General features: G+C 50.1%; 47 protein-coding genes, 1 other RNA gene and 1 pseudogene (1 of these 49 only partly in view). 18 read left to right on the top strand and 31 right to left on the bottom strand.

Annotated elements, in window-relative coordinates:
• The 13 genes from IPN95_29715 to IPN95_29655 form a co-directional block, all read right to left on the bottom strand.
• Positions 1-372, bottom strand: the start of a protein-coding gene (locus IPN95_29715; GenBank protein MBK9453490.1) for an ABC transporter permease. 984 nt of this gene lie to the left of the window's left edge; only the first 372 of its 1,356 coding nucleotides appear in the window; its start codon is at positions 370-372; the stop codon falls past the left edge of the window.
• A 6-nt stretch (positions 373-378) separates the two neighbouring features.
• Positions 379-1,632, bottom strand: a complete 1,254-nt coding sequence (locus IPN95_29710) for an efflux RND transporter periplasmic adaptor subunit (GenBank protein ID MBK9453489.1) — start codon at positions 1,630-1,632, stop codon at positions 379-381.
• A gap of 171 nt (positions 1,633-1,803) precedes the next feature.
• The gene (locus tag IPN95_29705) at positions 1,804-2,718 is read right to left on the bottom strand and encodes an amidinotransferase (protein ID MBK9453488.1); all 915 of its coding nucleotides are present in this window, start codon (positions 2,716-2,718) and stop codon (positions 1,804-1,806) included.
• Positions 2,719-2,987: 269 nt separating this feature from the next.
• A complete protein-coding gene (gene argS / locus IPN95_29700; GenBank protein ID MBK9453487.1) occupies positions 2,988-4,751 on the bottom strand; it encodes an arginine--tRNA ligase in 1,764 nt (587 codons plus the stop codon).
• 112 nt (positions 4,752-4,863) lie between these two features.
• Positions 4,864-5,784, bottom strand: coding sequence for an Rpn family recombination-promoting nuclease/putative transposase (locus IPN95_29695; GenBank protein ID MBK9453486.1), 921 nt, complete (start codon positions 5,782-5,784; stop codon positions 4,864-4,866).
• A 108-nt stretch (positions 5,785-5,892) separates the two neighbouring features.
• Complete coding sequence (locus tag IPN95_29690) at positions 5,893-7,449, bottom strand: LysM peptidoglycan-binding domain-containing protein (protein MBK9453485.1); 1,557 nt, start codon at positions 7,447-7,449, stop codon at positions 5,893-5,895.
• A gap of 4 nt (positions 7,450-7,453) precedes the next feature.
• Positions 7,454-8,998 (bottom strand): MBOAT family protein, encoded by a 1,545-nt coding sequence (locus tag IPN95_29685; GenBank protein MBK9453484.1) that lies wholly within the window; start codon positions 8,996-8,998, stop codon positions 7,454-7,456.
• 3 nt (positions 8,999-9,001) lie between these two features.
• Positions 9,002-9,880: an SGNH/GDSL hydrolase family protein gene (locus IPN95_29680; GenBank protein MBK9453483.1), complete on the bottom strand. Its 879-nt coding sequence runs from the start codon at positions 9,878-9,880 to the stop codon at positions 9,002-9,004.
• Positions 9,870-10,529: a dienelactone hydrolase family protein gene (locus tag IPN95_29675; protein ID MBK9453482.1), complete on the bottom strand. Its 660-nt coding sequence runs from the start codon at positions 10,527-10,529 to the stop codon at positions 9,870-9,872. The genes IPN95_29680 and IPN95_29675 overlap by 11 nt, the downstream gene beginning before the upstream one ends.
• Positions 10,530-11,023: 494 nt before the next feature.
• A complete protein-coding gene (locus tag IPN95_29670) occupies positions 11,024-13,600 on the bottom strand; it encodes a polynucleotide kinase-phosphatase (protein MBK9453481.1) in 2,577 nt (858 codons plus the stop codon).
• The gene (locus tag IPN95_29665) at positions 13,590-14,993 is read right to left on the bottom strand and encodes a 3' terminal RNA ribose 2'-O-methyltransferase Hen1 (protein ID MBK9453480.1); all 1,404 of its coding nucleotides are present in this window, start codon (positions 14,991-14,993) and stop codon (positions 13,590-13,592) included. Before IPN95_29665 ends, IPN95_29670 begins: the two co-directional genes overlap by 11 nt.
• Before the next feature lie 90 nt (positions 14,994-15,083).
• The gene (locus IPN95_29660) at positions 15,084-15,611 is read right to left on the bottom strand and encodes a GNAT family N-acetyltransferase (GenBank protein MBK9453479.1); all 528 of its coding nucleotides are present in this window, start codon (positions 15,609-15,611) and stop codon (positions 15,084-15,086) included.
• A complete protein-coding gene (locus IPN95_29655; protein MBK9453478.1) occupies positions 15,608-16,897 on the bottom strand; it encodes a T9SS type A sorting domain-containing protein in 1,290 nt (429 codons plus the stop codon). The genes IPN95_29660 and IPN95_29655 overlap by 4 nt, the downstream gene beginning before the upstream one ends.
• Before the next feature lie 221 nt (positions 16,898-17,118).
• Between IPN95_29655 and IPN95_29650 the strand changes: the two genes are divergently transcribed.
• Entirely contained in the window at positions 17,119-18,087 is a 969-nt protein-coding gene (locus tag IPN95_29650; GenBank protein MBK9453477.1) for a histone deacetylase, read from the top strand.
• Positions 18,088-18,158: 71 nt separating this feature from the next.
• On the opposite strand, the gene IPN95_29645 is transcribed toward IPN95_29650, so the two are convergent.
• Positions 18,159-18,986 carry a PhzF family phenazine biosynthesis protein gene (locus IPN95_29645; GenBank protein MBK9453476.1) on the bottom strand — a complete coding sequence of 276 codons (828 nt, stop codon included), beginning with the start codon at positions 18,984-18,986 and terminating at the stop codon, positions 18,159-18,161.
• 277 nt (positions 18,987-19,263) lie between these two features.
• Here IPN95_29645 and IPN95_29640 point away from each other — a divergent pair, with 277 nt between their 5' ends.
• From IPN95_29640 to IPN95_29630, 3 genes are all read left to right on the top strand, one after another.
• The gene (locus IPN95_29640; protein ID MBK9453475.1) at positions 19,264-19,521 is read left to right on the top strand and encodes a hypothetical protein; all 258 of its coding nucleotides are present in this window, start codon (positions 19,264-19,266) and stop codon (positions 19,519-19,521) included.
• 216 nt (positions 19,522-19,737) lie between these two features.
• Positions 19,738-20,763, top strand: a complete 1,026-nt coding sequence (locus tag IPN95_29635) for a T9SS type A sorting domain-containing protein (GenBank protein ID MBK9453474.1) — start codon at positions 19,738-19,740, stop codon at positions 20,761-20,763.
• A 30-nt stretch (positions 20,764-20,793) separates the two neighbouring features.
• The gene (locus IPN95_29630; GenBank protein MBK9453473.1) at positions 20,794-21,165 is read left to right on the top strand and encodes a hypothetical protein; all 372 of its coding nucleotides are present in this window, start codon (positions 20,794-20,796) and stop codon (positions 21,163-21,165) included.
• A gap of 206 nt (positions 21,166-21,371) precedes the next feature.
• Here the strand turns inward: IPN95_29630 and IPN95_29625 are convergent, their stop codons facing one another.
• Positions 21,372-22,325, bottom strand: a complete 954-nt coding sequence (locus tag IPN95_29625; GenBank protein MBK9453472.1) for a hypothetical protein — start codon at positions 22,323-22,325, stop codon at positions 21,372-21,374.
• Positions 22,326-22,509: 184 nt separating this feature from the next.
• Here IPN95_29625 and IPN95_29620 point away from each other — a divergent pair, with 184 nt between their 5' ends.
• The 4 genes from IPN95_29620 (at position 22,510) to IPN95_29605 (ending at position 26,978) form a co-directional block, all read left to right on the top strand.
• A complete protein-coding gene (locus IPN95_29620) occupies positions 22,510-24,351 on the top strand; it encodes a peptidase M61 (GenBank protein ID MBK9453471.1) in 1,842 nt (613 codons plus the stop codon).
• A gap of 31 nt (positions 24,352-24,382) precedes the next feature.
• Positions 24,383-25,153, top strand: coding sequence for an ATP-binding cassette domain-containing protein (locus IPN95_29615; protein ID MBK9453470.1), 771 nt, complete (start codon positions 24,383-24,385; stop codon positions 25,151-25,153).
• Complete coding sequence (locus tag IPN95_29610; protein MBK9453469.1) at positions 25,150-26,337, top strand: ABC transporter permease; 1,188 nt, start codon at positions 25,150-25,152, stop codon at positions 26,335-26,337. Before IPN95_29615 ends, IPN95_29610 begins: the two co-directional genes overlap by 4 nt.
• Before the next feature lie 77 nt (positions 26,338-26,414).
• Positions 26,415-26,978 (top strand): DUF922 domain-containing protein, encoded by a 564-nt coding sequence (locus tag IPN95_29605; protein MBK9453468.1) that lies wholly within the window; start codon positions 26,415-26,417, stop codon positions 26,976-26,978.
• Positions 26,979-27,130: 152 nt separating this feature from the next.
• On the opposite strand, the gene IPN95_29600 is transcribed toward IPN95_29605, so the two are convergent.
• From IPN95_29600 to IPN95_29575, 6 genes are all read right to left on the bottom strand, one after another.
• Positions 27,131-27,508 carry a DUF3127 domain-containing protein gene (locus tag IPN95_29600; GenBank protein MBK9453467.1) on the bottom strand — a complete coding sequence of 126 codons (378 nt, stop codon included), beginning with the start codon at positions 27,506-27,508 and terminating at the stop codon, positions 27,131-27,133.
• Between the two features lie 114 nt (positions 27,509-27,622).
• Positions 27,623-27,871, bottom strand: a complete 249-nt coding sequence (xseB, locus tag IPN95_29595; protein ID MBK9453466.1) for an exodeoxyribonuclease VII small subunit — start codon at positions 27,869-27,871, stop codon at positions 27,623-27,625.
• Positions 27,834-29,117 (bottom strand): exodeoxyribonuclease VII large subunit, encoded by a 1,284-nt coding sequence (gene xseA / locus IPN95_29590; protein ID MBK9453465.1) that lies wholly within the window; start codon positions 29,115-29,117, stop codon positions 27,834-27,836. Before xseA ends, xseB begins: the two co-directional genes overlap by 38 nt.
• A 284-nt stretch (positions 29,118-29,401) precedes the next feature.
• Positions 29,402-30,643 carry an aminotransferase class I/II-fold pyridoxal phosphate-dependent enzyme gene (locus IPN95_29585; GenBank protein MBK9453464.1) on the bottom strand — a complete coding sequence of 414 codons (1,242 nt, stop codon included), beginning with the start codon at positions 30,641-30,643 and terminating at the stop codon, positions 29,402-29,404.
• 123 nt (positions 30,644-30,766) lie between these two features.
• Entirely contained in the window at positions 30,767-31,927 is a 1,161-nt protein-coding gene (locus IPN95_29580) for a hypothetical protein (GenBank protein ID MBK9453463.1), read from the bottom strand.
• Between the two features lie 24 nt (positions 31,928-31,951).
• Complete coding sequence (locus IPN95_29575; protein ID MBK9453462.1) at positions 31,952-33,112, bottom strand: hypothetical protein; 1,161 nt, start codon at positions 33,110-33,112, stop codon at positions 31,952-31,954.
• Between the two features lie 169 nt (positions 33,113-33,281).
• Between IPN95_29575 and IPN95_29570 the strand changes: the two genes are divergently transcribed.
• Positions 33,282-35,642 (top strand): hypothetical protein, encoded by a 2,361-nt coding sequence (locus IPN95_29570; protein MBK9453461.1) that lies wholly within the window; start codon positions 33,282-33,284, stop codon positions 35,640-35,642.
• 23 nt (positions 35,643-35,665) lie between these two features.
• On the opposite strand, the gene IPN95_29565 is transcribed toward IPN95_29570, so the two are convergent.
• The gene (locus tag IPN95_29565) at positions 35,666-35,977 is read right to left on the bottom strand and encodes a hypothetical protein (protein MBK9453460.1); all 312 of its coding nucleotides are present in this window, start codon (positions 35,975-35,977) and stop codon (positions 35,666-35,668) included.
• Between the two features lie 71 nt (positions 35,978-36,048).
• On the opposite strand from IPN95_29565, the gene IPN95_29560 reads away from it, so the two are divergent.
• The 6 genes from IPN95_29560 (at position 36,049) to IPN95_29535 (ending at position 40,192) form a co-directional block, all read left to right on the top strand.
• On the top strand, positions 36,049-36,984 hold the full coding sequence (locus IPN95_29560) for a cysteine synthase family protein (protein MBK9453459.1): 936 nt from the start codon (positions 36,049-36,051) through the stop codon (positions 36,982-36,984).
• Between the two features lies 1 nt (position 36,985).
• Complete coding sequence (locus IPN95_29555; GenBank protein ID MBK9453458.1) at positions 36,986-37,432, top strand: M67 family metallopeptidase; 447 nt, start codon at positions 36,986-36,988, stop codon at positions 37,430-37,432.
• A gap of 70 nt (positions 37,433-37,502) precedes the next feature.
• Positions 37,503-37,796 carry a MoaD/ThiS family protein gene (locus IPN95_29550; GenBank protein ID MBK9453457.1) on the top strand — a complete coding sequence of 98 codons (294 nt, stop codon included), beginning with the start codon at positions 37,503-37,505 and terminating at the stop codon, positions 37,794-37,796.
• Positions 37,797-38,024: 228 nt separating this feature from the next.
• Positions 38,025-39,185 carry a molybdopterin-synthase adenylyltransferase MoeB gene (gene moeB / locus IPN95_29545; GenBank protein MBK9453456.1) on the top strand — a complete coding sequence of 387 codons (1,161 nt, stop codon included), beginning with the start codon at positions 38,025-38,027 and terminating at the stop codon, positions 39,183-39,185.
• A 9-nt stretch (positions 39,186-39,194) separates the two neighbouring features.
• A complete protein-coding gene (locus IPN95_29540) occupies positions 39,195-39,764 on the top strand; it encodes a YeeE/YedE family protein (protein ID MBK9453455.1) in 570 nt (189 codons plus the stop codon).
• 5 nt (positions 39,765-39,769) lie between these two features.
• The gene (locus IPN95_29535) at positions 39,770-40,192 is read left to right on the top strand and encodes a YeeE/YedE family protein (GenBank protein ID MBK9453454.1); all 423 of its coding nucleotides are present in this window, start codon (positions 39,770-39,772) and stop codon (positions 40,190-40,192) included.
• Between the two features lie 25 nt (positions 40,193-40,217).
• On the opposite strand, the gene IPN95_29530 is transcribed toward IPN95_29535, so the two are convergent.
• The 5 genes from IPN95_29530 to IPN95_29510 form a co-directional block, all read right to left on the bottom strand.
• Entirely contained in the window at positions 40,218-42,755 is a 2,538-nt protein-coding gene (locus IPN95_29530) for a hypothetical protein (protein MBK9453453.1), read from the bottom strand.
• 298 nt (positions 42,756-43,053) lie between these two features.
• Positions 43,054-43,420, bottom strand: a transfer-messenger RNA (tmRNA) gene (ssrA, locus tag IPN95_29525).
• 184 nt (positions 43,421-43,604) lie between these two features.
• Entirely contained in the window at positions 43,605-44,786 is a 1,182-nt protein-coding gene (locus IPN95_29520; GenBank protein MBK9453452.1) for a DUF1573 domain-containing protein, read from the bottom strand.
• Positions 44,787-44,856: 70 nt separating this feature from the next.
• Positions 44,857-47,106, bottom strand: a complete 2,250-nt coding sequence (locus tag IPN95_29515) for an HDIG domain-containing protein (GenBank protein MBK9453451.1) — start codon at positions 47,104-47,106, stop codon at positions 44,857-44,859.
• Positions 47,107-47,725: 619 nt separating this feature from the next.
• Positions 47,726-48,052 carry a hypothetical protein gene (locus IPN95_29510; GenBank protein ID MBK9453450.1) on the bottom strand — a complete coding sequence of 109 codons (327 nt, stop codon included), beginning with the start codon at positions 48,050-48,052 and terminating at the stop codon, positions 47,726-47,728.
• Between the two features lie 332 nt (positions 48,053-48,384).
• On the opposite strand from IPN95_29510, the gene IPN95_29505 reads away from it, so the two are divergent.
• From IPN95_29505 to IPN95_29495, 3 genes and pseudogenes are all read left to right on the top strand, one after another.
• Complete coding sequence (locus tag IPN95_29505) at positions 48,385-49,566, top strand: acetyl-CoA C-acyltransferase (protein MBK9453449.1); 1,182 nt, start codon at positions 48,385-48,387, stop codon at positions 49,564-49,566.
• Positions 49,567-49,686: 120 nt separating this feature from the next.
• On the top strand, positions 49,687-51,009 hold the full coding sequence (locus IPN95_29500) for a hypothetical protein (protein ID MBK9453448.1): 1,323 nt from the start codon (positions 49,687-49,689) through the stop codon (positions 51,007-51,009).
• Between the two features lie 484 nt (positions 51,010-51,493).
• A pseudogene (locus tag IPN95_29495) lies at positions 51,494-52,358 on the top strand (3-hydroxybutyryl-CoA dehydrogenase).
• Between the two features lie 253 nt (positions 52,359-52,611).
• Here IPN95_29495 and IPN95_29490 read toward each other — a convergent pair.
• From IPN95_29490 to IPN95_29475, 4 genes are read right to left on the bottom strand one after another with little or no spacing between them, the layout of a single operon-like run.
• Positions 52,612-53,430, bottom strand: coding sequence for a hypothetical protein (locus tag IPN95_29490; GenBank protein MBK9453447.1), 819 nt, complete (start codon positions 53,428-53,430; stop codon positions 52,612-52,614).
• Positions 53,431-53,457: 27 nt separating this feature from the next.
• Positions 53,458-54,900: an RIP metalloprotease RseP gene (gene rseP / locus IPN95_29485; protein MBK9453446.1), complete on the bottom strand. Its 1,443-nt coding sequence runs from the start codon at positions 54,898-54,900 to the stop codon at positions 53,458-53,460.
• A gap of 20 nt (positions 54,901-54,920) precedes the next feature.
• Positions 54,921-56,093 carry a 1-deoxy-D-xylulose-5-phosphate reductoisomerase gene (locus tag IPN95_29480; GenBank protein ID MBK9453445.1) on the bottom strand — a complete coding sequence of 391 codons (1,173 nt, stop codon included), beginning with the start codon at positions 56,091-56,093 and terminating at the stop codon, positions 54,921-54,923.
• A 1-nt stretch (position 56,094) separates the two neighbouring features.
• Positions 56,095-57,615 carry a GH3 auxin-responsive promoter family protein gene (locus tag IPN95_29475; protein MBK9453444.1) on the bottom strand — a complete coding sequence of 507 codons (1,521 nt, stop codon included), beginning with the start codon at positions 57,613-57,615 and terminating at the stop codon, positions 56,095-56,097.
• Between the last annotated feature and the right edge of the window lie 56 nt (positions 57,616-57,671).

Here is a 57,671-nt window from a genome sequence, read left to right as displayed (position 1 = left end):
GTTGCGGAGGAAGGTCGTTTCGATCACAATTTCCGGGCTGACTTTGGACACCGCCGGAATAATCGTCTGGAAACTTTCGGCATCGGCCAAGGTCAAGCCGGGCGAAAATTTCTGGCTCGTCGCTTCTTGCCCTGTTTCTTCGGTGACTTCTTCATCCTTTTGCTGAATGATCGGCTCCACGATGAGGTTATTGGCCCCGAGGATGGTCATTTGTTCCAGAATTTCTTCCTGTGCCCCTTGGCCGATGGCCATCATCGCGATCACTGCTCCGACACCGAAGATGATCCCGAGAGAGGTCAAAAAACTGCGTAAAGGCCGCTGAAAAAGCGCATCCAAGGCCATCTGCAGATTGTATGTGAACTTTTGCAGCATCTTGGATTATTTTCCGAGGCGAATCAATTCCAATTCATCTCCTCCTTCAGGCTTGGAAAGGTACAATTCTTCGTTGGCGTCCACACCTTTTTCCACGATCACTGAATTTTCATTTTCAGCACCGAGTTTCACTTCCTGACGCACAATTTTCCCGCTGCTGCGTTTGAAAACCACCGGAATGGAGTCTTGGGCAACGTGGACGCATTCGAGGGGGATGTACCTCACCTTGGGGAAGGTGCTGATGATGATCTCATTGCTCGTCGTCATGGCAGGGCGCAGCGTACTGTCGCTTTCGTTGATTTGAATCTTGACTTCGAATACCTTGGAATCCGAATTGGGACGTTGCTCTCCGACATTGGCGACCTGCGTCACCTTGCCTGTCAACTTCTTATCCGGACTGGCATCAAGACTCACGCGCACTTCCTGACCAACTTTGATCTTTTGGATGTCGACCTCATTGACGTAGGTAATCGATTCCATCCTTGTCAGGTCAGGCAAAGTTGCCACGGTTGGGTCCCAAGGGCTGACGGTAGAGCCGACAACACGCTTTTTCCCGTCCCATTCGCGGGCGTAGATGAGCATTCCCTGTTCTGGCGCCATGATGGTGAATTCGCCCAAAATGCTCTGATAATCCGTCAATTTCTGGGCCTCCTTGTTTAGATCAGCCTCTGCCTCACGCATTTTGGCTTCGGCTTGTTTGACTTTGGTTTGGTAGTTGTTTTGGCTTTGGTCGTAGCTGCGAACGGCTTTTTCAAATTCGATTTCGGCTTGGCGCTTTGCCGAAGGCGACTCGTATGCACTTTCGTCCTTTTCCAATTTACGCTGCTCTTTGGCATAACGCAGGTTGATCAATTCATCGCGCGTCTGTGCCAAAGTGAGCGTGCAATCCAGTTTTGCCTGCGTCACAACGGATTGGAATTTCTGAAGGTTGATTTCAACCTCTTTGAGCTTGCCAACGATCTCGCTTTTGTCCAGTTCGGCAACAAAATCTCCGGGGGCAACCACGGTACCTTCTGCAACCAATTGTGTGATTTTCAGCTGATAAATGCCTGCCTTTCGGGCGCCGGTGGGCCCTGAAATATCCACCGAATTTTTTGCCTGCAATTCGCCGGTGGTCGTTACGATCACCTCAAAATCGCCTTCGGTTGGCTTCTGCAAGACATCTTCCGCAGCCTTTTTTGAACAACCGGAAAACAGGATTAGCCCGGCAACGAGTGCCAAAGCGGTCATTTTCAATCTAAGCCAATTCTCTTTCGCCATGCGGGGGACTACGTCAAATGATTGCAACGCCACGAAGATACGTCAGTTACATCGTCTTCTCAATGACAAACCAACGAATTGAAAGTTGCATCGGAATACCAAATTTTGGCAAGTAGGCATACCAGTCAATTCGAATGGAAGTTGAATGCAACTAAAAGGAAAAACGATCGCCTATTTGCGAGGCAGGAAAATCTCCGCCAACATGCAGCGGATACTGCCGCCACCGATATTCTCGATGGTCGGAATCGGGAAGTGCACGGTCTTTGCCCAGACTTCCAACAAATCCAGCTGACTGTCGCTCAACGACTTGAATGCGCGGCTACTCATGGCGACAAAACGTTCGCGTCCAAGGACTTCGAGTACATTGCCAGCAAATTCGTTGAGTTGCTCCGGGCGGAGTTTGACGATGCGGTGACCACCACCGCCAAGGTAGGCCATGACCCGTTCGCGTTCGGCAACATCAGGAATTGTACAATCGGCCAATACTACGTAGTTGGTACCAATCGAAAGCATCACATTGGTATGGTAGATCGGTTTGCCATTGCCATCAACCGCATCAAAAAGCACAGTGCGGTAACCCAGCGTTTTCGCAACCTCTTTGAGCACAGCCTCGTGCGTGCGTGGCGAACGGCAAGCATAGATCACGCCGTTGGTGCGGTCCATGATCATGGAACCGGTTCCTTCGAGGTACCGACCGGTATTTTCATGGCGGCTCAAGTCCACCACACGCCGGATTTCAAAATATTTCTCCAAGTCGTCGAGGACATCCTGCCGGCGCTCTTGGCGACGGTTGGGCGCCATCATCGGGTAAAGGATCACAGTCCCGTCTTCGTGGGTGGAGATCCAGTTATTGGGAAAAATGGCGTCGGGACGCATCGGTTCGGGCTTGTCCTTGACCACGTAGAGATTCACCCCGTTAGCACGCATGGTTGCGGCCACATTGTCAAATTCCAACACGGCTCGTGATTGGAGATCTTCTCCGGCGACATCGCCCGGCTTGTTTTGGAAAGCATTGTTGGCAGCGGTCTCAGGATCAAACCCAAAGGCCGCAGGCCGCACCATCAAGATGGAATTCGTTGACTGCATTTTCGCTGATTTTCGAAGGAGCAAATATAAGGAGGAAATGGGAATGGAAAATGGAGAACTGCGAAGCAATCACCGAAGGTAAACGAAGTTCAGCGAAGCTAATGGAAAATGGAGAATGCCGATCGCTAATCCGTTTTGACAAGCCTTTAACTGATGGAGGAGAGTGGAGAGTGGAGAGTGGAGTGAAGATGATCGATATCGCAATCAAACTCTCAACTCTCAACTTCTAACTCTCCACTCCCAAAGCCAAACCTTCAGAGAGGTAAAACTTACATCCGCTTAGGAACATCGATTCCCAGAAGAGCAAGCCCAGCTTTGATCACCTCAGCGACCATGCAGGTGAGATGCATCTTGGTATTTCGGATGACTGGATCGGCGATATCCTTGATCATCACGGAATTGTTGAGATTGTTGTACACCTTCGCGAAGTCATACAAGTAGGCCGTGAGCACATTGGGGCGGTATTGTTGGGTCGCCATCAACACCACATCGTTAAATTGCGAAGCCTTGACCAACAACTCTTTTTCACGTGCATCGTCCAAAGCTGCCGGATCAAACGGGCCATGCGGATCATAACCCTGCTTTGCGAGCAGGCTTTGAATTCTCGCGTAGGTGTACTGCTGATAAGGACCGCTATCGCCATGCAATTCGGTCCATTCGTCCATGTCAAAGGTGATCTTTTTGGCGGGATCGATGCGCAACATGCCGTATTTGATCGCGCCCTTTGCCACGATTTTTGAAATGTTGTGACCTTCCTCAGCCTCCATCGCACCGCTGTTGACATTTCCGGCGAGGTGTTTGGTATAGACCACGGACTCCATCTCCGCGATGAGGTCAAACAAAGGAACGGCATTGCCCAAACGGCTGGAAAACATGCCCTCTTTGCCTTCAACGTAGTCATAATGAAGGTGGTAGCAATTATCGGCCTGTGGAAAGCCCATGCGCTTCAGGACTTCAAAAACCTGACGGAAGTGATGTGCCTGCCGCTGATCGACGATGTAGATGCTGCTTTCGACGCCATTCTCCTCGAATTTCCGCCTTGCCAATTCGACGTCCTTGGTCAGGTAAAGGCCTGTGCCATCGCTTTTGATGAACATGGCAAAACCGAGGTTGGGATCCTTGTCGGTCAAGTCCAGGCCGATTGCACCCTTACTTTCCTGCAAAACACCTTTGGCAAACATTTCCCGTGCGTAGGCCATCGAAGTCGCATCGACGTCAGACTCCCAATACCAAGCGTCAAATTTGACATTGGCCCATTCGTAGGCGCTTTCCATCATCGCCACGCTCCAAGCTCGTGTTTCCTTCCAGAGATCGAAGTATTCGCCGGAGCCTGCCTCGAGTTGATGCAGGATTTCAGTCATTTTGGCCTTGGCAGGGGCTTCTTCGTCCGTGCCTTTGATGGTTTCAAGCAGATTGTTGGCCTTCACGTACATCAAACCCAGCCAAGCACCCTTGTTTTCGGCGGGAGCAGGTTCGGTATTCACGTTTTTCATGTACCAAAGGCACTTGGCCACATGGGTCCCGACGTCTCCTGGGAAGGTCGCGGCGACGATGTTGTAGCCTGCGTACCGGTGCATGCGGATGAGCGCGTCCCCGAGCGCGAGGTTGCGCATGTGCCCGACGTGCATTTCCTTGTGGGTATTCGGCTGCGAATACTCGATCATCGTCTTTGGCGTCGCCTGCGTGAGCGAACGCTGGAAAAAGCTATGCGACAAAATCGGCATCAGCACGGCCGTGCCCCATTTTTGGGTTTGCAAAACGAGGTTCAGGTAGGGTCCGGCCGGCGTTACGTGCTCGATGAAATCGTTTTCTGGCAAGGCGGCGGCAAGGTCAGCGGCAAGCTTTTGTGGCGCAGCGCGCAAAGCCTTGGCGAATGTAAACAGTGGAAATGCCAATTGTCCCATTTCCATGCTGGGCGCCGGGCTCAACAAGTAATAAATGTTGTCGATGGATTCGTCAACGCCGAGGGACTTCAGACCGGCTTGCAGCAAGGCGGCAACGTCTTTTTTGATGGATTCGTGGAGCAGATTCATGCAATTCTAAGATCAAATCTTGTGTCTCCCAAAGCGGGAGTTTCCAAGACGGCTGCGAATTTAGGGAAATTTTGGGGGATGGGGAGGGATTGTCGAGGACAAACTCACTCGATTAAAGTTGCCCGAGTAAACGTTGAACCGTATGGAGGTCTAGGTCAAGCATGTCGGCGATTTCAGCCGCCGAATTGCCCTTGGAAGCTAGTCGGGCAACGTTTTTTCCATTTACTGCTTCAACGGCTACCTCTACAGCTGCCTCAATTGCAGGTTCAAGGGTTGCTGCAATTCCAGCATCGATCTCCATTTTCACAGTTAAGGCGAAGCTTGCATCGTCCATCAGTGATTCCAGATACCATTTGTAGGCTTTTTGGTCCTTTTCTGGCAACCGCATGACTTCCAATTTCTCACTTGCTTCAGCCAAACCTTTGGCTTTGAACCCCTTTTTAATTGCAGCGTGCTTGAAAAAGTAAATCCATTCGTCTAGGCCGTCTTTTGTGACATCGTTGAATTCTTCTACTTGAATCACCCAATATTCTGGGAAAATTTCCGAGACCGTATCCATCCCGAAACTCATTTTCTGCCTTTCTGAAAGTCCTAAAATATCACTCGGGCGATGAAGCCCACGAAATTCAGTAGAGCCGTGGTAAACATAGTCACCGCCTTGACCAAGGTCGAAATAAACGATATTCACAGAAATCACTTTCTTGACTTCGCGATAAGGTACTCCCAATGCGATATGCTCGCTGATGGACTTGGAGACACCATAAAGCATACGCTGAAAGTAATCGCCTTCCCAAGTGTTCTGCACCTCAATGATGACCAATTCTTCACCGTCGAGCTTGGCCAGAATGTCCACGCGGTTGAATTTGTCCCTTTCCTTTTCTTGGTTGCTTTCGCCTTCCAGAATTTCTTTGATTTTGACGTCACGCCGCAACAATTCAAAGAGCAAGCCCTCCAAAATGCCAAAATTGGCCTTGTGGCGAAGGATTTTCTTCATCGCCCAATCAAAGGTGACCAGTTTGCGTGAATGCTGCATGGAACAAATATAAGGAAAAGGCGTGTAGAGAATACTGAATTTGGCCAGTCTATTTTAAGGCACAACCACAGCGATTGCAATTCCGGAACGACCTCAGCTACAGTGCCCCTACTCCACCCGCTTCACCACAATCCTGGTCCCGGACTTCAACACGCTTGCCTCGGTCATGCCGTTGAAGGCACGGATCTGTTCGACGGTTTCGCCATATTTTTTGGCGATGCTGTAGAGGGTTTCGCCTTTTGCGACTTCGTGGAATACGGTTTTGGTTTTGAACGGCTCCAATGGCTTTTTGACGGGTGGATCGGGAATCCCTTTGATTTTGCGCTGTTGTTCGGGAGTCAAGTATTGGTCGGCTGCCGCTGCGTAAGGTGCGTTCAGGCCGTGCGTGGTCACCACATTCGCGATTTCCTTGATGATCGAATCCGTCGGGAGGTCTTTTTCATCCCATTGGCGGTTGTAGCTCTCCATGAATGCCAAGGCAAACAAGTCGCCCATCAATTTGTAGCCGGCGCGCGTGAAGTGCAATTTGTCCGTTCGGGCGAGTTGATGCGCCACCCAATACCGCACGCTGTTGTCTCCGCCCATGATGGCATTCAAGTCCCACAGGGCTGCGCCGGCGCGCTCGGCAAGCTTCCGGAGATTCTGATTGATCGCCTTGGTATGCGGCGGCGTTTTGTTGCCTGCGCGCGTGTCGGGCGTCGTCGTGAAAACGAAATTCAACCCCTTGATCTCCTTACGAAGGGTTTTCATGACCGTTTCAATGCCGGCAGCGTACTGAACAGCGTCAAAATTGGGCATGTAACTTTCATTCGAGCCGTAGGAAAAAACGATCAAATCGGGCTTGAGTGCAGCCAATTGGGCGATGGCGAGCTTGGCATTTTTCACAAAATACGGGAACTGCGCCCCCACAACACCGCAATGATGGTACTGAATACCAGGCGATTGCGGAACGTCAAAGCTGATCCCATGAAACCGGAATTGGCCTGTGCTGTCGGCGCCGGGTTTCAGCTTCAATTTGAGTTCTTCACCGGCAATGTAATTGGTGATTTTGGTGGTGCGCAGGCCATTCGCAGCGGGCTTGGGATCGGTGATCAACTTCATTCCGCCACAATCCTTGCAGTCCAATGCCAAAGGAAAATCGCCGTTTCCATGCCAAACGGTCACCGTGCGAATGCTTTTGGGTTCGACGATCGGTGTATCGAGCATCATGCCCGGCGTGAGGTATTTGAAGCTCAAGGTCGCCGAGGGGTCGGTCGTACGCAAAGTATAGCCTGTTACGCCGAGTTCGTCACACAAGGTATTGTTGCAGACCGTATTGCAAATCCATTTGCCAATTGCCTTGGATTCCAAATTGCGGGGTCCAAAGCTTTTGCATGCCGAATAGGGAAACAAAACCCCTTCGCCGCAGTCGCCAAACACCTTGTGCATGTTAGCGCGAATCGCACCGGTAAAATGATCGAGTTGGATGTGCGAATCCCCGATATGCACCACCACAAAGGTCGAGTCCGTTCCATGTTCCAGATGGTAGAGCTTGCTATGGACATCGATGAGGTTGTGGGCGAATTCGATGCGGTTTTTTGCGGGATTGATCGGGCAGGATTGCCCAAAAATGTTGCCGATTGCCATCAGCATCACCATTCCCGTCAACCCCAGCCTTCGCAGCATCACATCAAAATTGGAAGTAAATAAAGGGTTGTACGGATTCGGAGCGCACTTGGATAAATATTTGTATCAAAATGACCAACAGCACCAATTTGACAGCCAATGGCGTGACATCATAGGCCTTGCGGAATGTACGTTTCACAATCGCAGGTTGCAGGGTTGCCAGGAGCCCGGCAGCGAGCAAAACGAACAGCAAGGGGTTGATGTCGAAGGCATACGCGACAATTGCGAAGTCAAAACTGCTGAAAATGCGTTCGTAAATGCCCAGCGTCGTTTCCATGCTGTCTGCCCGGAACGGAATCCACAAGAGGGAAACGCTCGCAAATGTGAGCAACCACCAAATTGGATTCAACAGCATCAACCAAGTAAACGGCTGCTTGGGCGCATTGATATCAACCAAATCCTTGGAATAATGGACTTCGGTGACGCGGGAGGAAGTCGTTTTTTCGACCACCGGACCCGGCCAAGCCTTGGTAAACAACTTGTGAACGATCAGCAAGATGCCGTGCCCGGCTCCCCAGAATACAAATTTCCAGCTCGATCCATGCCAAAATCCGCCGATGAGCATCGTGGTAAGCAAAAACACCTGCTGCATGACAAAACCCTTTTTGTTGCCCCCCAACGGAATGTAGATATAATCCCGGAGCCAAGATGACAAAGAAATATGCCAACGCCGCCAGAAATCAGTGATGTTGAGGGCTTTGTACGGCGAATCGAAATTCAATCCCAAGCGGAAGCCCAGCAACAAGGCGACGCCGATGGCCATGTCGGTATAGCCGCTGAAGTCGCAGAAGATCTGCAGGGTATAACACAATGACCCGATCAGATTCTCGGTCCCCGAAAAACCATCCGGCTGCGCGAACACGGCATCGGAGTATTGCGCCACAAAATCCCCTATGATCGCCTTTTTTACCAATCCCTTGGTGATCAGATACATTGCCTCGTCCAGATTCGACTTCGTGACCGTTACCTGCTCCTTCAACTGCGGCAAAAAGTCCCGCGCACGCACGATCGGACCCGCAACCAAGTGCGGAAAAAACGACATGTACATCAGATAGTCCGAATAGGTCGGACGCTGAATCTTCTCCTTGTAAATGTCGACCAAGTAGCTGATCGACTGAAACGTATAAAACGAAATCCCAATCGGCAACACCAAATCAAGCAGATCCAACGATTGCCCCGTGAGCAGGGCGACGTTTTCGATGAAGAAGTTGGTGTACTTGAAATACATCAAAAACGAAAGACTGAATAGAATCGCAGTGACCAAAACGGCCTTTCGCGCCGTGCGATTCGTCTGCCGCTCCATCAACATCGAGAAGAAATAATCTGCCGTGATCGTGAGGATCAACAACAACAAAAACACGCCGCTCGCCTTGTAATAGAAATAAAACCCAAAGGCCACGACGGCAATGTTCCGGATCGAATTCGTTTTGTAAACAAAGGAATATCCGATCAGGAAAACGCTGAAAATGAACAGAAAAATGCCGGTATGAAAGAGCAAGGGCTCCGTTTCATCGTGCAGAAATTGTTGGAAAAATTCGAGCCAGTTCATCGCTTATTTGGGTTGCTGCAACAGGATGAATGGGCTGTAGGAAATCTTGGGATCGCCCTGCGTTTTGTAGCGGAAGTTGATGTCGGTGGTCTTGCGCATAAACACGGCAACACTGTCCATCCAGACCCTTGCGGCGTCGTTGGAGGGGTGCATATTGTCCTTTGCACGGGCCAAAGTGAGCTTTTCGGAGGAGAAGAAATGCGGTCCCACGCGGTCGCGCATGATGTTGATGATGCCTTTGTCTTCCTTCCAAGCTGCGGGGCCGACCCAAGTATAGCTCACGCCGTAGGAGGCGAAGTCGCTCAAAATATTGTCGATCCAGCCTTTTCTGTCGTCGAAGTCATTGACAAACAGCTCATTCAAGCCAATGGCAAAGATCACGTGATCCGGACGGAACTTCCGCAAGTAATGGTCGAGGGTATCGGTGCCACCCCAATATTTGGTCGAACTGCCATACCAGCAGACGGAAGCGACCAAGTCATAGCTGTTGGCCACGCAATAGTTGTAAACCGGACGGCGCAGGCCTTCGAGTTGCGAATCGCCGATGAGCAGGATCTTCTTGAAGACTGAGTCGTGGCAATCTGCACTCACCTCAGGCACCAGAATCATTGACCGCTTTTTGCCCGTGTCGGGCTTATACCGCAAGGTATCGGAGACTTCAGAAAGCGCCTTGAAATCCACGTAGGGAATGGTGTCCTTAGGAAGGGGAACGTTTGTGAGATCCAACAGCTTCCCTTTTTCTTCCTTGAGAAATGGAATCTTGGCCACCTTGAGGCCGAACTCCTCCGGCGTTTTGGTGATGCCCATCACAAAAAACAACGCAAAAATGCAGGCGAATCCCAGCCCGACCTGCAACATATATCTCTGGGTATTATCCTTCATTGCGACGATTGGAAAAAAGCCAACGGATCACATCCAAATCTTTGTAAACGGTATTCCAGCACAAATGGCCTATTGTATCGTACAGGGTCATGTTGGGCTTGCCGCCATGTTTGGAAATCGCTGAAATCATGTCTGTAGTGCGCGAAACCTTGACGAGCTTGTCCTTTTTCCCGTGGAATGCCCAGATTGGCACTTGCGTTAACTTCGCGGCCTGAGCCGTATCTCCTCCCCCGCAAATGGGCAAAACGGCTGCAAAACGATCCGGAAAGCGCTGCGCCAATTCCCAAGCACCAAATCCGCCCATGGACAAACCCGTGAGGTAGAGGCAATTGGTATCCACAAGCGGCGTATGTGCCACCACCGAATCAAAAACAGCCATGGCATTGGCGAGCACCGGGGAAAGCTGCGGCTTCATTGTATGGCTCGGCAAGGTCCAGTCGGTATCGACCCATTTGATATCGGCTGCGCACTGTGGGGCGACAATGATATAAGGATTGATTTTGAGCGAATCGAGGGATTTGATCAACTGCGGAAGACCGACCGTGAGCTGCGCCTTGTTGTCTGCGCCGCGTTCGCCAGCGCCGTGAAGGAAAAGGATCACGGGAATGCCGGTTACCGATGCAGGGTCAGTAAGCTTTGTTGAAAGCACTGTGTACGGTAATTGATTTCCATTGAGATTGGAGACACCTTTTAATGTGTCCAATCCTTGAGAATGCGCTGTGGAAAAAGGGAAAAGTAGAAAAAGTATCAAAGATCTCATGAAATGGATGCCCTGTAATTTTCCAAAAGGAATTTGGCATATCGTCCGACTTCTTGGGATGCAAAGTACCTGGCCCATCAATGACCCCGAAAACAAAAAATGAACAATACTTCGGATCGAAAAATTCACCTTGTCCCCTCCATTCCCCTTTCCCATTGAATAAAAGGCATTTCAATCAATTGAAAGTTATTTATCACACACGGCAACGGACGTATGCCTTTCTTCTGCAATGTGATTGCGATTCGATTCACCGCGGAAAATTAGCTAAATTCTTCGAATAGGTAGCTTTCACAAACGCGTTTGAATGGCATTTGCATTTGAAGCGTTCCTATAAAGCAATTAGGCATCATTGTTAAATCCGCCCTCCCCAGTGCATTGCACCTTCAAAGCCTCGGATCAACCTCTTCACTTTCAAGCGCCAAAACGCCAAACACGCATTCATGTACACCGCGAAGCGGTTCCTTTCGCACAAACCGCTCCAAGGCCTCTATCCCTAGTGCAAATTCTCTAATGGCAAGTGACTGCTTACGCGACAATCCACGTTCCTTGAGCCGTTCAAGATTCCCAGGTAGGTCGTATTCGGGTCCGTAGATGATTCTTAGATATTCGCGGCCTCTGCATTTCACTGCTGGTTGCAATAGTCCTTCCTTACGAAACACCAAAAATTCATTGGGCTTTACCACAATTCCCTCCCCACCGGCTTTTGTGAGCCGAGTCCACCAAGCTACAACGGCATCGATGCTCGTCTTGTCCTGTAGGTCCACAAGGAGGTATTCTGTAGCAAGGAGCCATTCGGGATCAGCTTGACAAACATTGGCAATCTGAGTCAAATGCCACTCATGATTCTTGTCGATGTGCACCGCTCCCTCAGTAGCCATGATGTGAAAAGGTGCCAGTTTATAATCATCCAAGCTATGCACAGGCCAACAATACTGGCGATAGGCCTCCACGTACTTTTCCGTGAGCAGCTGGCTATTGGCAAATTTTTCTAAATGGAGGCTAGCATCGGCCACGCCGCGTGCTTCAAAGTCTTGTAGTGCTTTAACGACTAAAGGAAGTGATGCCTTTGCTGCGGCACCAACAGATGCATACTGTGATTGCAAAAGTGCTTGTGCTTTGGCGCTCCATGGCATCAATTCGCAATCGAGGCAAACCCATTCCGTCTCGAATTTCTCCCAAAAGGCGGTCGCCGTGAGACTCTGGTTCAGACGCATGAGAAAGTCCTGCTCCGTTTCAAAATCTGCGAAAAAGCTACGCCCGGTACGGGTGTAACAAACACCAATGCCTTCGCCAATTATCCCAAATCGTTTTGCTACAGCCGCCTCATCCTTGCAAACCACCACGATTGCGCGCGAACCCATATGCTTTTTTTCGCAAATCACCTGACCTACGCCTCGCTTTTGATAATAAAGCAATGCCTGCGAAGGGTGCTCAAGGTAATCGGGCAAGTCGCTCGTCGCACAAGGTGACATGGTTGGCGGAAGGTAGATCAACCATTTAGGATTGACCGCCCACCTGCTGATGACTTCCAATGCAGCAATGGCATTCTCTTCAAGGATGGTCACCGTGGGCTTAAGTCGCGTGTGAATCATCCGCTTTCCCAAGACATCGGAAATGTCTAATAGTTCATCCGATTCCTGCTGGGCGTTGAGCTGATTCTGCCGAGCTTCAAAATCAATTGGCCTGACAGGTTCACAATAGACTTGCTTTGCCTCAACTGCGACGACCTCTTCCTCCGGGTAGCGTAATGCCGTCAAGCGTCCCCCAAACACACAGCCGGTATCAATGTTAAGGGTTCCATTGAGCCATTCTGCCTCAGGCACAGGCGTATGTCCATAAACCACTTTAGCCTTACCACGGTATTCCTGTGCCCAGTTGTTGCGCACGGGTAAACCAAAAACATCAATTTCGCCGGTAGTATCCCCGTAGAGTGCAAACGCGCGCACTGCCGCAGATCCACGCCCTTGCATTTCCGCAAGCATGCCTGCGTGGGCGACTACTAAATTGCCATTGTCAAAAACGTAATGGCTCACTAAGCGGTACAAAAACTGCCCAACATCTCGCTTGAAAACTGCTGATTCACCTGACATCTGTGCAACGGTGAGTTCGAGGCCATGCTTAAGTTGAACCTGCTTTCCATTTAACCAATTTTGAAATTTGAAATCATGGTTTCCAGGCACACAGTAGGCGACACCTTGATGTACCATGCTCATCACTAACCGCAAAACTCCTGGGGAATCGGGCCCGCGGTCAACCAAGTCACCTAGAAAAATGACTTTCCGGCCAATTGGAGGGTCAACTTGGTATCCATGATTAAATTGATTCTCATGCACGGTTGAGATTTTGTACCCCAAAACCTCGAGCAATTCTTTCAGTTCAGCCAAGCAACCGTGAACATCTCCGATGATATCAAATGGCCCACTTTCATCCCTTTTGTCATTGTACAGTCTTTCTCGAGCAATCCCGGAAACAGCCTCGACCTCCACTTCCGATTTCATTAGGTACACCTGACGAAAACCCTCATCCTTTAGCCCCTTAATAGACTTCTTCAGCTGCATTTTTTGCTTGCGTATGACATGGCCCCCGAAATTGCGATCCTCTCGTTGTGCATTTCTTGCTTCGCAGACCTCTTCGGGTAAATCCAAGACGATTGCGACAGGCAATACATGGAATTGTCTCGCCAATTGGATCAACGCCTTTCGCGCATCGCGCGTCACATTTGTTGCATCAATCACGGTCAACAAGCCGCTTTTCAAACGCTTTCCAGCAATAAAATGAAGCAGTTCAAAGGCATCGTCGGTCGCTCCTTGGTTGGTCTCATCGTCAGAAACTAGCGCGCGACATTCATCAGAAGAAATGATTTCCGTGCGCTTGAAATACTTTCGCGCAAAGCTGCTCTTGCCAGCACCCGATGGTCCAACAAGCACCACGAGTGACAATTCGGGGACCTTAATTTCCATGGTTAAAAATGGCCATTTGTGAGGGAGCACCAATTTGATCAACAAGATCACCAATTGGGAAAAATTCTACACGATATCCATGGGTTATGGCAACGTTAGTGGCCCAAATTTCAAATTCGGCACGAGTCCACTCAAACCGATGGTCGTCATGGCGCATTGCATCAACATTCATACCCTCAAATACGACATTGAACTCTTTGTTGGGTGTGGTCACGATAACAATCTTCGGCTTCGCAAATTCAAATAATACTCGCTCAAAGCCTTTTAGACGATTGAGATCCAAATGTTCAATGACCTCAACCACCGCAGCTGCATCAAAGCCGTTCAAGCGTCGGTCCAAATAGGTCAGGGAACCTTGAAATAGATCGATTCGCTCCTTTTGCGAGGGTGCCATTTCATCCCAATGCATTCTTTCCTTGGCTTTCAGAAGTTCGCCATAGCTGACATCCATGCCTGTTATTTTGGAGAATTGCTGTTCCTTAAGCAATTGTCGAATCAGTTTACCTTCACCACAACCAACATCCAATACGGTCGAGGCACCTGAATCTTTTAACTTTTGAGCCACTATCTGGATTCGTTTTTCATGCAATGAAGTCTTTCTCGAATCGACTTCTACGGTTGGGTCGATTTCATCACCGGCAAAGCCAACTTCCGGGGATTCCTTCAATCGCAAAATGGCTTGATTTGAAAGTGAATGCAGATTGAACAGGTATCGCCGAGCAATTATTTCTCGCTGTGGATGAGTTTTCAGCCACCCCTCTCCCTTTTGAAACAGCTTCTCGATCTCTTGTTCGCTGATGAAATAATGTTTGTTGCTGTCCAAAGCCGGAATCAACACATATAAATGATTCAGAAGATCTTTGGTTGTGATGGTATTCTTTAACAATAGTCCGAAATAATTACTTTCCCCCCAATCTGGAAACTTGGAGTCCAATTGTTTTCGATCCAATTCAACCTCATAACCTAATGGTTCAAAAAAACTCCGAATCAGCATTTCTCCACCTTTGGGAGCAGCAATTGCAGAGATACTGACCTCAAATGGAAAGGGGTGATCGACCAACTCAGGCTTGTCTTTGCAGTTTCCATTCAGGGCAGACGAAAAAAGCTTTGAAATGGCTGCACTCATAAACGACGACGCCACGTAAGGGCGGTCATTGACATACTGTCCCAGTGAAAAACCATCACTGCCTACATGTTTGCCACCCCGCACCATTTCTATTGGATCGATGTCCAACAACAGGCAAACAGTCAAACGAGTATTTGTGACCTCAGGATAAAACACATGCGCCCTTCCGACCGACAAATCAGTGGTCTGAAATTTATCAGGATGCTTGTGCAATAAATACCCCAAATCGGTCGCGGGTTGATGTGTGGTAGTAATGGTTAGTAACATCTTGTTAGATCAAATTTGATCAAACCTACAACCAAAACCCTGTATTTGCAATAGGTTCAAACTAGCCAATGTGGCTTGCGAGAACCTATTTCATGGTCCAAGTACGATACCAAACAGCATCAAAGCCTTCGTTTCTCCCGGCAAGGTGATCGCGCCGTTGTGCACAAATCCCGTGGATTTCAAAAGCCTTTGCGAACGGATGTTGGCCTCCGTGGTGATTGCCCAAATTTCATGGATGTCAAGTTCATTCGCAGCAAATTCCAGAGTGGCGACGGCGGCTTCCCTTGCAAGTCCCTGACCTTCAAAGGCTGGCAAAAAGGCAAATCCCAAATCAGGATGCGCTAATCCGGCGCGGCGCAAAATGCCGCAAATACCGATTGGCTCTTCGGTTTCACGCAAGGCCACCAACCAAAGGCCGAATCCATGCACTGCATAATGCCTTCCCAAGCTGTTTTCAATGTATTTGGACGCATGGTCAATGGTTGAGATTCCGCGGTTACCGATGTGCGCCAACCAGGTTTCGCTGTTCAGCAATTCGTAAAAGAACGGAGCATGCTCGACGGTGGCTTCGCCCAGAATCAAGCGCGCAGTTCTGATTATCGCCCGATCAGCAATCATTTGACGATCAATTTTTGCGTCACCACGGCATTCGCTCCTTGCAACTTGATCCAATAAATTCCTGCAGCCAAATTGGGCAAGGAAATCTCTTGGACTGCTGTATTCCCTCTCAATTCCCGTTCCAAAATCAGCTGCCCGAAAGCGTTGATCAACTCCATGCTTGAAAACTCATCGGAAGCCGCCTGGAAGAAAACCGCCTTTCCATCGTTGGGATTCGGCCAGATTTCCAATTGCGTTGATGCACCGGAAGCGGCAATCGCAACGGGGCCACAACTGATTTCTGTGGTCGGACTTGCCAAGAGAGAATTGTTGTAAACCGACCAAGCCTCCCAAGAGCCTCCGGAACCGGTTTTCCAATCGGTCAGGTCAAAGGTGTTCGCCCCATTTGCGGTTCCTTTGACGACGTAGGTTTTGATGGCGAGGCTGTTTTGGTCCCATTGCAGCGGGACGTTGGGCAGGCAAACCTCGGGCTGATTGTTGGGGATTTCGCAGTTGACTTGCAGGAAATAGGCATTGTCGTCGCTTGTTGGATATTCTCCGAAAACCCTTGCCAGGCCGTTGGTATCCACACAAACCGCGGTGTATTCGTCGCAGGCGATTCCTTTTGCGGCCACGCCCCAGTCGGTGCGGATGCGGGCGAGGAAGGTCACTTGCCGCCCGCGGCGGTCGTAGTAGTCATAGTGGGTATCCGTGATGACATCCTCCAAAAAGCGGTTTTTCAGGAAAGGCATCGAATCGACGGCGACCGCAGGCGCATAAGGATTTCCCATCGCTGTGGCGGAAGTCACGGTGCCATTCAGCGCCGAGAAGTAGTATTTTCCCAAAATCGCCATGCCTGCACTCGTCCCGCCAATGACGATGTGTCTTTGCGAAATCGCCTGATTGATCAGACTATCCACGGCCGTATTTCGCCAGAATGACACGTAATTCCATTGGTCACCTCCGGCAAACCAGATCGCTTCGGCCTTTTGAATCCGCTCGTGGAGGTACGCTTCCGCACTCGCATTGGGATTGTTGCAAACGATGCTTTCCACGGAATTGACCGTCACGCCGAGCTGACTATAGAAATAGGCATTGTAGCCATTCGAGCCTGAAGCACGCAAAACGAGGATATCTCCCCCATCGGCCCGTTCCAAAAACCAGCGCATGGCATTGTCATCCTCCGTCGCGCCGCCCATCAAACAAACGCCCCCTGTCGGATTCGTTACCACATCCGTCGTATCGCCCGTGAAGTAGGATGTGTAGTTTTGGGCATTCAACGAACTTGTATTTAGCCCGAAAATCATCAAGATCAGGAACCCGATCCTTCGGAAATACCTGTTGTTCAAACGATTCGTTAACGGAAACATGGGTGGGTGATCAAGTGCTTTGAAGGAAAAAGTCGACGAAAGGCGCAAAGTTCGCTGGTTCGATTGTCAAATGCTAGAATTCCGATACCTAAGCACACGTTCGGCGAATCGATCAAATGCCTGACTTTCGCTAAATTTGATCCGGCAAAAACAGCATTATGAAACTCCCCATCATTTTCCATCGCAAATACGACATCGGCCTCTTCGGTTTGGAAAATCTTCATCCTTTTGACTCCAAGAAGTATGGCAAGGTCTTTCGTTTCCTGGAGGAGAAAGAAATCATTGTGGGCGACAACTACTTTGAACCGGAGGAAAAAGCCTCGAATGAAACCTTGTTAGTCGTTCATACACAGGAATATCTGGATTCCTTGAAGCAATCAGCGACCGTGGCCAAGATTGCCGAACTCGGGTTTCTGAAGATGATGCCGAATTTCATTTTGCAAAGCAATTTCCTCAATCCGATGCGATGGGCGACAGCTGGAACCATCCTCGCCGCCGAATTGGCCATGGAATACGGCTGGGCGATCAATTTGAGTGGTGGTTATCACCATGCCAAAAGCGACCGCAGCAGTGGGTTTTGCTTCTTCGCGGATATCAATCTGGCAGCCAACCATGCCTTCGAAAAGTTCCCGCAGGTCAAAAAAATCATGGTGATCGACCTCGACGCCCACCAAGGCAACGGATTCGAAGCCATTTTTGAAAAGGACCCCATGGTCGACGTGTTTGACATGTACAACGGCGACATCTATCCGATGGACCTCAAGGCGGCGCAGTACATTCGCTGGAAATTTCCGTTGAACAATGGGACTGGCGAGATCGACTACATTTCGATCCTGCAAAACAACCTTCCCAAAGCGATCGCTGAGAGCCAACCCGACCTGATCATTTACAATGCCGGCACCGATCCCTACGAAAAGGATCCCTTGGGCGGCCTCCGGATTTCGGCTGCAGGCTTGGTTCTCCGCGACGAATTTGTCTTCAAACAGGCCACAACAAAGCGCATTCCCATCATGATGGTCCTCAGCGGCGGCTACCATCCCGACAGCGCAAGCATCATCGGCTCGAGCATCAACAACCTCTGGAACAAGGGTTTACTTGTGGGGAGCAAGACAATTGCGGAGAAATGAGAAATGAGAAATGAAGTTTAGAGAAGCTAAATTCTAAGCATCCTGGTCATTTCTAATTTCTCATTTCTAATTCAATCAACCGCCTGCTTGGAAATCACTCCCTGGAAAATGGTGATGGCTTTGCCTTTGAGTTCGACGCGGTTGCCCTTTAATCTCACTTTGACGGTGCCGCCTCTCGGGGAGGCTTGGTAGCCGACGAGGGCTGCACGGTCAAGTTTGCCACACCAATAAGGTGCAAGCGCACAATGGGCGCTGCCAGTGACAGGATCTTCGTCGACGCCTACTGCTGGTCCGAAGAACCTGGACACGAAGTGATATGGCGCTTCCGGATCGTCGGCTGCCGCGGTGACGATCACCCCGCGGTTGCCCAAAGCCTTGACAGCCTCCATATTGGGACTGAGATTGCGAACCGAAGCCTCATTTTCCAGTTCGAGAAACCAATCCATGCGGTTTTGGCCGGACCAGACAATCGGGGCGCCCAAGGCTTTGGCCAATGCCTTCGAGGCAGGCGTTGGTTCGGGCATTTCGGAGGGAAAGTCCAGCGAAATCCAATCCCCGTCCTTTTTTGCACGAATCAACCCGCTTTTGGTTGAAAAGCGGATTTCTTCGTCGGGCATCAACATTTCCGTTTCCCAAATGACGTGGGCAGTGGCCAAAGTCGCATGTCCACAGAGGTCGACTTCGGTGGTCGGCGTGAACCATCGGAGTTGATAGGCATCGCCTTTGCGCATGAAGAATGCCGTCTCACTCAGGTTCATTTCAGCCGCGAAAGCTTGCATCCAATGGTCAGGTCGCGGCCCCATCAGAAACACCACCGCGGCAGGATTGCCGCCAAAAGGCTTGTCGGCAAATGCATCTACTTGATAAACAGGAAACAAATGATCTGATCCTAATTTCATGCACGCAAGATAAGCGTTGGGACAAAGTCAAGAAAGGAAAAAAGAATTACACCCTTTAAGTGAAAAGTGATTAGTGAAAAGTGAAAAGTTGGATTTGGGTGTGATAGGTGAGGATTAAAAAGTGAAAACTGGGTTGGGTGTCCAACTTGGGATGGTTGTAAATGGGAAAATCAGCGTTGTTACAGGCTTACAAGAATTTCTTGCAATTTTTTTTGCTGCCTCTTCCCTGAATTGTTGGGCGTGAGTAATATTGCTAAGGAGAGCTTTAAAAGGATCGATGTCAGCAGTCAAAATCAAATGTCCAGCTTGTAAGTGGGAGCCCGATGGGAAACCCTACTGGGAATGCCATTGTGGGCATGTTTGGAATGCATTTGAGACTGCGGGGCGTTGCCCGGTCTGCAATTTTGAGCACAACTACACACAATGCGTCGAATATGCCGGCGGCTGCACCTCCTATTCCCTCCATTTGGATTGGTACCATGGGCTCGACGAAATGGTGGAGAATCTCATTGGCCCAGGACAGATTCGTGCCTGAAATCCGCTGGACTTCAACTCATCCACAAATCCTCCATTTTCCCACATTTAGGAATTCCAGCATTGGAATTCTCTCCAATGCTTGCTATCTTGGTTCTGTATTTGTAGAAAGCTATAGATGTTGAGACCATTTCTTAGAAAGGCGGCGCTCTCGCTGGTGATTGGCATTGGTTTGCTCGGGTTTTCTATTCCTTCAAATTTTTGTTTTTCGCAACTTTTGCGCGACGGATCGTTTGAGGCCATCGGGAATCTCACGGAACCCGGCACCGGCTGGACAGCTTGCTCGGGTGACCCTGATGCTCAAGTGCTTGACGGAAATGGGCCGGGCATCTTCGGAATCAACACGCCTCCTTCCAACGGTCAATTTTATGTGGGTTTGGTAGCCAACGACCAAGGACTTTCCGAGGAATTGGGTCAGACCATGCAGCTTGAAGCCGGTATGCATTACTTTGGTGGCATTGATCTTTTCCGATCAATGGCGCATCAGAATTGGAACGGCAGTGCAGCTTTGGAGATTTGGGGAGGGAGCAATTGTAACGACCTCGACGAATTGCTTTGGAGCTCCGGTACTGTCACCAATTTGGACGAATGGCAACATTATTCGATCACGTTTGCCCCCATGATGAACCATCAATGGCTCTCTGTCCGATGCCAATTGGTCCCCGGTTCGGGCGAAATGACCTACCTTTGTGCCGACGCGTTGCGTCTGGACAATGTCTTCTTTTCAGTCGATTTCCTTGGTTTTGAGGCCGTTTCAGGACAAGGTCAGGTGGACTTGACATGGGAAACGGCAGCATTGCAAGACGCACTCAGCTTTGACATTGAGTGGAGTGCCGATGGCGATCAGTTTTCCCAAATAGGTACCATTGCAGCGGCTGAAGGCGAATCGGCATTTCAATTTGCACATGCTTCAGCGTCAACGGGATCCCAGTTTTATAGGATTCGTTCGGTGGATCAAGGCGGCCATGAAAATCTGAGTGAAATTCGGCAGGTGGTCGTCGGTCAATCCGAATGGTCTGTTTTCCCGAATCCCTCCACGAGTCATTTCACTGTGCTTGGCGCAACGGCAATCGACCAAGTGTCGCTGACAGATCTTTCTGGAAAATCGCTGGCAACCTGGAGTGGCCAAAAAAGCATGCACTTGGGACTGGACCTGCCTCAGGGCCTGCCCAACGGATTTTACATTTTGCAAGTGCATTCCCAAGGAATCGTCTCCAACCATTCGATTCTGGTGGGAAAATAGTATTGGAATTCATCCATCATCAAAGCGCTTATGAAAACTACAAAGTACTTTTTGATTGTCCTGATGGCTGTTTTGACAATGGGTTTGCAAGCTCTGAAGGCACAAAATGTCGCTGATTACACCGGAGAATATTCCTGCCTTTCCCATGGGGTTGCAGGCATGCGCATCCAAAACGCAGCAGACGGATTCAAATTGGTGCTATGCAAGGATTTGATTTTGAATGACTGCTTGGAACAAAACCTGCACAAAACCCTAGGAACCGGCCAATCGCTGTTGGCTGCGACGGGCGTCGCCGGTGGGCCGCTCAATGGCATGACGGCTACTTTCACCCATGAAGGTGCGCAGCCGATCCTCCAAATTGAATTCGCAGATGGTCTGATCATGGAGTTTGTCCGGAAATAATTCAAGGACGCTACCTTCATCATCTGGGAACCAAGACCTTCGTCGATGCTTGCCGAATACCTTTTGGCTTCACAGTATAGCATCATCCATCAAGCTGCAAAGCCATCAACGATTCCGAAATCCGATTCCAATAAAACGAATTTGCCAACCCTTTCCGCCTTCGAATGCGTTAGAGTTGGCAAATTCAATGAGGAGAAGCAGGACGCTCAGTACCGTTCTACCGTCACCTTTTGCTCTATCGTTACGGGAAGATTCATGCCCATAGCTCCCATCGAGCCACTCATATCCTGGTCGATGGTGGATTTGAGCACCAAACCTGTCTTGCGGTCGATCTCCGAGGTTCCGGAATAATCCCCCTTCAAATCCATCGACATTTCCATCAGGCCCAAATCCAAGCCCTTGCTCTTATCTGTGGTAATCGTTCCTTCAAAACTCAAAACGACTTTTTCGGCATCAATGTGGTCAACCTTGTAGGTAACATCCATCGCCAACGGCATGGCACCCATGCTGCTGATTTTCTTGCCCCAAGTATCACCTTCCGCAATCAAAACGTCAGGATATTGGATCGAAGCAGATTGCATCATGCTTTTCATGGCTTCGTCACCAAAAGTCGACTTCATGGCTGTCTTGACAGCTTCCATCTCCATTCCGCCCGCTTCGCCGGAAACCGATTGCATCATGATATCAAACAGACTGTCAACACCATAGACTTCTTGGACGGTTCCATATTTGTCGATTTTAAAACCAATGCTTTTGCCCACCAAAGCGGTATATCCCCGGAATTCCATTGCCACGTCTGCTGGGGCATTGTCGGAATCAAAGGTCTTTTTGCCCATCATGCTGTTGTCGCTTTCCACTTTGATGCGCTCGTATGTGCATTTGACGTCTGCAAGCCCGTCTGCGCCCACGGAGAGCACCTCATTTTTGAGGTACATTTCCGTTGCCTGACTGGTTTTTGTGCTGATTCCCATCATTTTCTGGGTGCTCGTCTGATCGGTTTTGGTCACTTGTTTGTAAACCAAACCGGGTGTAACGGCCAATTCGAGCTGTACCTTGTCGCCGTTGCCGGTACTCGATGCAGATCCGCCAGGATTGCAGGAACTCCCGATCAACACTGCCAAAACAAACAGCAAGGAAGGGAAAAGGATTTTTGATTTCATCGGATGAACTGATTTTTAATTCGGCGCAAAAATAAAGGGTTTCACGAACATCCATGTAGAAAAGAATCAGTAAGTCAGTTGTTAACAAAGCCAAATAAGGTTGTGGAAAGGCAAGTTTTTACCCTTTGAATCCCTCGATCTTTGCGATATTCGCCGCGAAGACATATTTCTCAGACATCAGTACATGAAAAATCGCGCATTCGCTTTGTTGTTGGCCGGCTTTGCCTTTTGCAGCAATCTCTGGGCCCAAAAAGACTATTCCTATTCACTGGATCTCTCTCAGGTGGTTGAAGACCGCGTCCAAGTCACCCTCACACCTCCTGCCGTTGCCACCGATCAAATCGAATTCCAGATGCCCAAAATCGTTCCGGGCACCTATTCGATTTCCGATTTTGGTCGATTTATCACAGGTTTTGAAGCAACTGACGAAAGCGGAACCCCGTTGCCCGTCGACTATATCGACCAAAACCGCTGGCTCATCCGGAATGCCAAAAGCATGAAAAAGATCAGCTACTGGGTCGAGGATACCTGGGATTCCAAGGCAACCCCACGCATTTTTGAACCCGCAGGAACCAATATCGAGGTCAATAACAACTTCGTTGTCAATCCTTTTGGTTTTTTTGGCTACCTCGAAGGCATGAAGGAAATGCCGTTTAAGTTGACGGTGAAAAAACCTTCAGGATTCTACGGGTCCACAGCCTTGGTCGCCACGAAATCGGGAGATACGGAAGATGTTTTCGAAGTCAATGACTATCACCGGCTCGCGGACTCCCCGATCATGTATTGCAAGCCTGACACTGCCTGGGAAAATGTCGGAGGTGCCAAAGTTTTGGTTTCCGTTTATTCGCCCAACAAAAAAGTGAGCGCCAAGGCAATCATGGCCGAAATTTCGGAGATCATGACGGCGCAAAAGGAGTATCTCGGCGGAAAACTTCCTGTCGAAAAATATGCTTTCATCGTTTACCTGACCGCTGGATTTGGTGGATCTGGCGGAATGGGTGCCTTGGAACATTCCTATTCGTCCATGTATTACCTTCCTGAAACGAGCGAATCCCAAGCAGGTGAAACCATGCGTGATGTGGCTGCCCATGAGTTTTTCCATATCGTGACGCCGTTGAGCATCCATTCGGAGGAAATCCAATACTTTGATTACATCGATCCCAAAATGTCGATGCACCTTTGGCTGTATGAGGGTTTGACCGAATACGCAGCCGGCCATGTGCAGGTAAAACAAGGCTTGATTTCCAAGGATCAATATTTCCGGATGATCAGCCAAAAGATCACGATGGCCAACTTTATGAATGATTCGGTTCCTTTTACCGAGATCAGCTTGGGTTGCCTGGACAAATACAAAAGCCAATACCTCAACGTGTACCAAAAGGGCGCCTTGATCGGCATGTGCCTTGATATTCAGCTGCGTAAACTTTCGGGAGGCAAAATGGGAACCCAGGAATTGATGCGCGAATTGGCAAAAAGCTACGGCAAGGACCGCCCATTCAAAGACAGCGAATTGTTTGACAAGATCACTGCGCTCACCTACCCCGAAATCGGCGTATTTTTCAAGAAATATGTTTCCGGTTCCGCCTCGCTTCCTTACGCTGACATCCTCGCAATGGCAGGTTTACGCTACGAACCCCTCGCCAACCGCGAAATTTTGACGCTTGGCAAGGCTGAAGTGAAACCCAACCGCGCATCCAACAGGCTCATGGTCACCAATATCGATGGGATGAACAAATTCGGGGAAACGCTCGGCTATATGGTTGGCGACGAAATTGTAAGCTTTGACGATCAGCCGATTACGCTAGAAAATGCCGACGAAGTATTTTCCAATTTCCAGGCCAATCGCAAAGAAGGCTATAAGGTTAAAGTCGTCGTTGCACGCCCGGACGGCAAGGGTGGATTTGCCGAAAAAACGCTCAAGGCCAAAGCCATTGCGGTTAAACTGAAGGGCATGAACTTGGTTACCATTGATCCAAAGGCAACGCCTGAGCAGGTGGCGGTACGTCGGTCGTGGCTCGGACAATGATCCGGACTCCTCTAAAATTCATCCATCCCCAATGATCGAAGTTCAAGGCGTTTCCAAAGAATTTACCCTTACCCGCAAGGAGGTAAAGGAATCCAAGGCCGACAGCAATCATCGAAAGGTGGTGGATGAAGTGAGCTTTGAATGTAAGCCGGGACGCGTCTTTTCGTTATTGGGACCCAATGGGGCAGGCAAAACGACGATGCTCCGCATGATTGCATCCATTTTGCATCCGACGACGGGCAAAATTTTGGTCGCCGGTATCGATACACAGCGTGCAGCCAATGAGGCGCGTCGGCAAATGGGCTTTTTGACGGGATCAACCGGACTCTATGACCGGCTCACGGCTTCAGAAGTCATTCAATACTTCGCCGATTTGTTTGGTGTATCCAATGCTGATTGTAAACAGCGAAAGGAGCACCTATTTCACCTGCTGCGGATGGAGGACTTTGTGCACAAACGTTGCGGGCAGATGAGCACGGGCATGAAGCAAAAAGTCAACATCGCCCGGACAATGATTCATGATCCCAAAGTGGTCGTGTTTGACGAACCCACAAGTGGCTTGGATGTGATCACTGCCGAAAGCATCATTCAGTTGGTCAACGACCTGCGTACGCAAGGTAAAACGGTGATTTTCAGCTCTCATATCATGAGCGAGGTGGATTTATTGGCAGACGACCTTGCGATCATCCACAAAGGGAAATTGCTTTTTAATGATACCATGACCGCTTTCAAGGCGGGTATGCAGACCGAAGGTTTGACCCAGGAATTCATCCGTATCGTACATGCTGCGACCCCACTATGAAGCAGATACTGATTATTTACAAGAAGGAAATGCGGGACATGTTGCGGGATCGCCGTTCGATTTTGCGCATGTTTATCATTCCCCTCGCGGTATTTCCTGCCTTGTTTGGGATTATGAATGCCATTCAAAGCAATTCCAATGAACAGGAACTCAACCGATCGTTGCGAATTGGTTTCCATTCCAATGGCAATGACTTGGGATTGAGACAACTTTTGAAAGAGACTGGAAAATTTGAGGTCTATGATGCACCCAATCCGGATTCAATACGGCTTTGGATTCGCAGCAATCGTCTCGATGTCGGCGTTTCCTTGCCCGATGACTTTGGAAACAAAGTTTCCGAGCTCCAAACCGGTAAAATCTTCACTTACGGTGCCGCTGCTTCCGATATCGCAAATGGAAGACTCGACACATCGATCGACCTTTTTGAGCAGCAATTGCTCGATTTGAGGCTAAAATCATTGCATTTGACCCTGGAAAACATCCAACCGACCCAAACCGAATTTGTAAACACCGCTTCCATGCGTGAAACGATCGGCAAACTTGCAGGCGGCTTTTTGCCCTATATCTTCATCATTTTTTGTTACATGGGCTGCATGTTTCCGGCCATCGACCTTTTTACGGGGGAAAAGGAACGCGGCACGATCGAAACCTTGTTAAGCGCTCCAGTGGATCGCTGGAAAATACTGATTGGTAAGATGTTGGTCATCATCACCGCTGGGCTTTTGAGTGCAATTTTGTCCATGGTTGGCTTGTTTATCGGCATCAAACTCGCAGGCAGCGGCGTCGGTGAATTGATCGACGTGGCCTTGGCAATTCTTTCCCCGGGAACAATCGCCGCCTTGGTGTCGATGTTGCTGCCACTTGTGGTGTTTTTCGCGGGAATCATGATTCCTGCCACGGTCTATGCAAAATCCTTCAAGGAGGCTGCGACCACCTTGCAACCGCTCAACTTTGTCGTGATCATGCCCGCCGCAATCGGAATGATGCCCGGCATCGAACTGAATGCCATTACCGCCCTTGTCCCGATTCTCAACGTGACATTGATCACCAAGGAACTGATCGCCGGCACCATGAATGGCTTGTACTTTGTCGAAGCTGTGGGATCCTTGCTGGTACTCGCAAGCTTGGCTGTGATGTTCAGTTTCAACCGATTTGGCAACGAAAAAAACATCTTGCGCAACTAGACCGGACGAAGATTTTCTAGACCGCACGTAACCTCGGCACCAATTTTGTAGTTTAACACTTCAAAAGCGGATTGTCTATGAATCGTCCAAGGCTAAATTTCCATCTTCGCGCCCTCTTGATGCTGATGCTCGTATTGCCGATGCTCTCTGCGGCTCCCGTTTCGACCACAGGAATTGAAGGCGAGATCAAATGGAAGAAGGATTCGCGCCTGACATGGGAAAATTTCGTGGCCAAGCCTGATCGCATGAGCAACATGGATGCCTTGACCGAATCAGGAATCACGTTCTCATGGAATTGCGACTACCGAGGATTTACCGTCGAAGCCTACGCCATTTTTGTCCCGCACGGGTCTTGGGTGAAGGAGCCGACGCATTCCTTGTTGCTGCATGAACAAGGCCATTTTGACATCACTGAAATCCATGCCCGCAAGCTGCGCAAATTTTTTGCAGAACATCCCAACCCGTGCAGACTCGGAAAATCAGGGATTGACAACGCTGCAAAAGCGATCATCGCTGCCAATTATCAGATGCAAAATGAATATGATGAAGGCACCAATCATGGCGAAAGCAACCGCATGCAACGGGAATGGTTGACGCGCATCGACGCCGAACTCAAGGCGCTTGACGCGTGGGCGGAATAATCGACATCAAAATCCCACCACCACATCAAAAAAAGCCGATTCAAAAAATAGAATCGGCTTTTTTTGCGGTTCCCGCACCTGAAGCAACAGCGGAAGCTATAAAAAATCAGGAAGGAACAACAGGGGCTACTCCTAAAAAGGAGCGTCAGGAATCAGAACGGCAAGTCGTCGGAGTTGTCACCGGAAATATCCGCTGGCACTCCGATTTGTACTGTTTGACCGCCACCATTGGATGGGGTGCTTGCGCCAGCCTCCACCTTCTGAACGCGCCAAGCTTCGAGCGTGTTGAAGTACTTCTTTTCACCTTGAGGGTTTGTCCATTCGCGGCCACGTAGATTGAAGGTCACCTCAATCTTATCCCCCACTGCGAAATTGTCCACCAAGGAAACACGGTCTTGGTTGATTTGAAACGTGACATACTGCGGATACAGCGGATTGTCAACGTATTCAACAACGAAGTCGCGCTTCTTGAAGCTGTCTGAGATTTGTTGCGTCTCAAACTTCGCATGCAATTTACCTTCAATAACCATAACTTAATCGACTTAAGGGAATGTTAAACAATTCTAAACAACACAAAGGTAGGGACTCGCCACCGCCTGTCAACGGAAAAAAATCCCCAAAAGTAACGCAGAATGTGGGAAAGCTCATTCAAAGTCCACGGCTTCCGGACCCTTCGGACCGTTGATGAGCTGCTTGACCGACATTTCTGCTGTATCCAGATACTTCCGGCAATCCGCAATCAAAGCGGTGCCCTGGGTAAACAACTTGATGTTTTCATCAAAGTCATTGGCCCCCATCTGCATTTTCTGAAGGATCTCACGGATTTCCCGCAGGCTGTCCTCCAAGGAGAATGGTTCATTCTCCTCCGTGGTAATCTTCTGTTTTTTTGACACTTGACACTGATTTTCCTTGGTGATAATAGGTGGTGATTTCGTCTTGTTCAGCAAGCGTGGTTGCATCCAAGACGGGCTTTCCGGCCAACGTAGTAATGCTGAAACCGCGGCTCAAAACATCTCTGAAATCAAAACTCTTGAGCTGCAATTCCATGATTTGAAGCGCGTTGCGCTGCTTGTCGATCAAGCCGACAGCCGCCGATTCCAAACGATGGGCCATATCGTTCATGGTCTGCCGCTTGAAACTGATCGTGCCCAACATGCTACTCAACAATTGCCCCTCCAAATGCTCGGTTTGTTGCCGCGCCGATGAAAGTTGATGCAGCAACGTAGCCTCCATCTGTCGTTGGTAGTCGTCGAGCATCTGCTGCCTGACTTCAATGAAATGCTGCAGGCTTCGCCCCATTTGCTGCTCCACCTGCGTCAGGCTTGCCCGCAAGTCGGAAGCTAACGGAACCGCCTGTTCGGCAGCTGCCGTCGGGGTAGCCGCGCGCAAATCGGCAACAAAATCTGCGATGGTGGTATCTGTTTCATGACCCACACCACTGATCACGGGAACTTCGGACGCCACAATTGCCCGCGCGACACGTTCTTCATTGAAGCACCAAAGGTCCTCCAACGAACCTCCTCCCCTTGCGAGCAGGATCACATCGATTTCCGGAATGGCATTCAGCGTAGCCAAACTACGCACGATCGAATCCGCGCCTGCATCCCCTTGTACGACCGTGGGCGCGAGCACGACCCGCACGTGCGGGTACCTGCGCCGGAGGGTATCCACGATGTCGCGTATGACCGCACCCGTAGGAGAGGTCACGACGCCAATGGTCCTCGGAAAACGGGGAATCGGCTTTTTCAACGCCGCATCAAACAGTCCTTCGGCCTGCAGCTTGTCGCGCAATGCCAAAAACCGTTGGTGCAGGTCGCCTTCGCCTGCGAATTGCATCTCGCGCACGATCAATTGATAGCTGCCGCGCGGCGGATATAAGCTCAATTCGCCCCGCACTTCAATTTTGGCCCCGTGTTTGGGCATTTTCCGCAAATAGCGAATGGCGACACCCTTGAACATGGCGCAACTGAGTTGCGCCTCTTCGTCCTTGAGCGTAAAATACACGTGTCCTGAGCCATGCTGCGTGAGGTTACTCACTTCGCCCGTCACCCAAACATCCTGCAACAAGGGATCGCCCTCCAACCGCTGCTTGATATAGCGCGTGAGGACCCCGACAGAATATGTTTGCGTTGCGGACATGGTGACAAAGATAAGAGGATTTTTGGGAAGTTGGTTGACCTGCGGGAAAAATTTAGCATTTTTATTAGCTAAATGATTCCTTTTATAGCATTGCTGTTGCCGCTACAATTGACGATTCATTTATTGCGAACCAAAGTGCGGCTTCCCTCATACGATCGAGAATTCACTGCGAACAGTAGGCAAACAGTCCCACAGAGCAATCATGTTGCAGCAAAACAGCGAAGGGGGCGCAAACACCGCATGGTGTTAGCGCCCCCTTCGCATTCAAAACATCATCAGGATCCTCAAACGCCGCCTGTTACACCAAACTCAGCTTTGCACTTTTCCAGCGCGACCTTCATCCGTTTGATGCCGCGATCGATGTCTTCGATGCCGGTGCAGCTGAATGACAACCGCAGGCTTGTGCCGAAGTGTTTGCCAAATGCCAGGCCAAAGACCGTCGCAACGCCTTCGTCCATGAGTTTTTGGAACACATAAAGGTTGCGGGCCTGCGCAGGGATGTGCGGGGGAATGAAGCTTGCAAAGTCGGGGAAAAAGTAAAAGGCGCCTTGGGGACGGTTGATCACAAGCCCTTCGATGGTGCACAATTGGTCGTAGAGGTAGTCGCGGCGACGCTCGTATTCGACCAAAATCGGTGCGAGGAAGGCTTCTTCAGCCTCGATGTTGTCGAGCGCCTCAGCGCCTGCATGTTGCAAGAAGGTCACGACGCCTGCGGTTTGGCTGTAATCGCCCAAACGCAGCATCCGGGCGATTTTGGGGTCGCGGCAAACGATGTAACCCAAGCGCCAGCCGGTCATTGCGTAGGTTTTGCTCAGGGTATAACAACCCAAAATGAACTCCTTGTTCAGCGCCATCGGACTGAAATAGTCCAATCCGTCGAATACGATCCGTTCGTAGGCTTCGTCGCTGATCAAATAAACGCCATATTTTTCGCAGAGATCGGCAATGCTGCGGATTTCCGATTCGGTGAAGACCTTGCCGGTCGGATTTTGCGGCGTATTCAGGTAAAAGAAGGCGACATCCTGCAAAACTTCGTCCAAGGCCTCGTAATTCACCGAAAAATCGGCGTTGAGTGGCACTTCTTCGAAGTCGATCTGGCAATAAGGCACAAAATTTTCCAAAACACAGCTCCAAGCGGGAGCAAATCCGGCGCCGCGCTGCCCTTCAAACAGCTTGAACACCAATTCCAAAGCCTCTTGTCCGCCGTAGGTGACGATCACATCGTCAGCATTGAGGTCTTTGGCGCCATTGACGCGGGCCATTTTGCGGGCGATGGCCTCCTTGAACACGGTTTCGCCACCTGATTTGGGGTATTTGGTGAGGCCGGCTGCCAAAGCTTTTCCGCATGCGGCGACAATGTAATCCGGGGTTGGGAAGTTGATCTCGCCGCGCTGCCAATAGATGAAGTCTTCGCCGGTTTCGGCGATATAGCCCGGGGCAAGCGCACGGGCACGTTCGGAAATGGAAACAATAGGAGACAGTTGCAAAGTCGCGAGACTCTTGCTGAATTGGGAGGAAGATGACATCGATTCTGAAGCATCCGGGAATAGCGGATGCGGGCACAAAGGTAGCGGATCCCGAAGGCGATTCCAAGGTAAAATCAGTCTTGGTGGATAACTGATGCGGCGTTGCCAACCGCGACCCCGTTTCTAGGGCACCTTTGCAGCCAAGGGCGTTTTGCGCACCCAGAATTCCACAATGCCTTCGAAGCGCGTGGCGAACTTCCGCTTTTTGCCAAAGACCCGCAGGCTTCCCTTTTTGGGTTTCAAGTCGAGGCAATAAAGGCTGTCTGTTTGTTCAAAATCAAAGAATCGCCCACCCGATTGGGCCACCATTCCCTTGCAATCTGTACAAACGAACCGGAGCTGCAGACTGTCCGGATCAAGGTAGCGGACCTTGGGTGCGTCGACGATTTTGACAGCATAGGGATGGGTGAATACCGTGGGCAATTCCTGAAGGCTTCCCTGATTCAACTGATCCAGCAGCGGTTGCCATTCGTAGCCCAATTTGAAAAAATCAGCGGAAACATTGGGCAAACATTCGAATTCGGCAACGCTGAGGCTGTTTTCCAGCAATTGCCAGCGGCCTTCGTCGGGCAAATGCGTAAAAATGAAGGCGCCCGGCGGAGGGGCAAACCAAAAATCTTCAAAGCGCTTCGTCGAATGCAGCACTCCATTTCGCAGCTGACCGTATCCCGCCGCCCAGGTCACGTCGATCAGGTGCCACGCACTGTCCACATAAACCGCATTCCACGCATGGTCGGGTTCGAGCGATCCCCGTGTGCGCAGCGAACTGAAATCCTTAGTGAATCCGACAATCTTGCGACTCGGAATCTGTGCCTGGGCCATCAGCAGGTTGAAGAGATTCGCATAGTCCTCGCAAACACCCCTGCGAATCTTAAAAATCACCTGAATATCTGCCAAACCATAACGGCCCGAGTTGTAGGCGGCATCGTCATAGGCAATGCGGTCGGCAATCCAACGATAGGATGCGCGAACTTTCTCCCAGTCATTTTTTGCGGGTCGAAAGAGGTATTGTGCAAGGCTGTAGATGCTGTCTTCGACTTCCGAGGGCGCTGCAAGGGCATGGGCATCAATGGCTTTCCAAATCGAATCAGGATTTTGAAGGACTTTGGCAGCAGAAGAATCGATGGGCTGTGGAAGCGAATCCAGGTCCACCGAATCGCAACAAACATCGATATGCGAGGTCTGATCTGCTTTCGGAATGTAGGTCAACAACAATCCTTCAGCCAAAATCAGACCGAAAAACACTGCGATTGCACGCCAACTTTGAATTTGGGAACTCGCCATTCGACGTTCAAGATAACGGAATCTCTAAACAGGATCATTGGTATGGCCTTTTTTCCCATCGATCACTTCAAATTCCATGATTCCCGAATAATTGCGCGTCTTTTTGTCCTTTTTCGCGAAAATTCCCAAGGTTCCAACCCCTGGCGAAAAGGTCAATGAAAATTGGGGACCTTTTTGGCTGAAGGCCGTCATCACCCCCTCCGAGACGGCCGCCATGGCGGCACAATTTGAGCATTCGAATTCAAGCGTCAGCGTATTTTTCAAAGAAAACGCCCGGTAAGTCGGGACAGAAATAGCCTGAATATCAAAGGGATGATCATAAACCAAGGGTAACTCCTTGGCATTGCCCGCGCGGTGATCAGCGATGACCTTGTTGGCATTAAAACCCATTTCAAACAGGTCGGGACCGGCCAATGGCAACGTTTGGAATTCTGCAAGGGAAAGTGGAAACGGAATCAACTGCCATTTGGAATCAGCTGGCAAATGCTTGAACACGAATTCGGCGGGGGCAGTATCAAACCATTGATCCTTGAACTTCTTGGTGGTTTTGAGCTTGCCATTGACGGTTTCGCCAAATCCAGCGGCCCAAGTCACATCGATCAAATGCCATTCGTCTTCTACAAAAACAGTGTTCCAGGCATGGTCGGGCTTGTCCATTTTGGACCCAACCGAATACCCGTAGCCTTTGGACCAGCCCGTTACTTTCTCACAGGCCAAACCTGCGGATTCCGCCATGGCCTTGAACAAATCGGCATAGTCGTCGCAGACGCCCTTTCGAAGTCGCAAAACCTCATTGGCATCATTAAAACCATACTTTCCGCTGTTGTAACCGGCGTCGTCGTAGGCAATGTTTTCGGCAATCCAGCGATAAATCGCCCGCACGCGTTCCCAATCCGTTTTTGCATTGGCCGTCAAATGATGCGCCAAGGTGGTCAAATCCAAGGTTTTGGACTTGGGGGTAGCCAAGGCTTGGGCATCAATTTTGGCCCAGACTTTGGAGGAATGGCGCACGTGCGTCTTGCGGAGTTGAGCAGGAGCAACTGTGTGAACCGCATCCTGCGCGGCAATCAGCCTGAATTGCCTGTCAAACTGCAGCCTGAAATCGGGATCAAATTGATGGAATACGCCCAAAAAGCTTGCTGCCAATAGCGTCAAGACCAAAAAATTTGCAAAAGCGTTTCTCATCAGTACTGGTTTCAAGCCCAAAGATATTCCCATTTCCACGGATTTTGGAATGGCCTAATCCTTCAAATTTCAGGCTTTTGGGAAAGCTGAAGCATTTTCTATAAATTGTGCCATGTTGGGCGAACGGTAGCGCCTACACACTTGGATTCATCAATTTTGTCCTTCATCAATGCCTGCAATTCGACTGATCCCCTTCCTTGCTACGTTTGTTTGCTTGTTTTCGCATTTCCAACCCGCCATCGCGCAGCAGGACTGGACCATTTCGCTCAAGAGTCCGCAGGATTTCATTGAAAATCGAGGACAATACGATGCCTTGGCACAGGGATTTGGAGATCATGGCCGGTTTGTGATGGACCACGGCTTCGGATGGCAGGTTTTGGTGGGCGACAAAGGCATTCATTACCTCATTCAGAAGCAGGAACGCGCAGCGCAGGAGCCGCAGGAGGAGCACGAAGAGGGGGCACCACGTGGTCAAATCCTCAGCAGCCGCATTTCGATGGAATTTGTGGGGATTTCGCAACAAGCTGTCCTTCAGCCCTTGGACCAAAGAGACGAATTTTACACGTATAGCTATCCCGTAGGCGATCAATTTGTCAATGTGGATCATGCCAATGCCTTTGAGCGCTTGCGTTACGCTGAAATCTATCCGGGAATCGATGCTGAATTTGCAGGCGAAGGCGACCGTGGGTTGAAATACAGCTTTCATTTGCAAGCAGGCGCAGATGCTTCACAAATCCGCCTGCGGTGGCGCGGGGCAACACCTTCTTTGGATGCACAAGGGCAAATTCACTTGCCAGCAGTGTTGGGCGAATTGGTCGACCAAGCCCCCAAAGCTTGGTACGCTGACGACGCGAGCATGTACATCCCCGTCGAATTTGAACTTGATGGCGACGAAGTGACCTTCGAATTGGGCGCTTACGACCATCAAAAGGCAATTGTGATCGACCCTTGGACGATCAATCCGGCCCTTCCTGCCCCATTCAACCGCGCTTTTGAAGTCGACAACGATGCAGCGGGAAATGTCTATGTCTTTGGCGGAGGAATGGGCTACAACCTGAAGAAATACAACAGCGCCGGCACATTGCAGTGGACGCATGTGTCGCCTTGGGATACCTCCAATGCCTGGTTTGGTGAATTGCTGACCATGCCGGCAGGCGATGTCTTCATTACCAGCGGCTCTGCGGCAAAAATTCGGAGATTGACCACTGCGGGGGCGACCACATTCACCAACAATGGTCCCTTTTTCAACCTCGATGAATACTGGACCTTGATCTTGAGCTGCGACAACACCAAGCTCGTCTCGGGCGGCAGCCGAATCATTGGCCTCACTTCTCCACAAGGTCATGTCTTCAACCTCAACCTGACCAACGGCAACCAAATGGTAGGCAGCCCCTACAACGTTTCGCCCGTCGGAATGAAGGAAATCAGAGGCTTGATCACAGGCGGAAATGGCAATTATTATCTCCTGAGCAATGACAACCTGATTTGCCTGAATCAAACCTTTGGAATCGTTTACAGCGTGGCAACGGGGGTTGCGCATCCCTATTACAGCCCGGCCTACATGGCGCAAAGCGTCCAAGGCATGAATGTGATCGACGCCAATACCACCCACGTATATACCAACAATGGCAATACGCTTCAGAAAAGAGACATTGCCACGGGCGCACTTGTGGCGTCCACCCCGATCACCGGCGGCGGATTCTCAGGCGGATTTTTCGGCAGCGGAAATACCAATGGGGGCCTCGTTTTGGATGCCTGCAACAATGTCTATGTAGGCTCAACGAATGCCATCTATAAATTTGACGCAAACCTCGCCCTTTTGGGGTCCGTCGCCACGACGGGTGCCATTTATGACTTAAAAATCCCTGCTGCAGGAACGCTCCTCGCTAGTGGCAATGCCTTGGTCATCTCCAACACAACCCTCTCCCCTTGTGCGCCCAAGCCCATTTCCTGCGTGATACTCCCGGCTACCCTCACCTTTTTGCAGGGCGAATGCGAATCCGGGAAGATGGCCTTGGATTGGGTGACCGAAAAGGAAATCGAAATGAGTCATTTTGACGTGGAGCGTTCCCTCGATGGCAAAACTTGGACAGCAGAAGCAAAAATCCCTGCAGCGGGCAATTCCGAGGCGATTCAAAACTATCGGTGGGCAGAGGGCGCGCCTTTGAATCTGCCGAACGGGTTTTGCCATTACCGCCTGAAAATGGTCGACAGAAACGGCGAATCCCAATATTCCGGGATCACCACGATCGAGGGTTGCGGATTCAGTGAAGCCTTGGTCAAAGTGAATCCGACCGTAACCGCAAGTGAAACGGAATTGGAATTCACTGCCGACAAAGCCGACAAAGGCGAACTGCGCGTGCTTAACCTTACAGGGAAAAATGTCAAAACCCTGAAAGTGAGCTGGAATTCAGGCGAAAACAGAATCCCATTTTCCATTCGAGAATTGCCTGCCGGGACCTACTTGATTTCCGTTTCCAATTCAGCCGGCGCAGAAATTGTACGGAATGCCCGCGTGGTCAAGCAATAGCATAGTTTGCAGACGCTTCCGGATCATCCTCCAATCGCCTCTTCAAAAATAAAATCAACATCGCGCTTGTTTTTGTGAATGCGGCACACGAACATTGCAGCAAGATGTTTTCTGCGATCCATACCTGTTGTTGTCCCGCTTCCGTTTCGGAGGGATGACCTGCATGGATTGATTTTTCGATTGTTCGAAATCTGATGCGGCCCCTCCATGATGGTGGGGTTTTTTGTTTTCCAATCGTTTGAAATACGTAAAATAGAAAAATGAATATCAAAGGCTGTCAAGGAGTTATGTTTTGTTGCTGTTGCGATTTGCATTCCGGCATGGCGTAGCTTCATTGATCCCAATGACTGCTTGAGCCCTGCCAACAAAGCGGGGCTTTTTATTTACTGCATTTTATCCCTTCAATATGAATACGGTTACACAACTTTCACCACTACAATCCAGGTTGCATTCGCTTGCGGCACAGGTAGGGAATACCCCCCTTGTGCCAATCAGGCGACTGCTCAACAAACCCGGCGTCGAGGTTTATGTCAAATTGGAATGGCATCAAATCGGGCAAAGTGTCAAAGCCCGCGCCGCATACCAGATCATTTTACAGGCCGTAAAAGCAGGATTGCTCAATCCGGAAAAGACCTTGCTCGATGCTACAAGTGGCAATACGGGCATTGCCTACGCGGCGATCGGTGCTGCAATCGGCATTCAAACTAAACTTGTCGTGCCCGACAATATGGCTGCCGCAAGGAAACAAATCCTCAAAGCCTACGGCGCGCAATTGGTGTTTTCGGATTCCATGGAAGGCGGCGACGGTGCACAACGTCTGGCCAAGGAGATTCTAGCCAAAGATCCCGAAGCCTATTTTTATGCCGACCAATACAGCAACCCCGCCAATGTACTTGCCCATACCCTCGGAACAGCGCCCGAAATCTGGGCGCAAACCCAGGGCCGAATCACACATTTTGTTTCAAGTTTGGGCACCACAGGCAGTTTTGTCGGCACATCCGCTGCATTGAAAAAGCTGAATCCGCAAATTCAAGCCATCGAATTGCAACCTGATATCGCCATGCATGCGATGGAGGGATGGAAACACCTCGAAACTTCGGATGTCCCCAAAATCTACAATCCGGCCGCGGCAGATGCAAGGTTGGTGGTCACTACCGACGAAGCTTATGCGATGATGCGCGATGCAGCCCGCTACGAAGGCTTGTTGTTGAGCTCCTCCTCGGCAGGAAATCTTGTCGGGGCCCTTGCACTCGCCAAGTCGATATCCGAGGGGGTCATTGTAACGCTCCTTCCAGACAGCGCCGAGAAATCAATTGAACTTTTCCCCGAAATCTTCATCTAAAATGGCTCCAACAATCAGTTTTCAAGCATCGATACTCGACGAAATCCGTGCGCACCTGTTTCGTGCCTATCCCGAGGAAGGCTGCGGCTTTTTCTTTGGAAAGGACGGGGAAACCCGACAAGTGACCCATTTTCTTGCCGCGAAGAATGTATTCGAAGGCGACCGGAAACGAAGATTCAGCATCCGCCCGGCAGACTATTTGTTGGCCGAACAATTCGCGCTGGAAAACGGCTTGGACTTGTTGGGAATTTACCATTCCCATCCCAACCATCCTGCGATTCCTTCGGAAACCGATCGCACCAACGCTGTTCCTTGGTTTTCCTACCTCATCGTGACCACGACCGCCGCGGGGCCCACCCTGTCGCGCAGTTGGCAACTGAATGAACAGGGACAATTTGTAGAAGAAGTCCTTGTGCAATCGGAGACCGCATCAACAACATGGAAATAGAAATCCTGATCGGTTTAAAACCCTGATCCTCAAAATACTTTTCACTTTTACCTTTTCACTATTAACTTCTATGGCTACGATTATCATCCCCACTCCGCTTCGCAAATTCACCGCGAATGAAAGCAAGGTAGATGCTTCCGGAAACACTGTCCAAGAGGCATTTACGCAGCTATCTGCACAATTTCCAGACTTGGAAAAACAACTCTTCGACGAGGCAGGAAACATCCGTTCCTACCTGCGCATCTTCAAAGGCAGCACGGACATCCGTACCTTGGAACTGGGCGCAACACCGATATCCTCCGAAACGGTTTTGAGCATCGTTCCCGCCATCGCCGGCGGCCGAGATCCAAACCTGGAACATTAATTATCAATGAATAACCCAACCCTGAGCAGCAAAAGAATTCCATTTTCTATTAGCTGCGCTGAACCCGTAGGGTTTACTGACGTGATATGCTTCTCAATTGACGTCGTCGATTGCTTCGCAATTCTCCATTTTCCATTGCTTGCGTGAACCCTTCGGGTTTACTGACGTGATATGCTTCGCAATTCTCCATTTTCCATTTCCCATTTTCCATTCTCCATTATCACTCCCATGTCCGAAATCTCCTTTTCCAACGCAGAATTGGCGCGCTACAGCCGCCACCTGATCATCCCCGAATTCAACATCGAGGGACAACGTAAACTCAAGGCTGCCAAGGTGTTGGTGGTGGGCACCGGCGGTCTTGGCGCACCTCTGCTTCAGTACCTGAGCGCGGCAGGCGTCGGCACGATCGGCATTCTCGATTTTGATGTGGTGGATGCCTCCAATCTACAAAGGCAGGTGCTTTTTACGCTCGCCGATGTCGGTCGTCCCAAAGTTGAAGCTGCCGTGGACCGGTTGCGCGCCCAAAATCCCTATGTCAATTATGTGCTGCACAACCTGCGGCTCACCTCCGAAAATGCGCTTGAGATCATTGACCAGTACGATGTCGTCGCAGACGGCACCGACAATTTCCAGACGCGTTATCTCGTGAATGATGCCTGTGTCCTCCTTGGAAAAACGAATGTCTACGCCAGCATTTTCCGGTTTGAGGGTCAGGCTTCGGTCTTTAATTACCGCGACAAAAAGGGCGAATGGAGTCCCAATTACCGCGATTTATTTCCCGAACCGCCTCCCGCAGGCTTGGTCCCGAGCTGCGCCGAGGGCGGTGTGATCGGCGTGCTTCCCGGCATCTTGGGCAGCATCCAAGCCAATGAGGTGATCAAAGTAGTCACAGGCGTTGGTGAAACCCTGGCGGGAAGATTGTTTCTTTTTGATGCGCTCACCTTTGAAACGCGGACGCTTGATATCGTCAAAGACCTCCAAAATCCTTTGAATGGGACAAATCCGACGCAGACCGGCCTGATTGATTATGACCAATTTTGCGGGATTCCGAAGGAAAACGAATTGAAACAAGTCAAGGAAATCAGCGTCGCCGAATTGGCTTCCTGGCGCAATCTCAAGGTTGATTTTCAGCTGATCGACGTGCGCGAGCCCTACGAATACGAAATTGCCGATCTGGGTGGCTTGCTGATTCCGCTCAAAACGGTCAGCGACAACGCCGACAAAATTGCGCTGGACAAAAAAGTTGTTGTCCATTGCCGCAGCGGAAAACGCAGTGCGGATGCAATTCGCGTGCTGGAGAGCCAATTTGGTTTCCAAAATCTATACAATTTGACAGGCGGAATCTTGGCCTGGGCTGACGAAGTCGACTCATCCGTCGCAAAATATTGATTTGTGAACATGGAAATACTTACCAAAACTTGGCCTTGGTACGTGGCAGGCCCGCTGATCGGGCTGATGGTGCCGTTGTTGCTGCTGATGGGCAATCGCCAATTTGGCATTTCCGGCAGCATCCGCGACTTTGTGGCGGTCATTTTCAGAAAACGGCAAGGATATTTTGCCTACGAACCTGAAAAGAACAATTGGCGGCTCTGGTTTGCAGTCGGCATCGTCGCGGCGGGATTGGTACTTTCCTTTCTTCCAGGACCTGAAAAAGCCGGTATCGGCGTGGAGGCACAAACCAAATTGGCCTCCCAAGGGGTTACAGTTCAATCCGGTCTGTATCCAACGCAATTGCTCGGGGGCGAAAATGGCTTCTCCTTGACACAGGTATTGTTTTGTATTATCGGCGGGCTACTTGTCGGCTTTGGGACTCGGTATGCAGGTGGTTGCACCTCCGGGCATTCGATCATGGGGCTTTCACAATTGAGCGGGACGTCTTTGCTGGCCACCATCGCATTTTTCGCCGGCGGATTGCTCATGACGCATTTGATCTATCCCTACCTCCTTCCAACGTTGCTTCAACCTTGACCGCCATGAAAAAAGTTCCTTCATTTTTGTACTTCATCCCCGGAATGCTGTTTGGATTTATCCTGCTGCGGGCCGAGGTGGTTTCTTGGTTTCGAATCCAAGAAATGTTCAATTTTCAATCGTTTCATATGTATGGTACGATTGGAAGTGCGGTCGCCGTTGGGGCGATTTCTATTCTATTGATCAAAAAATTCAAGGCAAAATCCTTGGAGGGTCAGACCATCATCGTCACACCGCCCACCTACAGATGGAAAGCAAACGTGATCGGGGGAATGCTTTTTGGTTTGGGTTGGGCGCTGACCGGTGCCTGCCCGGGCCCGGTCTATTCACTGATTGGCGCGCGTAACCTTCCGTATGTCATTGTTTTCTCTGCAGCCGCCTTCGGCGCTGTGCTTTACGACTTTTTGAAGTCCAAATTGCCCCAGTAATGGTGCTGTGTACCAACCGTCTGCTTTAGATTTTGGTCAACCGCGTTACCCACGGAATTCCGGCTGAAGTGACTTTCAGCAGATAACACCCTTTGGCCAATTCCGAAGTGGGAAGCGCGATCTCCGTTGGACCAAGGTCACATTTCAATTCTGAAGCCGCAATTTCCCTTCCTGTCGGGTCAAGCAGCATCCAATTCACTGTTTGTGGCCGTTGCAGGAAAATGCGTAACGTCGCTCCTTCCCGGGTCGGATTGGGAAATACCGTCGAAAATCCCCATGCCTGGGCCACGGATACACCGACGATCATGGAATAGGGATCTGAGAAAGTCGTACATCCCCCGGCACCAGTCACAACGACACTGTAGTCGCCATTCACCGAAGGCACATAAAAGCTTGAGATTGCACCCGGAATCATCATTCCATTGAGATACCATTGATGGCCGAGGCCGGCCGTTGCAAACAAAGTGTCGTTGCTGGCAGTAATTGCGGCCATCGGTGGCGCAATTGCACTAACAAAAACAGTATCAGAGGTATTTTCGCAGCCAAATCCGTTGCCAACCGTCACGACAAATACACCTGAATCCACCACTGAAACCGTGGAACTTATTGCGCCATTGTTCCAATTGTAGCTGGCATATCCAGCACCCGCGTCGAGCACCAAGGTATCCCCAAGACAAAGTATCAGATTTCCTCCCGGAGTGATCACTGGCATCGGCGTGCTATTGGGATTGAAATTGATCGGCAAATCCCCTGTATGAACACAACCGATCGTATCACTTGCAGTGACAGCATAAAGTCCTGAATTCACCACCGTGATCGAATCATTGACCTCCCCCGTCGACCAGTTGTAGGTATCATAGGTCTGATCAAGCCAAAGCCGTACCGTGTCACCCAAACAATAGCTTCCTGCTGTATCTGCCATGATGAAAGGATCAGCGGGAATATGAATGGGAAGCACCAAGGTATCGATCGACTCGCAACCTTGGGCCGAAGTTGTGGTCAACGTGGTGAGCATCGACTGAAAGGTTCCGGGAATGTAAGCATGCGATGGATATTCTGCCGAAGAAACACCTCCGTCTCCAAAGGTCCAGAGAAAATCGAGTTGCATCGGGTTGGCTTCCACCCAAGCAAGCATCGTGTCCATATTGATCAGCTGGGCATGGTTGGAATTGGCTGACCAATCCGTAGCCTCAGCACGCTGTGGAGCTTGGTCAAAATTCAAATAAAGGCCAATCTCGGGTAAGGAAACGGGCAAATCCTTCAGGCTGAGTTCAGATACTTCCGAGGCGGTCAACGCGATTTTCCAATGCACCAACGCATCGACAATGCCTTTAAAATCCCAACTTCCAGGCCCCCCACCGACCCTGACCGGCGTACCAATCGTCAATTCGATGCCGCCTGTGTAGGTGAGCGAATGATCCAGCACCCCGTTGATGTAAATGGACACAGTGGTGCCGTTGACAACCATGGCAATATGGCTCCATTGATGTGCAGGCAAGCTGTCATTGCTTGAAAAGACAGACAACAACGGCCCATTTTGCAACCGGAAATGCAGCCTTCCAGTTACCGGATCAAAGCGAATGATGTATCCGTTTTGTGCCGGCGTTCGCTTTTCAATGACCGTCTGTGGTTGCCCACTCGACGATTCAGGAAAAAGCCAGCATGCGATCGTAAACGTGGGCGAGGGTCGGATCGCCGCGATATCGGGGATTTCCAAATAATCGTCCACTCCGTCAAAAGACATTCCATAGCGAAATGGCCGAAATCGGACGCTGTCAGCGCCGCATATTCTGGGACCACCTGCTTCATATCCGGGGCTGATGCCCTCGGCAATGACGATCGCACTTGTCTGCGACTTGCAACCATTGGAATCGGAAGCCGTGACGGCATAACTGCCATTGGGCACCGCCATCAAATCTTCGGTCGTTGCGCCATTGGACCATGTATAGGAATAGGGTGGTGTTCCACCACCCACCGACAAATCCAACAAGCCGGATACCGAACCACAACCCGGATGTTTGGTTGCGATCGCAGCGATCGGTTGCGGTAATTGTGTCAGCACCACTGTATCCGTGGCAAAGCAACCTGCCTGATTTTGAACATATATGGAATAAACTCCGGCAGCATTGATATTCAAAGTGCTCGTCGACGCCCCATTTTGCCATTGGTACTGCGTGGCACCTTGCAATACAGGCGCAAGTACCCTTCCGATGAAATCACAATACGCTGTATCTGAGCCCAAATCGACGGAAACCGTGGTCGTTGCACCCACGACCACCGTGTCAAAAGCCATACAACCCATTGCATCGGTGGCGGTGACGGTATAGGTTGCGGCAGCCAAGCCCGAAAGGTCCTCCGACGTGGCTCCTGTGGACCATAGGTAAGTCACGGCACCGTTTTGGCCAGAAGCGGTAAGGTTGATGCTGCCATTTGAAAAGCTTGTGCAAGTGGCATTCGTTACGGAATGCGCCAAGGCCAAATTGCAGGTTACGCCTTCGGCAGCGGCACCAACCGGAAAAAGGCTGATGCCAAACAACAACAGTCGGGTAAACATTCGTTCCATAGATCTAGTTCCTCTGCGATCAATTGGTTCTGAACCTCATTGGATTCAAACCATGAGACAACGAGATCAATATACATACAAAGGCACGAATGTCCAAGGATCGATTGATTTGTTGGAATTCCTGGCTGTAAGGAAAATGCACCAAAACAAAAAAGTCAGCACCACCAAGATGAACCTTGGCATTGCTGACTTGAAGAGGAATGAAGCATCAGCGCAAAGTAAGAGCGCCAAACAGCGATGGTTCCAAAGGAAACCAACGTTTCGAACGCTTTACTTGCTGTGCAACTCAAACTCCAATGGGTGGAGGTGCCGGGAGTCGAACCCGGGTCCGGAGAAGGGATCAATGAGCTTTCTACATGCTTAGCCGAATCTATTATTTTTCCTCAACCTACCCGAATGGCAGGGCGTTGGTTGAAGATGGATCCCCTAACTCTTAGGGATGCTTAAGGGCGTCGCATCCCGATCCTGTCATTTGATGAGCGCCTCATAGGTACAGCGGGCAGGCATACCGTACCGAGAGACGTCTAGCTTCCTAATCTAATTAGGCCGCGAGAGCGAACTGAGTGTTGCCAAATATTGTTTGAGGGTTCGCTTTCTAGCGCTACTCCCACAACGCGCTGCATGCTTACTCACCTCAACACATCCCGTCGATTCCATTCACCCCCATTAATCTTGTGCTTGTGAGACAAAAATTTACATTTTCGCCTTTCAAAGAGCAACTGCACCACAGGATGCAATTTGATGGCGTATACGCAAAGCGAAGACGACCGTTTCAAAGTTTATTTCTGAAGTAACCCGGCAAATTTGTCTTCCCTGCAATTCCTTCTTCAACGGTACAAAGGTAATCAACTATTGGGCACCACCAACTCCACTTGCGTGAAAGGGGTCTTTTACCACTTCAACAGTGAATCTGAGCCCGATGGTGGAGTTTTCAATGTCATTGGTGGTAACCGTGATGCTTTTACTTTGCATGCCGACCCTGCCCTTGCTGTCAAATGTGGCGGTGATCGCAGCGCTGTCGCCGGGCGCAATCGCATCGACGATCGGCTTGATGGCGGTGCAGCCGCAACTCGGCTTTGCAGAAAGAATCTTCAACGGCGAATTGCCGGTATTCTTGAAAGTGAAATCATAGACAAACTTCTCCCCTTCGATGATCTTGCCACCTTCCACGCTCGTCGCAGCAAACTCAACGCGGGGCGAATTGGCTTTTTCCTCCTCCGAATAAATCCTTTTGTAATTCCCGCTGATGTTCAGCTCCTTCTTATGACCGGACGCTTCGTCGGTATGGAAGGAGAAATTTTTGGAAAAGTAGCCATTGACATCACCGGCGGCCTTCATGGCTTTCCCCGAAACCTTCACCGAAACCGAAGATTCCTGATCTGGCGCAAGCACTTCGTCCTTAAACTGCATGGTGATTCCCGCCTGCAGCTCGACATTTTCCTTGTTGATCTTTACAGGTAAGGAAGACGTGTTTTTATAACGAAAATCCACCGTAAGTTCCTCCTCCGAACTGAGCCCTTTCACGTTTTCGACAGTTTTTTCGAAGGAAAGCGCACCCCGCGGCATCGAATAGTTGATCGGCGGCGCAACGGGTTTCAATAAGTTTGGCACAGGTGCCTCCACGGTGGCTTCTTCCGTCCCGGGCTTCGCGAGAATGTTGCCTTTGATGTACAGCTGGATCGGCTGCGCAATGTCGTTGTAATTGACTGCCACAGATTTATGAAAAGTTCCGAGACGCTGCGAATTGTAGGAAACCTTGATTTCTCCAAATGCTCCCGGGGCAATGTCGTCCTTGGACCATTCAGGCGTGGTGCAACCGCAGGCGGCCTTCACACCGGTAAGGCGTACGATTTCATTGGAATTGTTTTTGAACCGGAAAACGGTTTCCGTTTTTGCGCCTTGCTCAGCAGTGCCAAAATCGTGGGTCGTTTCCTCGAATGCAATCAAGTCAGGGGCAACGCCTTGTGCCCAAAGACCTGAAGACAAGACAGCAAGAGTCAAAAGAAGAAATATCTGTTTCAGTCTCATCATTGACGCTGATTAACGCATTTACATATCAAAAATACACAAATAATTCCAGCCGAAATAGGAACCATACTTCTCAATCCACGGGATCCCGCAACTCCTCGACTTCCTGCGCCGGATATTCGATGCGGCCATGGTAGATACTCGACAACATGGAAAAGATCACCTGTTTGGCGTCTTCCAAATCCCGGAAAGTGAGATTTGCCTTGTCAAATTGCCGTTGACGCACTTTTGAATCGACGATGCTTTCCACCAATGCCAACAATTTATCCGGGCTATGATCCTTTTGCGCACGGGAAGCTGCCTCAATCGAATCCGCGATCATCAAAACGGCCATCTCGCGCGTGAATGGCAGTGGGCCGGGATATTGGAATTCGTAGATATCGATTTCCTCGCCGGGATGCTCCTCGACATGCTTGCGGTAGAAATATTCTGCGCGTGTGGTTCCGTGGTGCGTTTTGATGAAGTCAATTACTTCTGTGGGCAGATTGTGCTCCTGTGCAAGCCGAATGCCATCTGACACGTGCCGGATGATGATATCGGCGCTTTCATGGTAGCTGACCGCATCGTGTGGATTTTGATGGTCCCCAAGATTTTCAATAAAAAACATGGGATTCAGCATTTTCCCCACGTCATGAAACAAGGCGCCGACTTTGGCTTGCAGGCTATTGCCGCCAATCTTGTTGAGCACGGCTTCGGTGAGGTTCGCGACCTGTATGCTATGCTGAAACGTTCCCGGAGCCCTGACAGACAGCTCTTTCAGCAGCGGATGGTTGGTATCCAGCAATTCGATATAGGTCAGGTCCGAAGTGAGTCCAAAAATCCGTTCAAACACATAAATGATCGGGTACGTGATCAGCGTGAGCATCACATTGAGGCCAAAAAGCAGCAAGTTGATGTATTCGATATTGGCAAAACTTCCGCGCGCGTAGAATTTGTAGCCGACGTAGGAAAAAACGTAGGTCAAAAAGATCAAGGAAAGGGAGATAAAGAAGTCGGCCCGGTTGCGCAGGCGATTGATGCTGTATACGGCGGCGGTACCGCCACTCAACTGAATAAAAAAGTATTCAAAACCATTTGGAACGATCGAGCCTGCAAAAAGAGCCACCATCAAATTCCCGAAAAAGGCAAAACGCGAGTCAAAAAATGCCGAGAGGATGATGGTCACCATGCAGGCAGGCGCAAGATAAATGTAATTCAGCCCTGCAATTTCCTGGGTCAATACGCTCAGCTTCAACACCAACGTGAACACAGCGACCATGGTCAAGAAAACGAGCAGCACCAAGGAAAACTTTCTGGGACTGAAAAACAGTCTTGGGCGGTTGTTGCGGATAAACAGGACCAACAACATGGTCAGGATCGTCACGATGACCAATTGGCCGCTCAAGGTCACAAAGTAGGGTGTGCGTCCATAACGCTCCGCCCTTGCCAACACGTAGGATTTTATCTTGCCTTCGTGCACTTCGTTCACGCGCTCACCCTTGCTGATGATAGTTTCCCCTTTCGCTACTTTGTCTGTCACTGCGGAAACCCGTTGGACAGCCCGCAATTGCTCAGCTTCAGTGGCCTTGGTATCAAATCTTAAATTGGGGCGCATGAGTGGAAGAATCGTCGCCCTGAGCAAGCGCCGTTCCGCGGGCTCCAATCCAGGGTGCGAAGAATTCAGAAATTCTGGAAGTTCGGAAGTCGACAACGCCAAAGCCTTCTGCACCAACCTTGTTTCCGATTTACGCACATAGATCAAGTCGGTGGTAAATGCAGATTTGGAGGTATCGGTGAGACCGGCGGTGTAAACCTCCTTGACAAAGGCGTCTGCCTTGTTGGCAAATGTGACTTTCCAAGAGCGCAAGTCCTCGTGGTCTGCCAAGGACAATTCCGGGTCTACGCCATATTTGTCCTGAATATGCTGACGAAGTTCGATTTGCTCAGGCCCGGTTCCTGCTTCGCGGTAAGCCAAAAAATCTGAAAACGACCGTTCAATCGCTGCTGCTGCTGCAATCCACGTGCGCATGACTACCGTCGAATCCAAAATGAAAACCGGGGGCACACTTTCCTTGGCCAAACGTTTCTCGTCCTCAAACTGCGACTGCGGTTTGTAGATTGCAAAATCAAAATCCGACTTCAATTCGGCAGCTAGCCAAGGCTTGCCCAGTTCGTAGTTGTACTCGGCGACAAAGTCCTTGGGGAGTATAAATGCAGTAATGAGAATAAAAACTGCGATCATGACCCATCGGGCGCGGCTTGTACGCGGGAGCCGCTCGGCCCATTTCAGGCCGCTATTGGAGGATGGAGCATTTCCTCGTCGATTCGGGCCAGCGCTATTCATTGTAATTTTGGATCACGTGGCAAAATAACGCAGAATTCAGCAATACAGGAAACGCCGCCGCAGGATCCCAACGCATTCCGACCACGAACAGAAAGTTTCGTAGCCACAATACAATAATCCAGAGGCTCAATTCGTTTGAGAGAAAAATACGCCGGAAGCGGCAAGCAGGTCAGAAGCAAGAATGTTGAGAAACCGAACCGGGGTGCCTACTCGGTTCGTTTCTTTTTAAGTGCATGCGAAAAGGCCCCTATCTCAGTTCCGTCGAAGACAAGGTATTTGGACAACTACGACAATCTCTAGCGTTGATTGGATTTTCGATAAAAAACCGAAGCCACCAACACCGGGCGGCGTCAGTGGCTTCTATTCATTAAATCAATCAACTGCTCTTTCTACGCAGACCGTAAAAGCAAGGTTGCAGGATCTTGAAATTTATTTCGTTTTTTTTCAGAAGGTCGGGGAAGTGGATCGATTGGGTAGGTATAAAAAACAGGATCGCCGAAATATGGGGGTTCCAGCGATCCTTACTAACCATAACAAACAAACCTGAGGCAAAGATATAGCCGTTTTTCCTAAATGCAAGTGTTTGCCCAGAAATTTTTGAAGAAATTGAGAAAAAATTTCAAAAAGTGCCCCAGGAGCCATTTTGGGCCACAAAAAATTTTATCGGTTCAGAGAGACAATTCGAAGGAAGGCCCGAGGCGCTAGTGTCGGGATCGAAATTGCATCCTCCCAGCAAAGCCCCATGCAACGGAGAGGTTGATGGATGTACCTGCGCATTCAGCAAATCAGAACTGCGAAGCACATCACGAAGTCCTTTGAAAATAGCCAATACTGAGTATATCAGCGAAGCTAAACGAAGTTCAGCGAAGCTCATTGCAATTCCAGCAACGCTGAAGGAAGCATCAGGAGGAAAATTAGAAGCTGATTTGGGGAGATCGAAACTCAATTCGAGAGCCGATCAGGTAGGTATAAAAAACAGGATCGCCGAAATATGGGGGTTCCAGCGATCCTTACTAACCATAACAAACAAACCTAAGACAAAGATACACCCAGTTTTGAAACCTGCAACATTCCGATCGAGAAATTTTTCTGATTTCTGGGGTTTTTAGCGCAACATATTGATTTTGAATGAGAAAAATTTTCTCCAAAAATGGAAGCAAAAGCAGCATCGCTGCGATGGTGCCTCAAAAAATTCGTAGAACAATCATCTCTACCTTGGGTTTTGAATTCATGCCACGAGGCTCTAATTTTGAAGCATCAGTAAAATCCAAAGGATCTATGAGTAAAGAAGTCTATATCATCGCTGGGGTCAGGACCCCGATCGGCAGTTTTCAAGGGGCGCTCTCCTCTGTTTCTGCCACACGCCTCGGCGCAGCGGCCATCAAAGGTGCGCTTGCCAAGGCTGGAATCGACCCTTCCCACGTGGATGAAGTCTATATGGGCAACGTTTTAGGTGCCAATCTCGGCCAAGCCCCAGCCCGTCAGGCAGCGGTTTTTGCAGGCTTGCCCCACAACGTCATCTGCACTACCATTAATAAGGTCTGCGCATCCGGCATGAAGTCAATCATGCTTGCAGCCAATGCCATCACCCTCGGTGACGCACATATTGTCGTCGCAGGTGGCATGGAAAGCATGAGCAACGTGCCGCATTACCTCGGCCAATCCCGCACAGGCTACAAACTCGGCCATGGCGAATTGACCGATGGCATGATCAAGGACGGTCTTTGGGACGTGTACAACAACTACCACATGGGCAATGCCGCCGAACTTTGCGCCAAAGAGTGCAATGTTTCCCGCGAAATGCAAGACGAATTCACCATTGAATCCTATAAGCGTGCCCAAAACGCGATCGCCCAAGGATTTTTCAAAGGCGAAATCGTGCCCGTCGAAATTCCACAACGCAGCGGCGTGCCTGTGATCGTCGATACCGATGAAGAGCCTGCACGTGTTTCGTTTGACAAAATTCCTGGTCTCAAACCAGTGTTTATCAAGGATGGCACCGTCACAGCTGCGAATGCATCGACACTCAACGACGGCGCGTCCGCGTTGATTCTGGCAAGTGCTGAAGCAGTCGAAAAGTACGGTTTGAAGCCGATCGCCAAGTTCCGCGCCGGCGCGGATGCAGAAAAAGCACCTGAATGGTTCACCACGGCCCCTTCGGATGCGATTCCAAAGGCCTTGGCCAAAGCAGGCGTGACCAAGGATCAGATTGATGCTTGGGAAATCAACCAGGCATTTGCGGTGGTTTCGATCGCCAACGAGCAAATCCTTGGATTGGACCGGACGAAGGTCGACACTTGGGGCGGCGCTGTGGCGCTCGGGCATCCGCTCGGCAGCTCGGGCTCGCGTATCGTGGTCACGCTCCTGAGCGTGCTCGCGGCAAACGGCGGCAAGTTGGGCGCTGCAGGCATTTGCAACGGCGGCGGTGGCGCAAGCGCGGTCGTCATTGAAATGCTGTAACCTTTAATGATTCTATAAGATATCCCAGTGCGGGGCGTTGAATGGAGGAGCAACAGAATTGCAGCCCGTCATTCGACGCCCCACCTGATTTTCAAATAGCGACACTTTATCTACCGGTCAATGATTTTCAATCGCTTGTCTTTGCTGAATACCAGTTTTGTTTTCCTGTTTTTTGCATTCAGCATGCCCATTTTTGCCCAGGAAAAGGATCCTGACGCCAACAAAACCATCCAACAGGTCGAAAAAGAGCTCGCGCCGATGGCACGGATGATGCTCAACGATACTTCGACCACAAAAAAAATCGAACTGAACAAGGAGTTTATTGTGCGCATGACGAACCTGCTCGCCCGAGAGGAGAGCTATGATTACCCCTTCGATTCGCTCAAGACCATTTCCCATCTGCGGCCCGACGACAATAGCTTCCGCATTTTCACATGGTACATCATGGACAATCCGACCCAAGCCTACTATGCCGACAATGCGCATTATTATTTTGGCTTGGTGCAACGCAAATACACCGGCGTCAATGGAAAAACCTATCAATTGGTGATTCCGTTGATGGAATTGGAGCAAGTTCCTAAAGGCGTCGAAAGCATCGTCTTGGACAATCTCAGCTGGTTTGGTGCGCTCTATTACAAACCCAAGGATGCCCAGACCATTCCGCAGTACGACGGATTTTACTACAAGCTCACGCCGGGCAAGGGCGAATTGAAACGCGATCCGAGTAAAAAGGAAGAAGTTGTGACCTTCATTCCCAATAAATACCGTGGACGCACGCTCACAACCGCCGATCAGCCAAAATACAGCAACTACAAACGTGTGAAAACCGACATGCGCTACTATTTGCTGATGGGATGGAATGGTTGGGACAATTCTGCGAATTACAAAGTGGTGGATGTGCTTTCATTCGACGAAAAAGACAGCACGAAGGTCAATTTTGGTGCGCCGATCTTCTATTTTGACCGGATTCCAAAGGCCCGAGCATTGTTCAAATACGCGGACAATGCTTCTTTTACGCTGAATTACGGCAATGTCAAAAGAGGTCCACTCCGGATGATGAGCAAGCGAATGCTGGTGTACGATCACCTTGCCCCGCCTCAAAAAGCGCGTCCAATTGATCAATTTGACATGGGTCCCGACGGCTCCAACGACGCCCTCTCCTACTACGGCCGTTACGGCGGGTACTTCGAATGGTACCGCAACGTGAAGACGACCGACAAGTACGATTCGCGGAAGCATGCCAAGGAAATGGCCAAACTCCAGGCGGAATATGCCAAAGGCGACAGCACCCTCCCCTACTACGATCAGATGATGACCCCGCGGCAGATGAAACAAAGCGAAAGGGCATCTGACAAAGCCGCCAAAAAGCAACGCGAAGAGCTGGAAAAGAAGCTGAAAGAAAGCGGAATTGAAATTCCGAAGCCGAAAAAAGAGGAAAATTGAGTTCAGAGAGCAGAATCCAGCGAGCAGAGTTCAGAGCCTCTTGGTCATTCTGAGCGCAGCGAAGAATCTCTAAGTCAAATAGCAATTGACACTGACCATCGTAGCGCTGATTCCGTGGAGAGTAGAAAGTTGAGCGTTCCTGATTTTCAGCGGAGTACCACAAAATTGCGACGCAACCACTTTTCGCGGTGCAACTCCTATCTCATCGGGGCGAATTCTTTGCGGTCCTTTGCGTTAATGAAGCGGTAAGGGAACAAGCAAGCTGAATCAAGTGTCGACGCAATTGATTCTCATTTCTCTCATTTGCTTGCGCGATTGCTTCGCAATTCTCATTTCTCATTTGCTTGCGCGATTGCTTCGATTTCTCATTTCTCATTCTCATTTCTCATTTGTTCACCCTTTTTTCTTTTTCATGGAGTTCACGATTGCTGCGCAATTCTCATTTCAACACTAACTTGCAGTCCAATTCTCAACTTCAGAAAACATGATCGAAAAATACAGGAAAGTAGCAGTGATCGGTGCCGGCACAATGGGCAACGGCATCGCGCACGTTTTTGCGCAGAGCGGATACGATGTGAATCTGATCGACATCTCGGAGGCTGCCATCGCCCGCGGGCGTGACACGATTTCCAAAAACATGGGATCGTCAGGTCAAAAAAGAGACCATGACCGAAGCCGAAAAAGCCTCCGCTCTCGGTCGTATCCAAGGATTTACCGACATGGCATCCGGTTTGGCCGATCGTGCCCTCGTCGTGGAAGCCGCGACCGAAAACCTGGACCTCAAACTCAAGATTTTCGGTCAAATGGATCAGCATGCACCTGCCGATGCCATCCTCGCGACCAATACCTCCTCGATTTCCATCACCTTGATTGCCTCCGCGACCAAACGTCCGAGCAAGGTGATCGGGATGCACTTCATGAATCCTGTTCCGTTGATGAAGCTCATCGAGATCATCAAGGGCTACGACACGACGGCCGAAGTGCTCCAAGACATCATGGACCTCAGCCGCGACCTCGGCAAGGATCCGGTCGAAGTGAACGATTACCCTGGCTTTGTCGCCAACCGCATCCTCATGCCGATGATCAACGAGGCCATTTATACCCTCTATGAAGGCGTAGCAGGCCGCGACGAAATCGATACGGTCATGCGCTTGGGCATGAACCATCCGATGGGTCCGCTTACATTGGCCGATTTTATCGGGTTGGATGTCTGCCTCGCGATCCTACGCGTGCTCCACGACGGCTTTGGCAATCCCAAGTACGCCCCTTGCCCCTTGTTGGTCAACATGGTCAATGCCGGCCACCTCGGTCGCAAAACCGGCCGCGGATTCTATGACTACGGGAAGTGAAAAGTGAAAAACTAAAAGTGAAAGGCGGAACAAGTGACCTATTTCACCGCATTTAAGTTGTAAGTGAAAAACTAAAAGTGAAAAGTGTTCAGCATGAAACTGGAAACTTTTCACTTTCAGGTAGTTGAAAAACTAAAAGTGAAAAGTATTCAGCATGAAACTGGAAACTTTTCACTTTCAGGTAGTTGAAAAACTAAAAGTGAAAAGTATTCAGCATGACTCTGAAAACTTTTCACTTTTCACTAATCACTTTTCACTTCTTAGCGCCGGGCAAAGACTGCGTGATGTAGTCCCCTAGGAAACCAAAGTTGTCCTGCACGATCTTGTTGAAGTCGTCGGTTGCGCTGTTGTATTTTGCGGTGATCACGTCTCCGTAAATCTGCTTTCCGTCGGGACGGAAGACGTTGTAGTGGATCTTGATCTGACGCGCAAACTTGCCGAGGTCGCGGTCAATGCACTTAGCATAATCCGTTTTGATTTCAAACTGATTGACCGTCACGATGTAATCGGGTTGGTACATTTGATTGAGGCGTTCAAGGTAGGCGCCATTTTTCCAGTTGAGTTTCATGTATTCCTTGTCCTCTTCGTCGACGGTGACATAGGATTCCATTTCATTGAGGGTGGTCGGTTCTTTGCCACCGCCAAGCTGCTTCCAACGCTCCTTCATGGCTTTCATGACCGTTGCTTGCTTTTTGGTCATGGCGCGCGTAGGCGTTTCGTAGGCGTAACTGACATTGTCATAAAACTCATTCAGCGCCACTTGATCCACCGAATCCTTCATCTGGGCGAGGTTGATCGGCTCATAGTTTTTTTCCATGGATGCCTCGGCAGCGTAGTCCAAGCCTAATTGATAGGCTTTGCGCACGTCTTTGACGTCCATTTTGGTGGCGGCTCCGACTTGTTTGTCGCAGTCGCTGAAGTAATAGCGTAGTTGGTGGAAGGGTATCACCAGAACCTTCATTTTGGGTTCGGTAGATTCGGGGCCGTCATCGCTTTGCAGCACCGTGGATTGTGCCAGCAGCCCAAAAGGCAGCATGGCCGTGAATACGAGGATAAATACGAGGTTTTTCATAGGATTTCTAATTCTCTAATTCATAGGCTAAAACAATTTTAGAATATCGTTTCCAATGACAAAGGCCATCAATGCAAGCACCATGAAAAAGCCGATGTACATGACCACTTCCTTGATTTTGATCGGAATCTCGCGGCCGATGATCCCTTCGATGCTGAGGATCAAAACATGCCCACCGTCCAATACCGGAATCGGAAGCAGGTTCATCACCGCCAAAACCATCGACAACATTCCCGTGAGCTTCCAAAAGAATGTCCATCCGCCAGCGTCGAAGCCCGAACCATAAATGCGTGCGATGCCGATAGGACCCGACATGCTTTTGGAAGCATTCACCTTGCCTGTTGCCAAGGCTTTGAGGCCTTTTACATTGTTGGTGACTTCCGCAAAAGCGGCTGAAACGCCTTTAGGAATGGATTCGAAGAAAGAATACGTCACGGTATCCTTCAGCACCTCAACGTTGGGGCCAATGCCAAAATAGGAAATGGGTCCGCTGACAAGCGAATCAAACTGACCTTTATAGGTTTCGTCAAACCAAGAATATTCTACCCTTGGGGTCACGACAAACGTCATCGGCTTGCCTTCGCGCGTCACATCAATTTTGACGGTTTGCGCTGCGTGTTCCTTCAAATATTTACGCAAATCGAGGAAGCGGTTCATTTTCACACCATCGATGCTGACGAGGACATCGCCTTTGCGCATCCCCGCACGATATGCTGCCGTAGGTGTCGGCTTACTTCCGGGCGCGGCTTTTGCGTCTTTTGCGGAATCTTCGGGGGAAGACGGGAACAAACTTGGGCCAAAGTCAGGCGAAAACAGTCCTCCACCCTCAGCAGCGTTCTGGAACTCATCCAAAAAACCGTCACCCAAGGTGATTTTTTCCGTTTTACCGTCAGCATGCTTGACTTCGAAGTATTTACCTTCATCCACCAACTTGGCCGGATTGGAATAGTCATCCAAATTGGGATAAACGTCGCCGCGGTAGTTCAAAATCTGATCCCCCGTCCGGAATCCCTGCTTGTACATCAGCGAGGTTTCAGGAACATAGATGCCATTGGTCAAACGATCCATCGGAATCACCGAGTCCCCGACGAAAAACTTCAAGCCGATAAAAATGACGCAACCCAGGACGACGTTCATGAAAATACCGCCCAACATGACGATCAAACGCTGCCAAATCGGTTTTGCGCGGAATTCCCAAGGCTGTGGAGGTCCTTGCACCTGCGTTTCGTCCATGCTCTCATCAAGCATGCCCGCGATTTTGACATAACCACCCAAAGGAATCCAACCGATTCCGTATTCCGTCTCGCCTTTTTTGACGCTGAAAAGCTTGAATTTGTAGTCAAAAAACAAGAAAAATTTCTCAACCTTGATCTTGAACATGCGGGCAGCCCAGAAGTGACCCGCTTCATGGATCACAATCAAGATGCTCAGCGCCAACAACATCAATCCTATCGTACGAAGTAATTCCATTTCAAAAATGCGTCTTGTATCTAAATATGTTTTGTAGCGACTTGGTCCAGAACCCAAGCGCGTGCCTGTCGATCCGTTTCAAACAATTGTTCCAACGTCGCCTCGGGCAAATGGTCCAAAGCCTTCATGGCCAAGCCATTCAAGTCTGATATTTCTGTAAAACTGATTTTTTCTTCCAAAAATAGTCGCACCGTCACCTCATTGGCGGCATTGAGGATGCAAGCAGCATTGCCACCCATCGCCATGGCTGAGTAGGCATGCTTCAAATTGGCAAACACATCACGGTCAATGTCTTCAAAAGTCAGCGAAGGATATTTGGAGAATGGAAACCGTGGCCAGTCGTTTTTCCCGCGATGCGGAAAAAGCAGTGCATACTGAATCGGCAAACGCATATCCGGCAAACCCATTTGCGCCTTCATGCTTCCATCTTCGAATTGCACCAAGCTGTGGATGATCGACTGCGGATGGACGACAATGTCTATTTGATCGTCGCGCAGGCCAAACAACCATTTGGCTTCGATGACTTCGAGGCCCTTGTTCATCATACTTGCCGAATCAATCGTGATTTTGGCGCCCATGTCCCAGTTGGGATGCTTGAGGGCTTGCGCTTTGGTCACTTTGGAGAGCGCAGCGCGGTCATATCCTCGAAACGGACCGCCCGAAGCCGTCAAGTAGATCTTTTCAATCGGATTCTGCTGCTCACCGACCAGACACTGGAAAATTGCACTGTGCTCGCTGTCGACCGGCAAAATGCTCACCTTGTGCTCCTTGGCAAGGTCCGTGACCAGTTTTCCTGCGACGACCAGCGTTTCCTTGTTGGCAAGCGCGATATGTTTCCCATTTCGAATCGCATTCAACGTCGGCCGTAAACCTGAAAATCCGACCAAAGCCGTGAGGACGATGTCGATCTCGTCCATGGCGACAACTTGCTCGAGGGCGTCTTCGCCCGCGAATACTTTGATCGGCAGGTCTTCCAAAGCATCACGGACTTGTCCGTAAAGCGCTTTGTTCACGATGACGACCGCATTGGGCACAAATTTTCTCGCTTGGGCAATGAGCAAATCGGCATTGTGATGCGCGGTGAGCACGCTTACAGCTAAAAAATCACTGTGAAGTTCGATGACCTCCAATGCCTGCGTGCCGATGGATCCTGTCGATCCCAAAATGGCGATATGGCGCTTATTCTCTTCCAAATTAACTGATGGTAGGGGTTTGCCCGTTGATGATGTACTCCATTAACCAATCGGCAATCTTTCTGTTATTGCTGAGTCTCGGAAATTTGTTTTGGCCTCCGAGCTTGCCTTGTGAGCGCATATAATCACGTGTCGCATTGCGTTTCAAAACCCTGATCACGACCGGTTTGAGCATCGAGCCCGTCCGCAAGTCGTTGTAATAAGCGTTTTGCTTACGCATTTCATGGTCGAGGGTTGCCGTAAAGGCCTCCATATCGGCCGGCAAACGGTCAAAATCGACAAACCATTCGTGGTAGCTCTCCCCTTCTCCGGGCAAAACCATCGGCGCAACGGTAAATTCGCTGACTTCGGCCTGCCCGATTGCACAAGCTGCCACCATGGCTTTGTTGACTTCCTCCGAAATCACATGCTCGCCAAATGCACTGATAAAATGCTTGACGCGGCCGGTCACGCGGATGCGATGCGGGCTCAGACTCACAAACTTGACGGTATCCCCAATGTCATAAGCCCAAAGTCCGGCATTGGTGCTTACCACCAAGGCATATTGCTTGTCCAGTTCCACATCTTCGAGTCCCAAACGGCGCGCATCTGGATTTCCGTACTCTTCGACCGGAATGAACTCGTAATAGATGCCATAGTCGAGGTTCAGGAGCAATCCTTGGTTCTCCAAGGTATCCTGAATCGCAAAAAATCCTTCGGATGCCGGAAAAACCTCGACGATATCGAGTTTTCCTTCAAAAAACTTCTTGAAAACGGGCGCATACGGCGAAAAATCCACGCCGCCTTGCACAAATACACTCAAATTCGGCCACTGTTGCAGCGGCATCTTGCCTGTGCGGTCATACAAACGCTCAAAATACATCTGAACCCAAGGCGGAATGCCTGAAATCAGGCGCATATCCCGTCCCATGCTTTCATCGATGATCTTTTCGATCTTTTCTTCCCAGATTTCGATGCAATTGGTCTCGTAGCAGGGAACTTGGTTGCGCTTGAGGTAGGATGGAATAAAGTGATTGACGATTCCCGAGAGCCGTCCGACCTGCATCCCCCATTCGTTTTTCTCCAACACGGGACTGCCGCTCAGAAACATCATATTCCCGTCCAAAAAGCTCGTGTTCCCGGAGGAAACCATGTACAACATCAGCGCGTCGCGCGCGCCAAGCAGTTGATACTTGATCGAATCCTTGGTGATCGGAATGTATTTCGCGCCACTGACGGTTCCCGAGGTTTTGGCAAGGTAAAGCGGTTTTCCCGGCCAACAAACGTCTGGCACACCCCGCCGAATCATGAGAAAATACTCCAAAGCGGCCTCATAGTCACGTACAGGCACCCGCGCACGGAATTCGCGAGGGCCGTTGATGACGGTAAATCCGTGATTTTTCCCGAATTGTGTGTCGGCAGCCTTGGCAATGAGTGCCTTCAGGGTACGGTGCTGTGAACCCACAGGGTCGAGATGCACCTTGCGGATGGCTTTTGCCCTTTGGCGGGCCCAGATTTCGGCTACTTTGCGCTTGATACTCATCTCGAATCGGTCGCATCAGCTTGAGGCAGAGCGACGTACTTTTCCACAGATGTGGA

The organism is Bacteroidota bacterium (assembly GCA_016718825.1).
GTDB lineage: Bacteria > Bacteroidota > Bacteroidia > J057 > JADKCL01 > JADKCL01.
This window is presented reverse-complemented; position numbering and strand designations above follow the sequence as displayed.

Bases quoted from the DNA above. Each gene is read 5' to 3' on its own strand.
- IPN95_29710 (MBK9453489.1), bottom strand. From the start codon at position 1,632: ATGGCGAAAGAGAATTGGCTTAGATTGAAAATGACCGCTTTGGCACTC.
- IPN95_29705 (MBK9453488.1), bottom strand. From the start codon at position 2,718: ATGCAGTCAACGAATTCCATCTTGATGGTGCGGCCTGCGGCCTTTGGG.
- argS (MBK9453487.1), bottom strand. From the start codon at position 4,751: ATGAATCTGCTCCACGAATCCATCAAAAAAGACGTTGCCGCCTTGCTG.
- IPN95_29695 (MBK9453486.1), bottom strand. From the start codon at position 5,784: ATGCAGCATTCACGCAAACTGGTCACCTTTGATTGGGCGATGAAGAAA.
- IPN95_29690 (MBK9453485.1), bottom strand. From the start codon at position 7,449: ATGCTGCGAAGGCTGGGGTTGACGGGAATGGTGATGCTGATGGCAATC.
- IPN95_29685 (MBK9453484.1), bottom strand. From the start codon at position 8,998: ATGAACTGGCTCGAATTTTTCCAACAATTTCTGCACGATGAAACGGAG.
- IPN95_29680 (MBK9453483.1), bottom strand. From the start codon at position 9,880: ATGAAGGATAATACCCAGAGATATATGTTGCAGGTCGGGCTGGGATTC.
- IPN95_29670 (MBK9453481.1), bottom strand. From the start codon at position 13,600: ATGGAAATTAAGGTCCCCGAATTGTCACTCGTGGTGCTTGTTGGACCA.
- IPN95_29665 (MBK9453480.1), bottom strand. From the start codon at position 14,993: ATGTTACTAACCATTACTACCACACATCAACCCGCGACCGATTTGGGG.
- IPN95_29660 (MBK9453479.1), bottom strand. From the start codon at position 15,611: ATGATTGCTGATCGGGCGATAATCAGAACTGCGCGCTTGATTCTGGGC.
- IPN95_29655 (MBK9453478.1), bottom strand. From the start codon at position 16,897: ATGATTTTCGGGCTAAATACAAGTTCGTTGAATGCCCAAAACTACACA.
- IPN95_29650 (MBK9453477.1), top strand. From the start codon at position 17,119: ATGAAACTCCCCATCATTTTCCATCGCAAATACGACATCGGCCTCTTC.
- IPN95_29645 (MBK9453476.1), bottom strand. From the start codon at position 18,986: ATGAAATTAGGATCAGATCATTTGTTTCCTGTTTATCAAGTAGATGCA.
- IPN95_29640 (MBK9453475.1), top strand. From the start codon at position 19,264: ATGTCAGCAGTCAAAATCAAATGTCCAGCTTGTAAGTGGGAGCCCGAT.
- IPN95_29630 (MBK9453473.1), top strand. From the start codon at position 20,794: ATGAAAACTACAAAGTACTTTTTGATTGTCCTGATGGCTGTTTTGACA.
- IPN95_29625 (MBK9453472.1), bottom strand. From the start codon at position 22,325: ATGAAATCAAAAATCCTTTTCCCTTCCTTGCTGTTTGTTTTGGCAGTG.
- IPN95_29620 (MBK9453471.1), top strand. From the start codon at position 22,510: ATGAAAAATCGCGCATTCGCTTTGTTGTTGGCCGGCTTTGCCTTTTGC.
- IPN95_29615 (MBK9453470.1), top strand. From the start codon at position 24,383: ATGATCGAAGTTCAAGGCGTTTCCAAAGAATTTACCCTTACCCGCAAG.
- IPN95_29610 (MBK9453469.1), top strand. From the start codon at position 25,150: ATGAAGCAGATACTGATTATTTACAAGAAGGAAATGCGGGACATGTTG.
- IPN95_29605 (MBK9453468.1), top strand. From the start codon at position 26,415: ATGAATCGTCCAAGGCTAAATTTCCATCTTCGCGCCCTCTTGATGCTG.
- IPN95_29600 (MBK9453467.1), bottom strand. From the start codon at position 27,508: ATGGTTATTGAAGGTAAATTGCATGCGAAGTTTGAGACGCAACAAATC.
- xseA (MBK9453465.1), bottom strand. From the start codon at position 29,117: ATGTCCGCAACGCAAACATATTCTGTCGGGGTCCTCACGCGCTATATC.
- IPN95_29585 (MBK9453464.1), bottom strand. From the start codon at position 30,643: ATGTCATCTTCCTCCCAATTCAGCAAGAGTCTCGCGACTTTGCAACTG.
- IPN95_29580 (MBK9453463.1), bottom strand. From the start codon at position 31,927: ATGGCGAGTTCCCAAATTCAAAGTTGGCGTGCAATCGCAGTGTTTTTC.
- IPN95_29575 (MBK9453462.1), bottom strand. From the start codon at position 33,112: ATGAGAAACGCTTTTGCAAATTTTTTGGTCTTGACGCTATTGGCAGCA.
- IPN95_29570 (MBK9453461.1), top strand. From the start codon at position 33,282: ATGCCTGCAATTCGACTGATCCCCTTCCTTGCTACGTTTGTTTGCTTG.
- IPN95_29565 (MBK9453460.1), bottom strand. From the start codon at position 35,977: ATGAAGCTACGCCATGCCGGAATGCAAATCGCAACAGCAACAAAACAT.
- IPN95_29560 (MBK9453459.1), top strand. From the start codon at position 36,049: ATGAATACGGTTACACAACTTTCACCACTACAATCCAGGTTGCATTCG.
- IPN95_29555 (MBK9453458.1), top strand. From the start codon at position 36,986: ATGGCTCCAACAATCAGTTTTCAAGCATCGATACTCGACGAAATCCGT.
- IPN95_29550 (MBK9453457.1), top strand. From the start codon at position 37,503: ATGGCTACGATTATCATCCCCACTCCGCTTCGCAAATTCACCGCGAAT.
- moeB (MBK9453456.1), top strand. From the start codon at position 38,025: ATGTCCGAAATCTCCTTTTCCAACGCAGAATTGGCGCGCTACAGCCGC.
- IPN95_29540 (MBK9453455.1), top strand. From the start codon at position 39,195: ATGGAAATACTTACCAAAACTTGGCCTTGGTACGTGGCAGGCCCGCTG.
- IPN95_29535 (MBK9453454.1), top strand. From the start codon at position 39,770: ATGAAAAAAGTTCCTTCATTTTTGTACTTCATCCCCGGAATGCTGTTT.
- IPN95_29530 (MBK9453453.1), bottom strand. From the start codon at position 42,755: ATGGAACGAATGTTTACCCGACTGTTGTTGTTTGGCATCAGCCTTTTT.
- IPN95_29520 (MBK9453452.1), bottom strand. From the start codon at position 44,786: ATGATGAGACTGAAACAGATATTTCTTCTTTTGACTCTTGCTGTCTTG.
- IPN95_29515 (MBK9453451.1), bottom strand. From the start codon at position 47,106: ATGAATAGCGCTGGCCCGAATCGACGAGGAAATGCTCCATCCTCCAAT.
- IPN95_29505 (MBK9453449.1), top strand. From the start codon at position 48,385: ATGAGTAAAGAAGTCTATATCATCGCTGGGGTCAGGACCCCGATCGGC.
- IPN95_29500 (MBK9453448.1), top strand. From the start codon at position 49,687: ATGATTTTCAATCGCTTGTCTTTGCTGAATACCAGTTTTGTTTTCCTG.
- IPN95_29490 (MBK9453447.1), bottom strand. From the start codon at position 53,430: ATGAAAAACCTCGTATTTATCCTCGTATTCACGGCCATGCTGCCTTTT.
- rseP (MBK9453446.1), bottom strand. From the start codon at position 54,900: ATGGAATTACTTCGTACGATAGGATTGATGTTGTTGGCGCTGAGCATC.
- IPN95_29475 (MBK9453444.1), bottom strand. From the start codon at position 57,615: ATGAGTATCAAGCGCAAAGTAGCCGAAATCTGGGCCCGCCAAAGGGCA.